48 protein-coding genes (1 of these 48 running past the window's edge) are annotated in these 57,671 nt (G+C 37.6%); 8 read left to right on the plus strand and 40 right to left on the minus strand.

Annotated elements, in window-relative coordinates:
• Positions 1–29: 29 nt before the first annotated feature.
• The 4 genes from Q3C15_RS00960 to Q3C15_RS00975 all read left to right on the plus strand — a co-directional run bounded on the left by Q3C15_RS00960 (position 30) and on the right by Q3C15_RS00975 (position 2,001).
• Positions 30–461 (plus strand): HTH domain-containing protein, encoded by a 432-nt coding sequence (locus Q3C15_RS00960; RefSeq protein WP_283580607.1) that lies wholly within the window; start codon positions 30–32, stop codon positions 459–461.
• A gap of 364 nt (positions 462–825) precedes the next feature.
• Complete coding sequence (locus tag Q3C15_RS00965; protein WP_302703509.1) at positions 826–1,251, plus strand: hypothetical protein; 426 nt, start codon at positions 826–828, stop codon at positions 1,249–1,251.
• Entirely contained in the window at positions 1,238–1,570 is a 333-nt protein-coding gene (locus Q3C15_RS00970) for an HTH domain-containing protein (RefSeq protein WP_302703510.1), read from the plus strand. The genes Q3C15_RS00965 and Q3C15_RS00970 overlap by 14 nt, the downstream gene beginning before the upstream one ends.
• A gap of 11 nt (positions 1,571–1,581) precedes the next feature.
• A complete protein-coding gene (locus Q3C15_RS00975) occupies positions 1,582–2,001 on the plus strand; it encodes a hypothetical protein (RefSeq protein ID WP_302703511.1) in 420 nt (139 codons plus the stop codon).
• Between the two features lie 900 nt (positions 2,002–2,901).
• Here Q3C15_RS00975 and Q3C15_RS00980 read toward each other — a convergent pair.
• The 9 genes from Q3C15_RS00980 to Q3C15_RS01020 all read right to left on the minus strand — a co-directional run bounded on the left by Q3C15_RS00980 (position 2,902) and on the right by Q3C15_RS01020 (position 17,952).
• Positions 2,902–4,338 (minus strand): C69 family dipeptidase, encoded by a 1,437-nt coding sequence (locus Q3C15_RS00980; RefSeq protein ID WP_283580613.1) that lies wholly within the window; start codon positions 4,336–4,338, stop codon positions 2,902–2,904.
• Positions 4,339–4,472: 134 nt separating this feature from the next.
• Entirely contained in the window at positions 4,473–4,916 is a 444-nt protein-coding gene (locus tag Q3C15_RS00985; RefSeq protein ID WP_057828047.1) for a GatB/YqeY domain-containing protein, read from the minus strand.
• 34 nt (positions 4,917–4,950) lie between these two features.
• Positions 4,951–5,136, minus strand: a complete 186-nt coding sequence (gene rpsU, locus Q3C15_RS00990; protein WP_003694124.1) for a 30S ribosomal protein S21 — start codon at positions 5,134–5,136, stop codon at positions 4,951–4,953.
• Positions 5,137–5,292: 156 nt separating this feature from the next.
• Positions 5,293–9,342, minus strand: coding sequence for a helicase-exonuclease AddAB subunit AddA (gene addA / locus Q3C15_RS00995; protein WP_302703517.1), 4,050 nt, complete (start codon positions 9,340–9,342; stop codon positions 5,293–5,295).
• A gap of 1 nt (position 9,343) precedes the next feature.
• Positions 9,344–13,255, minus strand: coding sequence for a PD-(D/E)XK nuclease family protein (locus tag Q3C15_RS01000; RefSeq protein ID WP_302703519.1), 3,912 nt, complete (start codon positions 13,253–13,255; stop codon positions 9,344–9,346).
• Positions 13,256–13,396: 141 nt separating this feature from the next.
• Positions 13,397–14,725, minus strand: coding sequence for an APC family permease (locus Q3C15_RS01005; RefSeq protein ID WP_302703521.1), 1,329 nt, complete (start codon positions 14,723–14,725; stop codon positions 13,397–13,399).
• Between the two features lie 15 nt (positions 14,726–14,740).
• On the minus strand, positions 14,741–15,853 hold the full coding sequence (locus Q3C15_RS01010) for an amidohydrolase family protein (protein WP_302703522.1): 1,113 nt from the start codon (positions 15,851–15,853) through the stop codon (positions 14,741–14,743).
• A 10-nt stretch (positions 15,854–15,863) separates the two neighbouring features.
• A complete protein-coding gene (locus Q3C15_RS01015; RefSeq protein ID WP_302703524.1) occupies positions 15,864–17,210 on the minus strand; it encodes a glutamine synthetase family protein in 1,347 nt (448 codons plus the stop codon).
• Complete coding sequence (locus Q3C15_RS01020; protein ID WP_302703526.1) at positions 17,203–17,952, minus strand: gamma-glutamyl-gamma-aminobutyrate hydrolase family protein; 750 nt, start codon at positions 17,950–17,952, stop codon at positions 17,203–17,205. Before Q3C15_RS01020 ends, Q3C15_RS01015 begins: the two co-directional genes overlap by 8 nt.
• Before the next feature lie 216 nt (positions 17,953–18,168).
• On the opposite strand from Q3C15_RS01020, the gene Q3C15_RS01025 reads away from it, so the two are divergent.
• Positions 18,169–18,978 carry a pyruvate, water dikinase regulatory protein gene (locus tag Q3C15_RS01025; protein ID WP_302703528.1) on the plus strand — a complete coding sequence of 270 codons (810 nt, stop codon included), beginning with the start codon at positions 18,169–18,171 and terminating at the stop codon, positions 18,976–18,978.
• A 42-nt stretch (positions 18,979–19,020) separates the two neighbouring features.
• Here the strand turns inward: Q3C15_RS01025 and Q3C15_RS01030 are convergent, their stop codons facing one another.
• The 7 genes from Q3C15_RS01030 to rbsK form a co-directional block, all read right to left on the minus strand.
• The gene (locus tag Q3C15_RS01030) at positions 19,021–19,278 is read right to left on the minus strand and encodes a hypothetical protein (protein WP_143453665.1); all 258 of its coding nucleotides are present in this window, start codon (positions 19,276–19,278) and stop codon (positions 19,021–19,023) included.
• Positions 19,268–21,103 carry a translation elongation factor 4 gene (gene lepA, locus Q3C15_RS01035; RefSeq protein WP_057828042.1) on the minus strand — a complete coding sequence of 612 codons (1,836 nt, stop codon included), beginning with the start codon at positions 21,101–21,103 and terminating at the stop codon, positions 19,268–19,270. The genes Q3C15_RS01030 and lepA overlap by 11 nt, the downstream gene beginning before the upstream one ends.
• Before the next feature lie 128 nt (positions 21,104–21,231).
• Positions 21,232–23,622 carry a phosphoketolase gene (locus tag Q3C15_RS01040; protein ID WP_302703538.1) on the minus strand — a complete coding sequence of 797 codons (2,391 nt, stop codon included), beginning with the start codon at positions 23,620–23,622 and terminating at the stop codon, positions 21,232–21,234.
• 27 nt (positions 23,623–23,649) lie between these two features.
• Positions 23,650–24,294, minus strand: a complete 645-nt coding sequence (rpe, locus tag Q3C15_RS01045; RefSeq protein ID WP_302703540.1) for a ribulose-phosphate 3-epimerase — start codon at positions 24,292–24,294, stop codon at positions 23,650–23,652.
• A gap of 24 nt (positions 24,295–24,318) precedes the next feature.
• Entirely contained in the window at positions 24,319–25,206 is an 888-nt protein-coding gene (locus tag Q3C15_RS01050) for a ribose/proton symporter RbsU (RefSeq protein WP_302703542.1), read from the minus strand.
• A gap of 18 nt (positions 25,207–25,224) precedes the next feature.
• Positions 25,225–25,626: a D-ribose pyranase gene (rbsD, locus tag Q3C15_RS01055; RefSeq protein WP_302703684.1), complete on the minus strand. Its 402-nt coding sequence runs from the start codon at positions 25,624–25,626 to the stop codon at positions 25,225–25,227.
• Between the two features lie 16 nt (positions 25,627–25,642).
• On the minus strand, positions 25,643–26,554 hold the full coding sequence (gene rbsK, locus Q3C15_RS01060) for a ribokinase (RefSeq protein ID WP_302703544.1): 912 nt from the start codon (positions 26,552–26,554) through the stop codon (positions 25,643–25,645).
• A gap of 266 nt (positions 26,555–26,820) precedes the next feature.
• Here rbsK and Q3C15_RS01065 point away from each other — a divergent pair, with 266 nt between their 5' ends.
• Entirely contained in the window at positions 26,821–27,048 is a 228-nt protein-coding gene (locus tag Q3C15_RS01065) for a hypothetical protein (RefSeq protein WP_057828035.1), read from the plus strand.
• A 171-nt stretch (positions 27,049–27,219) separates the two neighbouring features.
• Here Q3C15_RS01065 and Q3C15_RS01070 read toward each other — a convergent pair whose 3' ends face one another.
• Positions 27,220–27,642 (minus strand): OsmC family protein, encoded by a 423-nt coding sequence (locus Q3C15_RS01070; RefSeq protein WP_283599215.1) that lies wholly within the window; start codon positions 27,640–27,642, stop codon positions 27,220–27,222.
• A 105-nt stretch (positions 27,643–27,747) separates the two neighbouring features.
• On the opposite strand from Q3C15_RS01070, the gene Q3C15_RS01075 reads away from it, so the two are divergent.
• On the plus strand, positions 27,748–29,088 hold the full coding sequence (locus Q3C15_RS01075) for an MATE family efflux transporter (RefSeq protein ID WP_302703547.1): 1,341 nt from the start codon (positions 27,748–27,750) through the stop codon (positions 29,086–29,088).
• Positions 29,089–29,129: 41 nt separating this feature from the next.
• Here the strand turns inward: Q3C15_RS01075 and Q3C15_RS01080 are convergent, their stop codons facing one another.
• The 6 genes from Q3C15_RS01080 to Q3C15_RS01105 all read right to left on the minus strand — a co-directional run bounded on the left by Q3C15_RS01080 (position 29,130) and on the right by Q3C15_RS01105 (position 37,040).
• The gene (locus Q3C15_RS01080; protein WP_278850956.1) at positions 29,130–30,593 is read right to left on the minus strand and encodes an amino acid permease; all 1,464 of its coding nucleotides are present in this window, start codon (positions 30,591–30,593) and stop codon (positions 29,130–29,132) included.
• Between the two features lie 54 nt (positions 30,594–30,647).
• Complete coding sequence (locus tag Q3C15_RS01085) at positions 30,648–32,075, minus strand: basic amino acid/polyamine antiporter (protein ID WP_204779044.1); 1,428 nt, start codon at positions 32,073–32,075, stop codon at positions 30,648–30,650.
• Positions 32,076–32,131: 56 nt separating this feature from the next.
• Positions 32,132–33,073: a carbamate kinase gene (gene arcC / locus Q3C15_RS01090; RefSeq protein WP_204779045.1), complete on the minus strand. Its 942-nt coding sequence runs from the start codon at positions 33,071–33,073 to the stop codon at positions 32,132–32,134.
• A gap of 49 nt (positions 33,074–33,122) precedes the next feature.
• A complete protein-coding gene (gene argF, locus Q3C15_RS01095; RefSeq protein ID WP_064213296.1) occupies positions 33,123–34,160 on the minus strand; it encodes an ornithine carbamoyltransferase in 1,038 nt (345 codons plus the stop codon).
• Between the two features lie 28 nt (positions 34,161–34,188).
• Positions 34,189–35,430, minus strand: coding sequence for an arginine deiminase (arcA, locus tag Q3C15_RS01100; RefSeq protein WP_204779047.1), 1,242 nt, complete (start codon positions 35,428–35,430; stop codon positions 34,189–34,191).
• A 275-nt stretch (positions 35,431–35,705) separates the two neighbouring features.
• Positions 35,706–37,040 carry a D-serine ammonia-lyase gene (locus tag Q3C15_RS01105; protein ID WP_204779048.1) on the minus strand — a complete coding sequence of 445 codons (1,335 nt, stop codon included), beginning with the start codon at positions 37,038–37,040 and terminating at the stop codon, positions 35,706–35,708.
• Positions 37,041–37,200: 160 nt separating this feature from the next.
• Here Q3C15_RS01105 and Q3C15_RS01110 point away from each other — a divergent pair, with 160 nt between their 5' ends.
• Complete coding sequence (locus tag Q3C15_RS01110) at positions 37,201–37,404, plus strand: hypothetical protein (protein WP_057828031.1); 204 nt, start codon at positions 37,201–37,203, stop codon at positions 37,402–37,404.
• Between the two features lie 35 nt (positions 37,405–37,439).
• On the opposite strand, the gene Q3C15_RS01115 is transcribed toward Q3C15_RS01110, so the two are convergent.
• The 17 genes from Q3C15_RS01115 to Q3C15_RS01195 form a co-directional block, all read right to left on the minus strand.
• Entirely contained in the window at positions 37,440–38,348 is a 909-nt protein-coding gene (locus Q3C15_RS01115; RefSeq protein WP_204779049.1) for a deoxyribonuclease IV, read from the minus strand.
• A gap of 1 nt (position 38,349) precedes the next feature.
• Positions 38,350–38,754 carry a glycerol-3-phosphate cytidylyltransferase gene (tagD, locus tag Q3C15_RS01120; RefSeq protein WP_057828029.1) on the minus strand — a complete coding sequence of 135 codons (405 nt, stop codon included), beginning with the start codon at positions 38,752–38,754 and terminating at the stop codon, positions 38,350–38,352.
• A complete protein-coding gene (locus Q3C15_RS01125) occupies positions 38,751–39,785 on the minus strand; it encodes a glycosyltransferase (protein ID WP_057828028.1) in 1,035 nt (344 codons plus the stop codon). Before Q3C15_RS01125 ends, tagD begins: the two co-directional genes overlap by 4 nt.
• Positions 39,786–39,799: 14 nt before the next feature.
• Positions 39,800–41,008 carry a hypothetical protein gene (locus Q3C15_RS01130; protein WP_302703556.1) on the minus strand — a complete coding sequence of 403 codons (1,209 nt, stop codon included), beginning with the start codon at positions 41,006–41,008 and terminating at the stop codon, positions 39,800–39,802.
• A 2-nt stretch (positions 41,009–41,010) separates the two neighbouring features.
• Positions 41,011–42,174 carry a glycosyltransferase gene (locus Q3C15_RS01135; RefSeq protein WP_302703558.1) on the minus strand — a complete coding sequence of 388 codons (1,164 nt, stop codon included), beginning with the start codon at positions 42,172–42,174 and terminating at the stop codon, positions 41,011–41,013.
• 23 nt (positions 42,175–42,197) lie between these two features.
• Positions 42,198–43,376: a CDP-glycerol glycerophosphotransferase family protein gene (locus tag Q3C15_RS01140; RefSeq protein ID WP_302703560.1), complete on the minus strand. Its 1,179-nt coding sequence runs from the start codon at positions 43,374–43,376 to the stop codon at positions 42,198–42,200.
• An 18-nt stretch (positions 43,377–43,394) separates the two neighbouring features.
• On the minus strand, positions 43,395–44,267 hold the full coding sequence (locus Q3C15_RS01145; RefSeq protein ID WP_057828025.1) for a YitT family protein: 873 nt from the start codon (positions 44,265–44,267) through the stop codon (positions 43,395–43,397).
• A gap of 138 nt (positions 44,268–44,405) precedes the next feature.
• Positions 44,406–45,290: an alpha/beta hydrolase gene (locus tag Q3C15_RS01150; protein WP_204779051.1), complete on the minus strand. Its 885-nt coding sequence runs from the start codon at positions 45,288–45,290 to the stop codon at positions 44,406–44,408.
• Between the two features lie 239 nt (positions 45,291–45,529).
• A complete protein-coding gene (locus Q3C15_RS01155; RefSeq protein ID WP_283577386.1) occupies positions 45,530–45,817 on the minus strand; it encodes a HigA family addiction module antitoxin in 288 nt (95 codons plus the stop codon).
• Positions 45,818–45,848: 31 nt separating this feature from the next.
• Positions 45,849–46,757 carry a restriction endonuclease gene (locus Q3C15_RS01160; protein WP_283577385.1) on the minus strand — a complete coding sequence of 303 codons (909 nt, stop codon included), beginning with the start codon at positions 46,755–46,757 and terminating at the stop codon, positions 45,849–45,851.
• A 199-nt stretch (positions 46,758–46,956) separates the two neighbouring features.
• The gene (locus Q3C15_RS01165) at positions 46,957–47,232 is read right to left on the minus strand and encodes a hypothetical protein (RefSeq protein ID WP_283577384.1); all 276 of its coding nucleotides are present in this window, start codon (positions 47,230–47,232) and stop codon (positions 46,957–46,959) included.
• A 42-nt stretch (positions 47,233–47,274) separates the two neighbouring features.
• Positions 47,275–48,474: an acetate/propionate family kinase gene (locus Q3C15_RS01170; RefSeq protein WP_302703564.1), complete on the minus strand. Its 1,200-nt coding sequence runs from the start codon at positions 48,472–48,474 to the stop codon at positions 47,275–47,277.
• A gap of 225 nt (positions 48,475–48,699) precedes the next feature.
• The gene (locus Q3C15_RS01175) at positions 48,700–50,322 is read right to left on the minus strand and encodes an ATP-binding protein (protein ID WP_302703566.1); all 1,623 of its coding nucleotides are present in this window, start codon (positions 50,320–50,322) and stop codon (positions 48,700–48,702) included.
• 14 nt (positions 50,323–50,336) lie between these two features.
• On the minus strand, positions 50,337–51,527 hold the full coding sequence (locus Q3C15_RS01180) for an SIR2 family protein (protein ID WP_302703568.1): 1,191 nt from the start codon (positions 51,525–51,527) through the stop codon (positions 50,337–50,339).
• A gap of 193 nt (positions 51,528–51,720) precedes the next feature.
• Positions 51,721–56,433 carry a type ISP restriction/modification enzyme gene (locus tag Q3C15_RS01185; RefSeq protein WP_302703570.1) on the minus strand — a complete coding sequence of 1,571 codons (4,713 nt, stop codon included), beginning with the start codon at positions 56,431–56,433 and terminating at the stop codon, positions 51,721–51,723.
• Positions 56,434–56,455: 22 nt separating this feature from the next.
• Positions 56,456–57,244: an AbiH family protein gene (locus Q3C15_RS01190; RefSeq protein ID WP_368045391.1), complete on the minus strand. Its 789-nt coding sequence runs from the start codon at positions 57,242–57,244 to the stop codon at positions 56,456–56,458.
• On the minus strand, positions 57,214–57,671 hold the 3' portion of the coding sequence (locus tag Q3C15_RS01195) for an AbiH family protein (protein ID WP_302703571.1). It continues 130 nt past the right edge of the window; the window shows 458 of its 588 coding nt (coding positions 131–588); the start codon falls outside the window, past its right edge; its stop codon occupies positions 57,214–57,216. The genes Q3C15_RS01190 and Q3C15_RS01195 overlap by 31 nt, the downstream gene beginning before the upstream one ends.

Below are 57,671 nucleotides of genomic sequence, written 5' to 3' on the forward strand. Positions count from 1 at the left end.
TAAACCATTCAAATTAGCGAGGTTTTAGCATGGTTAAATACGTTGCAACACCTACCAGTATGTTAAGCGTTAAAGGGATAAAACCGCTTGACGGGCTTTTATATGGACGAATAATAACTCTATCCCGTGTAAGAGGCTACTGTTTTACCAAAGATGAATTACTAGCGGATGAATTAAACGTAAGTACTCGCTCAATTCAAAGGAGCTTAGTACGGTTAGAACAACTAAACTACATTATCCGCATAAACAAATATAAAGGTAATTCGGTATCAGAGCGCCATATTTACCCTGATGAAGTTTACAGAACCGTAGCATTAAAACATAGGAAAGATAAAAAGTTCCCTGATTTATTCAATCAAGTAAGTAATTTAGAAGCTCAAAAAAAGGATATTGCATCCGATAAAAAAGATTATTTCCAAAATATTATTGATGAATATTTCAAAATGGAAGAAAGCCCGTAATAAAGGCATTTTTACGGGCGTCAAATTGACGGCGGTAAATTATGAGTAAATTGTGAATTTACCTGTTTTAGGTATCATAATCGGTTTACCGTTGACAGATTTGTCATACCCACTATGACAGATTTGTCGTACCCCCTACGACAGAACTGGCGATATGGGTACGACAGAACTGGCGAATATAATAAAAGAATTAATAAAAGAATAGAGTAAAAGAGTTGAACAAAAGAGCGCGCCACTCTCTCTATCTAAGTAGATATTAAATAAAGAGTATGTAGAGATAAATAAAAAGAGATGCTTAGTAGCATCCCCGAACGTCAATCATTAACTTGTATCTAAATTATATCGTTCGAGGTGGAATGCATCAATGACGCTTACTAAGCACGAGAAACAAATTTACGATAATGTTAGATACTTTTTCAAACATGATTTTGAAAGATATTGCCAGTTAGCAGAATTGGCAGACTTGAAAAGCGTAAGCTATGACGGAATAGCAAACCGGAATAATACAAACCACCAAGAAAACAAAGCAATAACCGCTGTTTACTGTAAGAACATTGTTGAAACGGTAAAAAACATCGTGGAATGGATGCGAGATGACCGCTATAAAAAATTTATTCAGTATCGCTTTTTTGAGCATTTATCTATTTGGCAAATTAGTCAAAAACTACAATACAGTGAAACAACAATCAAGACTACCATAGCTAGAAACGCATGTTTATTATTTGCTGATATGTTAGCAATGGCTACGGATATTGATTTGAGAAAGGATGACTATATTGAAAAACATTAAATTAACCAATCGGGAAGCTAAAATTTTATCAATTATCAAATCTCACGGAACACCTATCACATCAACGGAATTACATCAAATAACCAAGATTGATAAGCGTACAATCATGGAAATAGTAGCAAGGCTTCGTTTTAAAGGTGTCCCTATTGTCTCTAAACGTTTCGGAACAAATAGCGGATATTCAATCGCTAAGGATGAAAATGAGCGAATGAAATGCGTGGCCATGTTATCAAATCAAGCCACTACGATGATGAAGAACATCAACGGGCTAGCAAACGCAGACTTAAAGAACTGGGATAAACACATTAAAGTAATGTAGAGGGTAGTAATATGATCGATTTATTAATATCTGACCTAACAGAACTTGTTGACGTTGGTAGAAAATTAACCAACTCAAATAAACGAGTATATAACCTTAAAAATAGCCTTGATAAACACTTGATTAAGTTAAAACATGAACGGACTTACAAGCCTAAGTTTCCGTTAAGTCTATTCATTCATGAAGACATCTTTGACGATGTAACCAATGATGAAGAACTAAAGAGCTACAACAAGGCAGTAAGCGAATATAACAAGGAATTAAACCAAGGTAAACGCCTAGCAATCAAGTATAGAACTTTAAAAAGTGAAATTGGGATGCTGATTAATGAACTGACGCTAAGCGATGTTAAAAAGCTCTGTTTAACTACTGATGTAACAACAGAGCAAGCCAAAAAGATTTATAAGTCATTAAAGGAATTACCAGTTTAATACGGTTTTCTTAAAAAGATTTTATTTCTATAACGTACTCTATAAAATACGCCCACCGGAGTGCGTTATTTTTTTACTCTAAATTAAACTCAGAGCGCCTAATTTACCACACTAAAACCAAGAATGAACCTGACAAAACCTGATTTTTTTACCGTCAAGGCGGTTTTCGGGTTGACGGTTAGAAATTGATGAAATGCACCTTTTGCAACGTCATAAAAAGAAACGTTACTTTTGATACATACTAAAGAAAAGTAGAACCTGATTAAACCTGACATAAAACGCAACCTATTGCTGATACAAAGCCCTAGCATCCATTTACACCATATTATAAGCGCACTACTTTTTACTACATGGATATAATGCTGAAAGTCCTAAAAGTCAGGTACATAAAAAGGACAAGTAAAATAATACAATTCTCAAAATCGGTTATTAAATTCGTTCGATTGAATAATTGATATATCATCAAATATATAGCCGATTATTTTAATCGTAAAAGAATTTTACCGCAGTTTAATACAAATACACTCAATCAATATAGAGCGCCTTAAAACGCAAAATAAGCCTGAATTTTACGAGTGTCATTTTGACGCCGGCAAACAAAAGCATCCGAACATAAATAAAACACGCCTAGAAATTCTAAGCGTGCTTTTTACTAAGATTGTTAAGTTGACTTTATTATATCATTTCTTGAAATTATAAAGACGGGCAAACATGCTTTATATTAGGGTCTCCCTTTTTGTTAAAAAGCCTCTGTAATCGCTGATATTATAGCAATTTACTTTTTATTTCAGGGTCTCCCTTAGGGTCTCTTTTTACTCATTTTGTATCTTTATTTACAGATACATTAAAACTAAAAAGCCTATTATATCGCATGTTTAAGCGCCTTTAGATAACTAGAAATTACAAATTCTTATCCATGTTAAAGGTCAATTTCGAAAGTTCAATTCCCTTCATGATCAACTTGTTCATGTGATTCTTGGTCATTGCCTTCATCTTTGCAACCATTTCGTAGTTCTTTTGGGTTAAGAATTCAGTCAATTCTTCACCATGCAACTTAGCTGCTTCTTGGTCAAATTGCCACAACATCCGCCGTTGAACCCGCCGGCATTCTTTCAAATAATCGCGGTTGTCTTGAACAAACTTGCTGTAGTGGCTTTCAACCAACATTGACATGTGACGGTACATCCAGTAAGCAGAATCTGAATCAACATCCATTTCCATTGGTGTTTCTGAGAAACTTGGATCCGTATCATTTGCATTTGTGTAGAATGGAATGTATGGTGCAAATTCTGGGAATCCAATACATAACCACATTACCGCTTGTTGTTCTTCGGGAACGTCATTCCGCAATTGAAGAACGTGTGAGTTTTGGGTCCGGTTCAAGCCGATTGGACGGTAACGGTACATATCGGCTTCCGTTGAATCCTTGCTGTATGGATCGTATGGAGTTTCATTGTAGTGTGAACCAAGGTATTGTTCAATGTCATCTGGCGTAAACTTGTGATTTGTCCGCATGATAAACGGTAATTCACCTGATTCAGGATCTTCTTCGATTTCAGGATTGAACAAGTGGTGACCGTACCATACACGTGGTGTATTGTAATGCCGATCTTTTTCGTCAAATGAACCAAAGATGTGACGGAAGTTCCAACCTTCCTTATCAGGATTCAAATGGTGTTCTTCAACGAATTCTTGAATTCCATCAGCCCATTGGAAGTTTTCAGTGTCATCAAAGTCAACTTGTTGAATTGCAACTTCGTTAGCAACAACGGCATAGGCATCGTCTGGGATCCGTTGAGCTAACCATAAGTGACCCGTAACGATTTCCATGTACCATGCTTCGTTCTTATCAGCAAATAAAACTGAGTTTCCAGCTGGTGAACCATACTTACTAATGATCTTTCCTAAGAATTGAACCGCTTGACGGGCTGATTCAATAAATGGAAGCGTAACGTTCACGATGCAGTCTTCATCCAATCCATCTTTAACGAGCGGGTCAAATGCAAGGGCGCGTTCATTACCATAAGTTGATTCAGTTGCTGACATGGCAACGTTCTTTTCGTTAATTCCGCTTTCTTCATAGTAACCATGATTTTTGTAATCTACGTTTGGAACGGCATTGTAGCGGTAACCATTTTCTGGCAATTCCATTTCAAAACCGTTTAACCATGATTTGATCTTCTTACCTTTTTCACCATGCCATGCTGGGTGCATGTAAAAACGTTGAGGTGTCAATGGCAAGAATGTATCGTCATTTCGAGCGATCATTACTGAACCATCAGCACTTGCATCTTTACCTACAAGCATTGATGTACAAGCACGTTCGATTTGTTCCATAATAATGCCTCATTTCTATCTAAACTACCGTTATTTTAGCATATTCATCAAATTGCATTCAATGTTTACTATCAAATTGCAAAGATCATCAGCCAAACAAAAAAACTGTGGCGTTAAACCACAGTTCTTCCCTCTTAACTGAGCAATGACTTTACTGTTTCGTTAACTAACTTGCCGTCAGCCTTGCCTTTTAATTTCGGCATTACAGCGCCCATTACCTTACCAAAATCAGCTTTGGATGTCGCGCCAACTTCATTGATTGTTTCTTGAACAATGTCCTTCACTTCATCTTCGCTTAATTGTTTTGGCAAGTAACTTTGAACAACTTCGATTTCCTTTTCAAGTTGCTTAACTGAGTCTTCCCGGCCAGCATTCTTGAATTCTTCAAGGGAATCTTTCCGTTGTTTCAATTCACGGGACAAAACAGCAATTTCTTCTTCTGGAGATAAGTCATGACCAGCATTGATTTTTTCGTTAGCTACCGCTGCCTTCAGCATCCGGACAGTACTTAACTTTTCCTTATCCTTTGCCTTCATTGCAGCAATCATGTCTTTTTGTAATGAATCAGCTAAACTCATCACAATTGCCTCCTTAAGCTAACCAAGCCTAAAATTAGAAACGACGCTTGTTTTTACGCTTGCGTGCAGCTTCTGACTTCTTTTTACGCTTTACACTTGGCTTTTCATAGAATTCACGTTTGCGATATTCTTGCAAAGTACCTGTTTTTGAAACGGAACGTTTGAAGCGACGAAGAGCGTCATCAAGAGATTCGTTTTTACGAACGACTGTTTTTGACATGGTGTTTCCCTCCCTCCGAGCTTTAAAGTAACCGTCTTAATCCGTACCTAAGTACTTCATCTTAACAGTTCGCGTTTATTATACAATATTTTATTAAAGACTATCAAGATGATAATGCAATTTTTTATTGAAATATATGATTGTTTTTTCATCAAATTACAGATCGATCTGTTTCCGTTTATTGACGGAATACAAAACGCAGTGATGAACCGCTTTGCCGGTGATTTGCTGCAGGGCGATCGCATACAAATTGATCTGGCCCCGGTATTCCTTTTCAATCTGTTTCAGCGACGCATGGTCGGTCTTATAATCAAATAGATAGACTTCGCCCGTTTCTTGATCTTCAAAATACCCATCAATGATTCCATGAATCAAAACTGGCTTATCCGTTTTTTCACTGATCGATGGCAGCATTTCCGCAGGTAAAAGCATTGCAAATGGAACTTCGCGTTTAACCTGCTGGGCATTGGTGCAAGCTTTCTTCCCTACTTCAGTTTGGTAAAACGCTAAGATTCCGGCAATATCAATTTTGGCAGCAACCTCTTTTGTAATCGACCCTTCAAGAATCAATTGATCAATCAGCTGTTGAACCGTTGCCGCCGAAATCGGCTGGGTTAAATCCAATTTTTGAAAAATCAAGTGGGTTGCCGTTCCGATTTTGGCCGGCGAAGCAATGACTTCCGTTGTCATAAAGTTCGGTTGCCGAAATGCATGGACCTTCGTGGTGACCATTGGTGTTTCATCAACAACGTTTAATTCAACTTGAGCTGAATTATCGGAGTTTTCCGCTTGTAATTGGTCCATCAAATTATTATCCGGATCATCGAAAAGGCGCTTAATATCCGTTACCGCTTGATATGCCGATTCACGGGTCAATTCAAGGTGCGGATATTGAAAATCTAAAATTGATTGAATCGTAGGATCCATTGGTTGACTGATCGCATCACGTAAAATTGATTGGTCATCCGTTGCTGCCCCGTTTTCAAAAGTTTGATTCCGTAAAGCGGCAACTGCCCCCTTACTCCACAGTTCAACTTCAAAGTTCAATGCATTTTCACGAACCGCTTGCGGTACCCGCTCCGCATTAAAGTATTTTTTCCAATCCGTAAATTGATCTGCTGCGCGTTGCTGCGTAACCTGCTGCTGATCATCAAGCGTGATCCAGGTTGTATGGTCCGCGAGGTTTGGCATCCGTCCAAGCGCCATTCCGATCCAATCCATAAAGTTGCCTTTACTAAACCGTTGATTTTCCGGAAAAAGAACGGCTTCACTTTCGGTTTGACTCCAAGCCGTTGCCCACTTTTCAATATCAACATACGTTCCGACCAGGTAAATTCGTTGTTCAGCCCGGGTCAAAGCAACGTAAAGTTTCCGCATTTCTTCAGCTAAAGCTTTGCGTTTGATCCGTTCCTTGATTGCAATGCTGATTGGGGTTGTTTCTTGAATTTCAATGGCGTCATCTTCGTTAAGATCAACATCATGATCCCGCTTTAAAGTCTGCTTTGAAGATTCAACGATATCTAACCCAATTCCAAATTGATCATCCAAAACATACTTATGATTCAAATCCTGCATGTTGAATCGTTTGCTTAGATTCGTCACAAAGACAACCGGGTATTCCAACCCTTTACTTTTATGGATCGTCATGAATTTAACGGTGTCTTCATTGACCTGCATTTTCATTTCTGGAAGATCACGTTGTTGCTGATCCATTCGTTCAACAAACCGAATAAATTGGAACAGACCCTTGAAACTTGTCTTTTCATATGCCGTTGCCCGTTGGTACAACGCATGCAAATTCGCTTGCCGTTGGGCTCCGCCAGGTAAGCCGCCAACATAGTCCAAAAAGCCGGTTGTTGTGTAAATGTTCCAGATCAACGCTGCAATTTCGCTTCGTTTGGCTTGCACCCGAAACGTTGACAAATCCTGGTTAAACTGCTGGACCTTCGCATTTAAAGTTTGCCGGCGCGTTTCATCCCATGGCTTTAATTTTTCCGGATGATTGATCATTTGAGTTGAATAATCAGTGATCGTGCTGTAAAAATCGCCATGCGGGTGATTGATCCGTAAATATGCCAATTCATCTTCATCAAACTGATACATTGGTGAACGCAAAACTGCAACCAATGGGATATCCTGATGCGGATTATCAATGGTTTTCAAGTACGAAATCATAATTTGAATTTCAGTCGTCTTAAAGTAATTATTAGTTTCATCAACATCCGTTGGAATCCCCAGCCGCTTAAATTCTTCATTGATCAATAAGCTATCCTGATGAGATGACGATAGAATTGCAATATCGGAATACTGCAACGGTCGCATTTGACCCTGATCACGGTCAAAAATTTGGGTCTGGTTATCCATTAATTTCTTGATCTCATTCGCAATCATCACGAATTGGGCTTGCGTTTGGCTATCCAATTCAAAAGCGGGCGCGTCTTCCGAATCATTTTCAGCCTTTGAATCTTGCAGATAAATCAATGCCTTTGCCGGAATATTGTTAACCAGTTGTTCCTTCTTGTATGCCAGATTTTCCGCTTTCAAAAATGCTTGTTGATCGTAGTCGATTTCGCCCAGATTTTGATCCATAATTTGCATAAAGATCAAGTTCGTCAGATCAGCGATGTTTTTGATCGACCGGAAATTTTCCTGTAAAACGATCAATTCACCGTTTGAAAAATCGTTCGACGTTTCCTCAGTTTTGAAAGTTTGATACTTATGCATAAATAAACTTGGATCAGCTTGCCGGAACCGGTAAATTGACTGCTTAACATCTCCTACCATAAACAAATTATGGTTGGCGATTGCTTGAACGATTGCTTCCTGAACACCATTTGTATCTTGGTATTCATCAAGCATGATTTCCGTATAATGCTGCTGCAATTCTTCGCGAATTTTTTGTTGAATATCATCATTACCATGCAAAATTTTAAGCGTTAAATACTCCAGATCACTGAATTCTAAGGCGTGCCGCTGCAACTTCACCTGCAAATACCGTTGCCGAAACTTTTGAACAAGATCAACCACAAGTTCAACGACTCCTTGGGCGCGTTTTAAAATTTCCTTTAACTGTGAATCTGAATAGAACAGCTCGGCGTTCAATAATCCTTTAACGCCTTGATTAGCAGCATCCTTGAATTGCTTAATTGCATCGATTTGATTCAATAAATCATCGTCATCTGCTGCAAAATCGCGGTTTTTGGCATACATTTTGGCCTTAAATTCCAATTGTTTAACTTGCTTGCGTAAATCATCCCATGAAAGTGCTTCATGTTCGATTTGCTCAAGCATGCTCTGAATCTGTCCCAAAATTTGATCGATCGAGGCCAAATCTTCATCCGTTTTAGCCGTCAACTTTTTCAACGGTTTTTCTTTCATGTTATAAAATTCTTGCATTGCCGGAACCTGGATCGTTTGAAAGGCTTTCCGGTAACGTTGTAGGTTATCCGCAATCGTTTGAAGCTTATTGACCACATCATCTTTCAAAATTTGCTTCCAAACCGGTGTCTGGGTAAACGTTTCTTCCGTAAATTCATAATTTTGTGGTGCGGCAGCCAGCCACTGATCTGGATTTTCATTTGCACTGGCAAAATCATTTAATCGGTACACGACATCTGTTAAATCGTCATCCCGGCGATCCTGAACAAAGACTTGTAAAAAGTCATTATACTTTTCAAGCAATTCTTGTTGGTCATCCATTAATGACGATTTCTGATTCAAATCCTCATATGCTTGATAAAAATTTTCGCGAACTTCTTGCCAAACATCTTCGCGTAATACATTCCGTTCTGATTCATCCGCCAGCACCCGGAAATTCGGATCAAGGTCAATTGCATAGTAATATTTTTTCAAAAACCGTAAACAAAATGAGTCAATTGTACTAATATCAGCAACGTTAACCGCTGTTAATTGCCTTTGCAAGTGACTAATTAATTGCGGCGTTCCATGATTTTGAATCTGTTTTTGCAATTCTGTATTTAAGATTTTCGTCAGCCGGTCCTTCATTTCCTTAGCTGCCGCATTCGTAAAGGTCATGATCAGCATCCGCGAAATATTTGCATTTTCGTTTAGGACCTCATCCTTGATCCGTTCGACCAAAACCTTTGTTTTCCCTGAACCAGCCGAGGCAGATACTAAAATGTCATGTCCACGGTGTTCAACTGCTTTAATTTGATTCGGGGTTGCGTAATCTTTAAATTCTGCCATTTTAATCCTCCTCAACCTGTTTCTTGATCGACTGCCACAATTCACTTTCCGCTTCAATCTGTTGCCATAATTCATCCGCAGAAATGTGGGTTAGATCATTAAGATCACGGTACTGGTTTCCAATCATCGGATCAAACGTCATAATTGGCAAGTAATCGGAGAAATCCAGTCCCGTTGAATTTGCAAGCTTATATGGCGCAAGATCAATAACTCCGCTGAAAATATCGTTGGTTGCCTGACTGATCTTATATAAATCCAAGTCAAGCAATGCGTTAAAGTGATCCAGGTCATACATTTTCTTTAAGCTTGCCTTACTTAACTTGCCACTCTTAAGAAGACTGAGTTTATAGTTATCAAGATTTAATTCAACGTCCTGATTTTCATAAATCGTTCCTAAAGCCTTCACGTAATCTTCCGGATCTTCCTTTCCGCTTCGAAAAATCCCATCATAAACAAACTTCGAATCGGCATGACTGATGGCTTGTTTCGCTGACATGACCTTTTGATAATTTGTTTGTTTTTCCTGCGGCGTTCCCAAATGGAAGTAAACTGCGCTTCCAAGTGAAATTTCATGCTGATCGGCATCTGCGATTTGGGATTGAATCGCTTCATTCTGGCGAAGCATCTGCAATAATTGCGGTTGATTATCCCGTAAAACTGCAAGGTATGTTAAGAGTTGCAATGAAATTCCACTGAAGGATTTAACAAGGAACTTATCCAACTTGGCATTAATACTGCCGGACTTATAGTCAGCGACATTATAGTAAAGATGGTGCTTTAAGTCTTCGATCACATCGATACGGTCAAGCCGCCCCTGCAGGTTCATTTGCGGAGTTGGGGTTCGTTGAACGTCAACCGCCTTAAACCGTTTGCCGGCCAAGACTGCGTCATTGCCAAACCCAAACGTTGCTTCCGTCTTCAGTGAAAAGACTTTCCGTTTCCGATGCTGCCGGTAAATTGCCTGCGAAACTTTCCGGGTCGATTGAACTAACCGCCGTTGTAAATAACGGTTCCGCGCAGTTTGCTTAAAGACATCGAATTCATCAAGCGCACTGATCTCACCCAATACTTGACCAAGCAATTGATCAAAATCATCAGACTTCAACGTTGATAAGGTTGCCCCATCCTGTTGCAAATGATCGATCAGAGCTGCCATGACATCATGGAAGAAATCGCCGACATTGGCACTCGTTGGTTCAAAAATCGTCCGCGGCTTCAACGCTAACCCGTACTTCAAGAAATATTCGTATGGATTCTTAAAGTAGGTTTCAAGCCGGGAAATCGAACCAAAGATCTCATTGCCGTAAAGTTCCTTAACCAAGGATTCATCAAGCTTTTTATGCCCGTTTTCATCAACTGGCGTTCCTGGTAAAACATCATTTGAATAATTCAAACTGTTAAAGATTCGCAATACACGTTGCGGATCCTGCTGCTTGACGTAATTATAAATTGTCGACCATTCCGGTGATAATTGTTCCTTTTGCCGTTGCAAATCCCGACTCAGTCGTAACAATTCATTAATCGTCGTCATCGGGGTCCCGATATACTGAATAATTTCCGGGCCGTAATTGGGCGCGATCAATCCCAACTTGTTAATCGGAATATTGAGATCGTCCTTAATCTTTTCAACGTAACCTGATAATTTCAGTTCTGCCCCGTCAGAATCGTTGATCGGATATGAAAAATGCAACTGCTCGCTAGGGCTCATGAATGCAATGTAATTCGTAAATGGTTCTTCTGCCATCCGCATTTCGCATGTTTCTGGCAAAAACTTGTCATCATCTGCCGGAGAGTCCCAAATGTCATTTAAAACATTCCGATCATCTTCTGAAAGCAATTTTTGATCTTCAACTTTCGCCGGCATTACATCATCAGTCGCTCCAATCATAAACGTGATTTTCCGATTTTGCATTTGAGCATTGCCGCTTTGCGAAAAAATCACCTGGTCAAGTGTTGATGGAACCCGTTTATATGATGCAGTTTCAAACCCGCTTTGGAAGACATTGATAAACAGTTCTCGATCAAATGGTTCATCTCCCAGAGCAAGAACATATTCATCCATCAACTGACAAAAGACATTCCAAACCTGTTCCGGTCGGGTAGGATCAACCGCATTTCCATGCAGTGTTGCATCCGTTGCTTGGTGCTTTTCGCTTAAGATCTGTTGAGCCCCTTGTTGCCATTGCCGCAACGTTTCGGCAACTTCCGCCTTTTCAAGGGTCTGGTACAACACAACTGCAAAATCGCGGCCAGTTTTAACGCTCTTTAATGCCTGCTGATAATTTTCAAATAACTCTAAAACCTGTTCCCGCAACAAATTAGCATTTCGATTGATCGTCAGTTGCCGTTCACGTTCAAGTAACTCTTCCGTCGTTTCCTTTTCATTCCGTGGCAATTCCTGCACGATCCATTCTTTTTGCCAGGCGGCCTTCGTTTGAATTCCATGCGCCAACAGATAGTTTTCAACCACATCAAGCGTATTCCGGTACGTTGCTGCTCTTCGAAGTTCAACCTCTTCGGTATCGGTTGGAATTGGAATCATCGGCTTACTATTCGGATTATCTTGCAGCCATTGTTGCTCGCGTTTCCGCATTAATTCTAAGGTCCGCCCCTTAATAATTTGCTTGGGAATAAACAGTTCCGTCTTCAAAAACCGCATGATCGATTGGTAATTAAATCCATGTTGTTGAACATCAAATAATGCCAGAATGAATTCAACCAATGGGTGCGATGCCATTGTTTGGGTCAGATCCGTAAATAGTGGAATTTGAAACTGTTCAAAGACCGGTTCAATCAGGTTCTGATATTTCGATGTATCGGGAGTCAAAACCAAAAAGTCACGATATTCATATGGGTGATCCGTTTGCTGGCTTTCAACAACCATTCGCCGAATTTTGCCAGCAACCCATTTGACTTCACTAATTCGGTCAACTGTCTGGGTAATTGAAATTTGCTGTTTTTCATCTTTTGAAAGTTCAACGTTTGGTTGGACACCAATTCGATGGTTGGCGATCCAATCGTCTTCAAGCTTTTGCAAACTTGAGTTTACCTTGGGTGTTAATGCCCACCGGATTTTGATATTTTGGGCTGGAACTAAGTGGCGTAATTGCTGGTAAAGCTTAGCCGGACGGTAAAAAAGTTCATTCGGTCGCGGTAATTTTTTAGATGCTAAATCGTCAAGCGGCAAGCTGATCATCACGTCATGGGCATTCTGCATTAAGTGCTTTAAAATTTTAATTTCACGGGCATTGAATTGGTCAAAACCACTGATCAAAAAATATTGATGACTTAAATCAAGGCGTTGTAATTCTTCAAATAGAAGATCCATCAACTTGGCTGGATCAAGGAATTGGTCAAGCAACAACTGACCATTGACCTTTGCGTTTAAAAATTCTTGATAGATGACCGCAAGATCACCTAACTTGTCCGCTAAATTTGATTGGTGCTGGTTAATAGCGGCCTTTTGCATTTCAAGTAAATCTTCCGGTTCAAACCCGCTTAATCGAAATTCAATCAGTTGGTCAGCTAATTTGGCAGCAAACCCAGCCTGACTTTGCTCACTGCTGAAAATCGTTAAATCTTGCTTTTGAATTTTATTCAGCAAGTGCGTAACCAGCATTGCCAGCCCCGTTTGACTCAAATTTTGCCGGTTTAACACCGATGAATTGCGCAAAAAAAACCATGCAAACCGGGTAAATGACAAAACCTGCACGTTTGCACTTGCGAAAAATTGCGTCTGCTTTTCCTTTCTCAAATAATCAAGAACGTTTACTTCTGATTCGAATTTAATATGTTCCGGAACTAAATAAAAGAACTGGGCATCTGGATCTTCCTGCATCCAAGTTGAAAGTTGATGGTGCATTACGGCTTCGTGATCCATTGATGCCTTACCCAAGACAAATTGAACTCCCATAAAATAAATCCTCTCTTAACCTAATTAAATTAGAGCTTTTCATAGTATACACTTTATATTATATTGTATCGCTTTTTCTACCATTATCTAAAAATAAAAAATACGACTTCGATGACAACGAAGTCGTAATAATAACTAGAATTAGGCTTTAGATTTTCTCTTCATGAAGAAACCTAAAATCAACCAAACCAGTACAATATATGGAAAAATATTCATTGGCCAGCTTGGAATCGGCCATAAGTTACTATAAATTGGGAAAATCATTACTAAAATTCCAATGATTGGTGCAATCAAATGTCTCATAATTTTTTTCTTGTTATCGCGTTTAAAGTAAAAAATAACCCCAACATTTACAAGAACATAAACTAACAATAAAGCAATCGTTCCGATTGTTCCTAAATAGTTATAATAATCACCTGCGTTCACTTTCATTCCAATTCCAATCACTGCCCAGAAAATTAACGCTAAAACCGTGATAGTATCAAGTGCATGGGTAGGTGTATTCTTTTTCCCTGATGTTTTAGCGATCCATGATCCTAGATATCCTCTATCAGCAATCGCTTTTAACATAAACGCTCCTGAATTAAGTGCACCAAAATAACATGCGAAATAACTAGTCACAGAAGCAAAATCAATGAAGATGGCCATCGCTTTTCCAACGTAATGAGTGGCAAGAAAATTAAGTGGTGCTGCCGAATTTTTCATCGCCGCAATATTATTCAAACCGTATCCCATAATTTCAGTGTAACTTACAATAAAATAAAAGAACATTCCAAATACAACTGATCCAATAATTGCAACTGTAATTGCCTTTTTGTAATTCTTTGCACGGTGAGTAATTGTTGCTGCACCTTCAAACCCAGCAAAAGACATCATTGCGAAGATCATTCCTGAACCTATACCTGATATACTTCCATTTTTAGGATTAAATGGCTTACCTGACAGGCCATGCATTCCGCCCTTAAGCAAAATAATAACTGTCAAAACCGAAAGTGCACCAACCGCAAACGCTTCAAGAATTAAGGCTAGTCTTGTTGAAAACTCAATTCCAAAATGGCTTAAAAAACCACCCACAAGCAAAACAGCAATAACATATAATGGAACAGGAAGCCTAATCCCAAAGTGCTCTAAAAAAACATTAAGGAAATTTCCTACAATTGCTGAACTACTAAAGGCAAAAGTTACATATGTTAAAATTAACAACCATCCTGAAATAAAACCCATTCTTTCGCCCAAAGCTTTTGAATTATAAGCATATGCTGAACCTTCACCTGGAATTACTCGTCCTAACTGTACAAATGAAAAGCCAACAAATAAAATTCCGATTCCAGCTAAAAGAAAGCTTAACGGCGCTGTCATCCCAGCATTCTGAACTGCTCCAGCAGTGTTAAATGCCATTGCCCCTGAAGGTGCTAACATTGCAACTGACAATCCTAAAATTTGAATCCCTGTTAAATCCTTATTCTCCATCTCTAAACTCCTATCCTATTTTTTTAAATTATATAAGTTCATACTATTTAAATAACAAACTTCGTTTATCCACTTTTCTTTCTGACTATATGGTACAAAGTCTAATCCTTTAAGATGGCTAGCCAGTGCAGACTCAAACGTTGCAGCGGCTACTCCATACATCTCAGGGTATGTACTTGCATCTGATGCAAATAAATATCTTGAATAAGGGGCTAAATGTAATGCCTCATTTAAAACTTCTTTTGTTGAAGTTGGAGCCAACGCATTTACCAATGACGTGTCAAAATAAACATTAGGATACACGCTTGCTAAATATCCGGCTTCTTTATGATATGGATAACAGTGCAACAACACTACACTTAATCCCTGATAACACCAGGCTCTCAAAAATTCACGCATTAGTAGAGGATTAGCTTTATATAAATCAGCATCTGCATCCCCATAACCTACATGAAACTGTAACGGCATATTTTGTTCGATAATCGTAGACGCAATGTTCCATAAAATAAAGTTTATTAACACAGCATCTGTCAGTCGTGAAACTCCTGATTTTTTCCAATCATAAAACGCACTTTCTGCTTCTGCTACCGAAGGATTTTTTATACATAGTCCTGTACGATATGCTGCGATCGACTTAAAGCCCACAAAACCATTTGCTTTTGCGTGTATTATGTCTTGTTTAAGGTTTTCCCACCAATCAAAAAAATTTTCGTTTTGTAACATACACTTTTCTGCACATGTTTCTATTCTAAAAATTTTTTTAACCTTTACGCCTGTTAACTCTTCTGTTTTTTCTTCACTTTCAATTGCATTATCCGGAACAAAACCCGTATCAATCATTAACAGTTTAAAATTATAATTTTTAAAAAGTGCATGATTGAATTTAACATATTGACTTGTTGACAAGCTCTCAATATTATCTGTTTTTAAAAATTTCTTGCTTTCGCTCTTAAAAGCCCACCATGCAGTTCGTTCCTTTGTGTCTGATAATGGATAGCTACTGTCCGCTTCAGTAGAGACATCAGCTAACCTCATTTCACGATTCTTAGATGCATCATTGATCAAAAAATGACAATGATGGTCAATTAAAGGCGTCTCGTGAATTAATTTGAAAATATCTTGATTCATCCTCATTCTCCTAATATTTCTTTAAAAAGTAATCTGAAATCTGTTTTGATGAAAAATCTCTTAACGCTAACAATTCTGACTCCTTAATTTGAGAATACAAATCAACGAACTCAGAAGAAAAACATTCTTTAAAATAATCATCTTGTTTCAAAGCGGCTACCGCTTCCCCTAAATTTCTAGGCAAACGAAAAATACCTCTTTCCTCTCTTTCAGACCTACTTAACTTTTGAGGGTCAAACATTATCTCTTCCGGGGGAACTATTTTTCTTTTAATCCCATCGATTCCTGCAGAAATTACGGCTGCAATAGCTAAATATGGATTAGCAGTTCCATCACTAGATTTCAGCTCCACGTTTAAAGTAGATTCTTCATCATTCCAAAACGTCGACGGAACTCTAACAGCTGCTTCGCGATTATCAATTCCCCAGATTGCATAGTCGCTACTCCAATTTGAAGGTTTCAGCCTTTGATACGAATTCTCACTTGGACATGTGAAAGCCAATATTGCATTTATATGTTTCAATACCCCGCCAATGAAGTATTTTGCTACTTGACTTAATCTGCCATTATTCTCATCAAGGAAAGCATTCCGTCCATCTTTCCATAATGATACATGAAGATGCGCGCCAGAACCGGCTTCAGATAGATTGGGCTTTGGTGCAAAAGTTGCATAATAACTATGACTCTTAAAAACTTTTTTTACTATTCTTTTTAACATAATTTCATTGTCTGCAGCTTTTACAGGGTCTGTCGGTTCAATAGGAAACTCTTGTTGTCCTACGCCTGCTTCGTGATAAAATTCTAACGGTTTAATGCCAACTGCTCTTAGCTGAGCCGTGATTTCTAAAATAATATCATAAATTTCTTCATTGCTTTCAGTTGAAAAGCAAATAAAGTCATCTAATTTTCGTAACTCTCCGTTTTCATCTTTTTTATAAATCGTAAATTCGTTTTCTAAACTCACTAATGCATCATAGCCCATATTTTTTAAACTAGATATTACTTTTTTTAATAAAAAACGACTATCCAAATCTAATGGGGAACGCGTATCATAGTCATAAAATTCACATGCAGCTGTTGCAACTTGTGGTTGATAAGGTAAACATTTTATGGTTTGGATATCAGGAATCAATCTGAACTCTCCAACAGCATTAAGTTCAGGATAGTCAACGATACTATCTTGAAGAGTTGATGCCATCATTGCTTTCGTAATTCCCATTCCGCTTGAAAGATGCGTTCCAATACTGTCAAGAAACATTGTTTTGGCTCTAGGAATCCCAGTATAATCCACATACATGAATTCTAATAGCTCGACTCCCTTAGCCTGTAATTCCTTGATGTAGTCTAAATCATTCATTTTTTCTCTCCTGTACTCGATCTACAAAATTACTAAAGATTTTCAATTGTGTCTGATCCTTTTGCCATAGATTCTCAGGATGCCACTGAACCAGAACAATCGAATCATCTTCTTTAGACTCAAGCCCTTCAACTATTCCATCAGGCGCAATAGCTGTAATTTTTAATCCATCGGCAACATCTTTTATTGCTTGGTGGTGTCGCGAATTTACAAGTAACTTTTCACCAACACACTCTCTCAAAACACTTCCTTCAGTTGTTCTTACATAATGCGTTCTGAAGTTTCCAACTGTGGCTTGACTATGTTGGATTTTTACATCTGGATCTTGTGTATAGACATCTTGATATAATGTCCCTCCCAGCACAACATTTACCATTTGAATTCCTCTACAAATCCCTAAAATTGGAATTCTTTTATTAATTGCTTTGTTAATTAAAGCTCTTTCAAAGAAATCTTTTTGCGGCAATGTTAATCCAATTTGAGGAATAGGATTTTCACCATAGTAGTAGGGACTCACATCCGGCCCACCAGGAATAAGTAGACCATCAATCATCTGAATATATTCGTCAACCAATTCTTCTGTCCGTTCACTCAATTCCGAGAATGGTAAACCAATTGGAATAGCACCCGTCTTAATTACCGCTTCTTTTACATCATGCGGAATATAAGTTGGATAATCCTCCGGCATTCTAGGATTAACTTCGATTAACTCATCACACGGTATACCGATAATTGGTTTCATAAAATCACTCTCTTTCTAAAAAATGGTTGTATAAATATATCTCAATTGCTTTAACTATACCACATATTATTCGCAAATACTTTTTTAATTAAACTTAAATCATGATTAACATAAAATTAAAATACTTCCATATTGATTACTTTAAATCTAGACAAATAATGCGAATAAACATTATAATATAAGTAAATAAAGCGCTTTTATGCAAGGAGGATTTTCATGGAATCAAATGTTAAAATTTACGTCGTATCAGATTCAATTGGGGCAACGGCGCTCAGCCTTGCGCAGGCGGTCACCGTTCAATTTCCCAAAACCAAGTTTGAAATCAAACGTTTCCCATTTATCACAACCGTCTCGATCTTACAAGGAATCTTAAATTCTGCTAAACGTGATCATGCATTCATTATTCATACGTTCATTACGAAAGACTTAACCGAGCATACAAACAAGTTTTGCACGGCAAATAACTTAAATCACTATGATGCGGTGGGTGATTTATTAACCGAACTTGAAAAGCAAACGAATGAAAAACCGCTTCGCAAGCCGGGAATCAACCACGAAACGGATAAAGATTACTTCAAGAGAATTGAAGCAATCGAATTTGCTGTAAATTACGATGACGGTAAAGATCCATCGGGCTTTACGAAAGCGGACATCGTGCTTCTAGGTGTTTCGCGAACTTCCAAGACACCGCTTTCGCTTTACCTTGCCAACTTAGGTTATAAGGTTGCCAACTTACCGTTAGTTCCGCACACTAAGATTCCAGATGAACTTTTCAAGGTCGATAAAAATAAGATCTTTGGGTTAACGAATGATCCTGAAATTTTAAATGATATTCGCAAACAACGGATGATTGCTTACGGGCTTGATCCGAATACCCAATACTCAGACCTTGGAAACATCGAAAGCGAACTGAGTGCTGCGAACGAACTTTATCGTAAGTTAGGATGCCTTGTAATCAACGTTGCTCATAAATCAATTGAAGAAACTGCAACGTTGATCATTGAAAGTTTGCCAGAACAAAAATAGGAAAAGAAAAACAGGTTGAAACGAACGTTTCAACCTGTTTTGTTAAATCACATTTTTAAATAAATATTCCACTGAAAATCCAAAAAGGAATTCAAGGATAATTACGACCGTTGTTACCCGTTGCAACTTGATCCAGTATTCCGGATTCGTTTTAATTTTAACTAACCCGTAAATTGCATAAATCACAAGCAGTGCTGTGACGATTCCAAATAATTTAACATTTAGAATGCATAAAATAATTTGGATTACAACCGCAACGATCATTCCCATTTGGGCATTTCGAATTTGATTATTTTGCATCGCTTTCATCATCCGTCTTTAAAACTGCCATAAAGGCTTGTTGCGGCACTTCAACCTTTCCTAAAGCCTTCATCCGCTTCTTCCCGCGTTTCTGCTTATCGAGCAATTTTGCCCGTCGGTCGGGATCCCCAGTATGGATCCGGGCAGTAACATCTTTCCGGTAAGCCTTAATATTGGTCCGCGCAATAATCTTGGCCCCAATTGCGGCTTGAATCGGAATTTCGAAGTTTTGCCGCGGAATAATCTTCTTCAGCTTTTCAACGATCGACCGGGCCCGTTTTTCAGCAAATTCCTTGTGAGAAATGAAACTCAAGGCATCAACCTTGTCCCCATTCAACAGGATATCGATTTTGGCCAATTCACTTGGTTGGGTTCCATCCAACTCATAATCAAGCGAAGCGTAGCCGCGGGTACTTGATTTCAGCTTGTCAAAGAAATCAAAGATGATTTCCGCAAGCGGCATTTGGTAAATGACATTTACCCGGTTGTCATCAAGATATTCCATGGTAACGAACTGCCCCCGTTTACGTTGGCAAAGTTCCATTACCGCCCCGACATAATCATTCGGAACCATGATCTCAGCCCGGACATACGGTTCATTGATTTGCTTAATCATTGTCGTTTCAGGCATTTCAGCCGGATTCGTAACGGCAACGTGACTGCCATCAGTCAATTCAACATCATACGTTACGGATGGCGCCGTTGTAATCAGTTCCAAATTAAATTCACGCTCAAGCCGCTCTTGAATGACATCCATGTGAAGCAATCCCAAGAAACCGCACCGGAAACCAAAGCCAAGGGCCTGCGATGTTTCGGGTTCAAATTCAAGGGCCGCATCGTTTAGTTTCAACTTTTCAAGTGCTTCGCGCAAATCATTGTACTTGGCATTGTCAGTTGGATAAAGCCCAGAATAAACCATTGGACTCATTTCACGATAACCAGCAAGCGGTTCGTCTGTCGGGTCATCTGCATTGGTGACTGTATCCCCGACCCGGGTATCTTGAATATCTTTGATTGAAGCAGTGATGTAGCCAACATCTCCCGCAATCAACATGTCACGCTTCAATGGTTTCGGGGAGTTTACCCCCACTTCAGTAACTTCATACTTCGCACCGCTGTTCATCAGTAAGATCTTATCTCCCGGCTTAACGGTTCCTTCTTTGACACGGACACTTAAAACAACGCCACGATAATCATCGTAAACCGAGTCAAAAATCAACGCCTTCAATGGCTTTTCAAGGTCGCCATCTGGTGCCGGGAACTTGTTGACGATGTCTTCAAGAACCTGATCAACACCAAGCCCTGTTTTGGCAGAAATCAAATCAGCGTCTGAAGCATCTAACCCAATGTCATTTTCAATTTCTTCTTTAACTTTATCAGGTTGAGCTGATGGCAAATCGATCTTATTAATGACCGGTAAAATTTCTAGGTCATCATCAAGTGCCAGGTAAACGTTTGCTAACGTTTGAGCTTCAACCCCTTGCGTCGCATCAACAACTAACACGGCTCCTTCACAAGCGGCAAGTGACCGTGAAACTTCATAAGAAAAGTCAACGTGCCCCGGGGTGTCGATCAGGTGAAAAATATACGTTTCCCCGTCTTTGGCCTTGTAATGCAATTCAACCGCATTTAATTTAATCGTAATTCCCCGTTCGCGTTCAAGATCCATTGTATCAAGCAACTGATCCTGCATTTCACGTTTTGAAACCGTATCGGTCATTTCAAGGATTCGATCGGCAAGCGTTGATTTTCCATGGTCAATATGCGCAACAATTGAAAAATTGCGAATATGCCGTTGACGCTCTTTCATTTCTTCCAAATCCATTCATGCGTCCCCACTTTCGTCCAATAATGTCTAACTTTTATTATATCAAGATATAGGACGATACAAAAGTGAATTTATGACAAAAAAAGGAGGTGCGACAAAACGTCACACCTTCTTTACTACCAAATTTATTTTTGATTAACATCTTCCCAACGCCATTCTGTAACTTCCGGCATATCTTTACCGTTATCCCGAATGTATTGGTTATGTTTGTTGATCATGTCATCCATCTTTTGAACGAATGATGCTGCCTTTTCCTTGTATCCTGGAATATGCATAATTGCGTCTTTTGCTAAATGGAACCGATCAAGATGGTTCAAGACCCGCATATCAAATGGTGTAGTGATGTCGCCTTCTTCACGGTAACCATGCGCGTGCAGATTATGATTATGCCGGTTGAAGAACATGCTTTGTAATAAATCTTCAAAGCCGTGGAATGCAAAGATTACAGGCTTGTCTTTTGTAAAGTAGCTATCAAATTCTTCATCCGATAATCCCCGCGGATCGATTTTCGGTGAACGTAGCCGCAAAATATCGACTACATTGATCGTCCGAATCTTTAATTCAGGAAACGCTTCATGCAAAATGCTTACAGCCGCCATGGCTTCCGTTGTCGGTTCGGTCCCTGCACTGGCAATTACCACATCCGGTTCGGCATCTTGATCAGTTGATGCCCAGTCAACGTACTTCAATCCGTTCGTGACTAATTCACGAGCTTCATCGGCCGTGAACCATTGGAACCGTGGATGCTTTGAAGTTACCATCAAATTGATGACATTCCGTTCCGTAAATGCTCTGTCGCCAACGGCAAGTAACGTGTTCGTATCACATGGGGTGTATTCACGAACGTACTTGCCTTTCTTTTCGGCCATATGCGTCAACATTCCGGGATCTTGGTGAGTATATCCATTATGATCTTGCTGGAATGAATTTGACGCATTCACGATGTTCAATGACGGATAATCATGGTGCCAATCAAGTTCATCAGCTTTCCGGATCCACTTGAAGTGTTGGGTCAACATCGAATCAATGACCCGGGTAAAAGCTTCGTACGATGCAAACATTCCGTGCCGACCAGTTAAAACATATCCTTCAAGCCAACCTTCGCATTGGTGTTCTGAAAGCTGCGAGTCAATATTGCGTCCTGCATGCGCCATATTTTCATCATTTGGTTCGTGAATTTCTTCCATCCACTGCCGTTTGCCATCATCAAGCATTTGGAACAATTTGTTTGATTTTGTTTCATCTGGTCCAAATGCCCGGAAGTTAGTTGGATTCAACTTTTCAACTTCGGCTAAATATTTACCCCAGGTAACCATGTCTTCAGCCTTAAATTGGCCGCGGCCTTGTTTTTCAACGTCTAGGGCAAAATCACGGTAATCTGGCAGATTCAAGGTCTTCTGGTGAATGCCACCATTTGTGATTGGGTTCGTTGACATCCGGTGTTGTTCGTCAGGGATATTTTGCCGCACGATTTCGGTTGGATAGCCATCTTCGTCAAACAATTCTTCCGGTTTGTATGATTCCATCCAGTTGATCAATAAATCTTTATGTTCCATTTGATCTTGACTGACTGGAATTGGAACTTGGTGAGCCCGGAATGAATTTTCAATCGGATTACCGTCAAGATCCTTCTTCGGACCTGTCCAACCCTTTGGTGCCCGCAAAATGATCATTGGCCAGATTGGCAATGAATCATCATCATTTTCACGCGCATTCTTTTGGATGGCTTTGATCTTTTCGATACAGTCATCCATCGCAGCGGCCATGATTTGGTGGGCTTCCATCGTTTTTTTGCCATGCACATTGACAATCTGCGGTTCCCAACCCATGCCTTCAAAGTATTTCGTCAAATCTTCATCGCTCATCCGCGATAAGACCGTTGGGTTTGAAATCTTGAACCCGTTGATTTGCAGGATCGGCAATACCGCACCATCATGGATTGGATTAATAAATTTATCTGAAAACCATGAAGCTGCCAACGGACCAGTTTCAGCTTCACCATCGCCAACTTCAACAGCCGCAATGACATCTGGATTATCCAAAATTGCCCCGGTTCCGTGCGAAATTGAATATCCTAATTCGCCACCTTCATGAATTGATCCGGGAGTTTCCGGAGCGGCATGCGAAGCTACTCCGCCTGGAAATGAAAATTGCTTGAACAGCCGCTGCATTCCTTGTTCATCCTGCGTGATCCGTGGATAAATTTCCGAATAGCTACCATCCAAATATGAATTTGAAACCATTACTTGACCACCATGACCGGAGCCTTCAATGTAGAACATATTTAAATCATACTTTTGAATTACCCGGTTCAAGTGCGCATAAATAAAGTTTTGTGGCGCAATCGTTCCCCAGTGGCCAATTGGTTTCGGTTTAACATCCGTTGCCTTTAATTCTCGGCGTAACAATGGATTATCCATTAAGAATAACTGGCCGACTGAAAGATAAGTAGCGGCTCTCCAATAAGCATCAACACTTTTTAAATATTCGGTTGTATCATATTTTGTATTTGTCATGTTGCTGTTCCCCTTCAATTAAGATTTCTAAACTGCTTTTAATTTTTGAATTTGAATTGCAGGTGTTTCATGATCATAAACAAACGATCCTGCAACGGCAATCGTCGCTCCTGCTTGTTTACATTGCGCGATTGTCTGATCATTGATTCCGCCATCGACTTCAATTTCAAAGGCGAATCCTCGTTGAGCTTTAATTTCTGCAAGCTGTTTGATTTTATGCGTCATTGACGGTAAAAAATGCTGACCGCCAAATCCTGGGTCAACGGTCATCACTAAAACCTGATCGACCTCTGAAAGCAGGTCAGTGATCATCGCAACTGATGTTCCCGGGCAAATCACCAATTCGGCCTTTTTCCCCGCTTCATGGATCATCCTTAATGCCCGATGGATGTGCAGCGTAGCTTCGTAGTGAACGCCGATAATATCCGCTCCGGCAGCGGCAAATTCACTGATCCATTTTTCAGGATGTTCAACCATTAAGTGAACATCAAACGTCAAATCTGACTGTCCGCGTAACCGCTGGACAACATTTGCTCCAAAGGAAAGATTCGGAACAAAATTGCCATCCATCACATCAATATGCAGGTAATCTGCGCCAGCTTGCTCAACGCGCTTCACATCTCTTCCTAAGTTGGAAATATCTGCACTTAAAATTGAAGGTGCAATTTTCATTTATTTCACCCCTGTCAAATCGTCTTAAACAATTACCGTAATTGCTGCGGCTCCGATAATAATTACCAAACCTAAGATCGTAACCAGCATTTCCTTATGCGTTTTCTTCTGATCTAAGAACCAGATTCCCGTTAACGTTGCTAGGACCACTGATGTTTGTGACAAGATAAATCCGGTTGCCAAGCCATTCATATTTGGTTGAGCGGAAATCAAGTAAGTCAAAGCCGCAAACGCAAAGAAGAAACCAGAAATGATTTGTTTGTAAGTTACCTTTTCTGTAAACGGTGATTGTTCTTTGTTTTTAATCGTTGCAATTACACCATAAACAATTCCAACAATTACCATTCCGATTGCTTGCGGCAAGAAGGCATGCATCCCGTTAATATGGGCTGCTTGTGGGGCTGCTGAATATGCCCAGTATCCAATTTCGCCAAAAAGCAAAACGATGACTGCTTTTTTCAATGCTCCTTGACCTTCTGTTGTTTTCTTTTCTGACCAAGCCGTCATCCACGCGCCGAGAATGATTAACGCTAAGGCAATAAACCCAACCAACTTATCCATTCCAGTCGGCCAATCACCCAGCGCAACGACGCCCCATAATGAGGCTCCTAACAATTGGAAAGCGGTTGTCACCGGCATTGCCCGTGACGATCCAATTAATGTAAATGAATAAAACGTCACAATCTGCGCACATGCCCAACCGACTCCTGAAAGAATTGCTAATAACAGGTCCATTCCATGCGGAAATCCTAAATGTTCGATCTGGTTGTAAACAATCGCAAAAATCAATGTCCCCAGAGTTGATCCTAAAATTTGGTTAACGGGTTTCCCGCCAAATTTCGATGCAATCGTTGGATAAATTCCCCAACCGATCAACGGTCCGAGTCCAATTAAAATCGCAACCATATTCATATAAACTACCCCTTCTTTTTAAAAGACAACGCCGCTTTCAAGCATAATATTTGAGTACGGTGTCATTTCACCGGTCCGAATAAACGCTTTACAATTACTTAAATCCTTCTTCATTTCATCGTGCGGAATGAAAACGATTGGTGTATCTGGCAGCCGTTTCTTAATGTTTTCCAGCATTGTCGGGTTTTGTGTCTTGATTTCTTCTGCAAGAAAGATCCGCTGAACTTCAAGTTCTTCTAAAACGTTATTTAAAACATCCATAAAACTTGGAATTCCTTTTGTAACTGCCAAATCGATTTTTTCAGTGCCCGCTGGAACCGGCATTCCTGCATCGCCGATTGCTAATTTATCAAAGTGTCCCATTTGGGCAATTACCCGTGACATATCTGAATTAATGACCTTTGTTTTTTCATGATTGATTCCTCCCCAAAATGATTTAGGCTTCCATTTCCTTCAAGTATGGAATTGAAGGTTGCGCACCAAAACGTTGAACCGTAATTGATGATGCTTTATTACTGAACTTGATCGCATCTTCTAAATTACTGAAATCTTTATTCAAAACACTGCTTAATGCTCCAATAAAGGTGTCACCAGCCGCCGTCGTGTCAACCGCATTGACTTTTAATGCTGGAATAATCGCTGTCTTTCCGGCATAACTATAAAAAGTTCCTTGACTTCCAAGCGTAATCAAAACGGCTTTAATCCCTAAAGCATGGAACTTTTCCGCTGCCTTGATCATTGAATCTTGATCCGTAATTTTAATTCCGGTAATCACTTTGGTTTCCGTTTCATTTGGAACGATCATATCGGTTACTTTAAGTAATTCTTCTGGAATTTGATCAATTGCCGGTGCGGGATTTAAAATCGTTACAACGCCGTTTTGACGCGCGATTTTAAATGCTTCCGTTGTACAATCGATTGGAGTTTCGAATTGAGCAACTACAAAGTCGCTTTGAGTGATCAAGCCGCGATTCTGATCAACGTGTTCCGGTTTAAATGCCATATTGGCGCCGCCATGAACATAGATTAAGTTTTCACTCTCATCGTCAACGATCACGAATGCTTGACCTGTTTTATGATTGGATAACGTTGCGATCCCCTGGCAGTTGATTCCATCTTCATGTAAAAGCTCCAGCATTGTTTGACTTACTTCCCGGCCTTCTCCCACAGCACCAATGAAGGAAGTGTCAGCCCCCAAGCGTTGCGCAGCAATCGCCTGGTTGGCACCTTTTCCGCCACCGGCTGTAAAAATTTCTTTCGTATGCAAGGTTTCCCCTGGCTTTGCCATCCTTGCAACCCGAATTGTCCGGTCAAGATTGATGCTTCCAATAACGGTTACTTTATTCATAAAATATCACTCCAATTTAATTGACTCAGAGTGCAGCGCTTTACCCTGTAGTTATAATATACCTGATTCTGTAACCGATTTCAATAACCAATTTAATTTTTGGTAGGTACCAATTAAAGTACAAATAAACATTGAGATTATCAGCTTTTTGGTAAAATTTTTTTGATTTAAATGGTTCCTAATTGGTAAACTAACTTGAAAATGCTATCATGAAAGTTGAGGAGAAATCCTTAAAAAAATTTGGTATATGGAGAGGAGTATTTGTTATGGAATTTGACGAACTCACACCCCAAGAACAAGAAATTTTTATGGAGGTTGCCAAAAGCAAAATTGAAGATGAAGTCTTCATGGCTGATGGAAAGAATTATTTCTCATTAGTAACGAAAGGATTAGTTAAAGAAATTCCGAATGCAAACTTTCTTGCTGCATCCGTTATTTTAACTAAGGAAGGCAAAAAACTCCGCGATAAAGTTTTAAAAAAGGAAAATAATTAGCCGTTAAAGGTATTTGAAAGCTGCGACTTTGATCGCAGCTTTTTCTTATTGAAAAAATCCTTATCCTCTTCACAAAACTTCACGTTTCTTGTTGCTTAAAGGATAAGGACCTTATTAATTAACCACTATCTGTATCATAGTAAGATTTTAAAAGTTATTCAAAAATTTTGCTTAGTAACTCCACGTAACCTTGGTTTGATCTTCAACCGTTGCGTGAACCGGGCATGCCGTTACACATTCTTGGAAAAACCGTTCTTCCTCTGTTCGCGGCAAATCAGATTCCATTTCAAACTTAATTTGAATGTCTGAAATTCGATCTTTGATTCGGGGGTCAACAATCCCATGGGTCTCAACATTTCCTGTAACCGTTACTACTAACTTATTAATCTTGATTCCTTTTCGTTTGGCCAATGAACGTGCTGTAATATTTAAGCATGAACCAAGAGCGCCAAAAAAGTAATCAGTTGGACGCGGATATTTACCACTTCCACCTACCCGTGCTGGCTCATCACACTTAAAGACCAGTTCGCCTGTATCATTAGTAACTTCATAACCATCATCGCTTTTCGTCGAAACAACTTTCATTGAACGCATCGCAATCCCTCCTTCATTTTTATTTTAGCGCTTTAGATATTAATTATCTTTCATTAAGCTCTATGATAAACTGAAACTAAGAATCATTTAGAAAGGATCAGTTCAATGTCAGAAAGTTCTAACACATCCCTTAACCATCAGTTATCGCAATATGTTTTTCGCAGCATTTTAAGTACCGTTGGCGCTTCCATTTATGTACTTGCTGATAGCTTTTTTGTTGCTCAAAAAATGGGCGTTTTAGGCGTTGCCGTAATGAATCTTTCAATGCCGCTGTTTAACGTAATGGATGGGCTTGGTTTTCTTCTCGGAATGGGCGGTGGAACATTGTTTACAATTTATCAAATTCAAGACCGCAAACGTTCAACGAAAACATACACGCAAACGGTGATCATGGGATTGATTATCGGACTTGTCTTTACTTTACTCGGAATTTTATGGGCCTTGCAAATTTCACATTTACTCGGAGCCAATCAAACCACTTTTAAAATGATCTTCCAGTACGTTCAAACCGTCCTCCTGTTTGGTCCTGGATTTATCTTTAATAATCTTTTACTCGGATTTATTCGCAATGATCATGGAACCAAAACCGCGATGTTTGCAATGACGATTTCAAGTCTTGCCAACATTTTCCTTGATTGGCTTTTCATTTTACGACTAGACATGGGAATGGTTGGTGCCGGATTAGCAACGAGTTTTTCTCCGATCATCAGTATTTTAATCATCCTGACCCATTTTAGAAAAAAGGAAAATCACTTGAAACTCGTAAGTCATCCCTTCATTTTAAGTGATCTTCGCCAAACCTTTTCAATTGGGTTGCCATCATTTTTAACAGAAATGAGTACTGGGTTTGGAATCTTTATTTATAACTGGGTATTTCTTAAAGTCAGTGGTAATAATGCCGTTGCCGCTTACGGCATCGCGGCCAATGTTCTCCTAGTTGCATTAGCTTTATTTACGGGAGTTGCTCAGGGAATCCAACCAATCGTCAGTCAAGAATATGCGCATCGGAATTTCAAAACGATTAAACACGGATTGCACTTTGGATTGATAATTGCTGAACTGCTTGGAATTGTCTGTTTGGCATTTGTATGTTTTAACAGTCACCTAATTATTGATTTCTTCAATGCCGCATCGAATCTCAAAGTCATCAACCTTGCAAATTCGGGAATGAAGTTGTTATTAATCAGTCTTTTGTTTTCAAGTTTAAACGTTGTCTTTAACATTTTCTTCTCAGCTATCAGCAATTCGTATATCTCGATTGCAATGGTTATTCTGCGAGGATATATTTTCCCATTAGTTATCGTTGCCTTGTCAGCAAAACTTGCTGGAATTCAAGGTGTATGGTTAAGCCTGACCGTTATTGAATTGGTTACATTTATTATTGAACTGATCGCATGGACAATCGTTAAAGGCAAAATGAAACATAATGACTTTTCAATTGGATAGACAAAAACAGGCCACAAAAATTTTGTGGTCTGTTTTTTACTCTAATCAAACGTTATTGTTCCTGTAATCAATGAATAAATTCCGACAATTGCCATTATCATAATAATAATCCAGGCAATTAATTCGACCTTCCCCCATTTTTCAGAACGTTCTTTCTTACCTTTATAGTAAAATGGAAATCCTGTTACCCACACAATTGCTGCTAACAAAAGATATTTCAATCCAGCCCCATATACCATAAAAGCAGTAAAACAAACTGCAATTCCAGCCCAAATTCCAGAAGTAAATCTTACCTTTTTAGGCTGGTTTTCAAATCCAATTCCAGTTACAACGCTCTTTAGTGCATAAAGTGAAACCATTAAGTACGGAACAATTGAAAGTGACGTTGAGAATTTCAATAATACTTCGTATCCCGCAGAATATGCTCCCGCTACAATCATCAAAACTTGAGTAATTCCAGCTGTTACAAACAGCGAATTAATTGGCGCTTCATTTTTGTTTAATCCATTTAACCATTTTGAACTTGAACCGCCACGTCCGGCTAAGCGAACCTCTTCTGCACTTAAATTTACCCATGCAATTAATGCACCAAGTACTGAAATAATTAAACAGATATTAATCAACCATGATCCCCATGGCCCAACCATATGCTCCATTAATCCAGCCATTGAAGGCGCATGCAATCCTGAAATTGTTTTTGGAGATAGTAAACCTAATGATAAAATACTGGTTCCAACTAACAATGTGATAACAATTAATGCTCCAATTGTTGTGGCCTTTGCAACATCTGATAACTTTTTTGCCCGCGTTGCAAAAATAGTTCCAGATTCAATCCCAATTAAAGTCCACATTGCAGCTAATAAAACATTTTTACTCTGGTCAAAAATAGATACATGACTCCAATGATGAGTTGTGATATTAAAAATATCTTGACTTGCAAAATGAGCCATAAAAATATGCGGATTGAAATTAAAAATTGCTAAAATCAAAAACGCTGTAATTGGAATAACCTTCGCAATTGTTGTTAGATTATTTAACCACGTTTCAGTATGGACACCTTTAAGTACTAAAAACACAATTACCCATAGTAGAATTGAAGCAATAATTACAGCAGGCCATGTAGTTCCGTTACCAAAATATTTGAAAATTGCAAAACTTCCAAATGCTGAAAATAAAACTGTCAAATAGCTTGCATTTCCAATTGCATCTCCAGCTCCATGGCCGTAAGCGGCAATAAATCCTCCTACATTGCCAAACATCTTTTTACTCCAACCATAAATTCCATCATCAATTTCAGGTTGTTGAAGAGTTAAGTTTCGATAAACCGAAGCAAGTGCAAGCATTCCCAAGGCTACAATTGCCCATCCTAAAAGAATCCCAGCTGGGTTAGCGCCCTCTGTCATTGTTGCCGGTAACGCGAAGATTCCTGATCCAATTGTTCCTCCAACAACGAGAGCCGTTAATCCGCCAAGTCCAACTTTATTTTTTATTTCTCCTTTTTTCATAAGATCATCTCCTAAAAAATTCAAGAAGTAATCCTACATATAAATCATTTCATATTATCCATTAATCGAAATCTTGCCTGTAAACAAGAAGATAATTGCAAGAATTGCTAAGGCACAAACAACCGCCATTACGACCTTTTCACGTGATGTAATTTGATGTTTGTCTTCCTTTGAGGCCACGTAATACAAAACAAATCCCGGTAAGAACGAAATTGTCAAGAGCAATAAGTCTTGCCATCCAGAGAGTACCGCCGCCATAATTTCGAATCCTGCGCAGATCAAACCAACAAAGAATTGCCACCATTCTTTGTGTTGGAATGAGTACTTAATTTGGTAAACACCAACCAACATGTATGAAACCAAGATTGCTGCTGCGGCAAGGGTTGAAGCAAAGTTATATGCTGATGTTGTAAATAACATTGAGAATAAGAACAATGTTTGTAAAACAGCCGTAATGATCAATGAGAATTGCGGTGCTTTCTTCTTATTCAATTTACCCCATGAAGCAGGTAATGTCTTATCCTTAGCCATTAACCGGGTTGTTTCTGCTGGAAGCATTGTCCATGATAACCATGAACCAATGGTTGAAATAATAACTCCCAAGTTAATAATAATTGCGGCCCATTTTCCAACAGCGACTTCCAAGATGCTTCCCATTGCAGGTTGAGCGGCTTTGGCAATTGCTGCCTGACTCATTACCCCGTATGGAAGAATTGTTGAGAAGACGTAAATTACAACTAATGAAATAAACCCAATGATTGTTGCTTGACTTGCAGCCTTTTGTGACTTTGCCCGGCTTGAAAGAACCGATGCGCCTTCAATTCCAATGAAGACCCACATGATCGACATCATACTGTTTTTAATTTGACCGTATACGGAACCATTTACGCCCGTTGCCTTCACATTTGAAGCGAAGTTAGTCCAAAAGTGAGCGGTAAAGACTCCAAGTTTAAAACTCATTGCAACTAATACGATAAATACAAACAATGGAATTACCTTGCAAATCGTTACAATCGTATTTACAAAGTTGGCACTTTCAACCCCATTATTAACAAAGAAGGTCAAAACCCATAAAAAGATGATTGCGGCAATAATGGAAGCAATATTTTGACCGCCTTTAAAAATTCCAATAAAGTTTCCGATGGCTGACATTAAGAAAGTTGCAAATGCCAAATTCCCAATCCAAGCGGAGATCCAGTATGTCCAGCCACTCATGAATTCTCCTAATGGACCACATGCTGCCTTTGCATATCCGAATAACCCTGAATCAATATCCGGGCGTTTTTTAGCAAGGTTATTTAGTGATAATACCAGTGCTAAAACACCAATTCCACAAACCAGCCAAGCTAGTAATGCTGGTCCAGGAGCTGCAACCTGTGCCAATTGAGATGGTAACCCGAAGATTCCTGTCCCAATTGCTGAACTAACGATCAAGGCTGCAAGTCCAAATGCATTAATCCCGTTCTTTTTTTCATTATCCATAATATCCTCATCTCCTAAAAATAAATCGCCAGCTGGTAAGCTGACGATTTTATTTATTATTTAGTAATAACTGTTCCTATTCCGCCAGCAATCAATTTATCTACATTTTTCAGCGAAGTAATTACTGCCTTTTTACCTGTATTTTCTACAAAATCAATCACTGCGCGAACTTTTGGAAGCATACTTCCTGCTGCGAATTGTCCTTCATCAATGTATTGCTTTAATTCGTCAACGGTAACATTGGTTAGTGCTTTTTGATCCGGTTGATTGTAATTTACAAATACATGATCAACGGCTGTCAAAATTATCAATTCATCTGCATTTACATTTTCGGCTAACTTAGCAGCACTGAAGTCTTTATCAATTACTGCTTCGACCCCATGAAGGTCACCATTTTCATTTCGGACAACCGGAACACCGCCGCCGCCAGCAGCAACTGGAACAATTCCATTTGCCAATAGTTTTTCAATTACTGGTGCTTCAACGATCTTTAACGGTTTCGGTGATGGAACAACCCGGCGGTATCCGCGTCCAGCGTCTTCTTTGAAAACATAGTCTGGATGGAGCGCCATTTGTTCAGCGGCCTCTTCTTTCGAATAAAATGGTCCAATTGGTTTACTTGGATTTTCAAAAGCTTGATCATCCCCATTGACTTCAACCTGTGTAACTATCGTTGCGATTGATTTGTTCAATTTTTGATCTTGAGCAACTTCGTCTAAACTTTTTTGCATCCAATAACCAATACTTCCCTGGGTCATTGCAACTAACGTATCAAGTGGCATTGCGGGATTCTTTTCCGTACTTCCATTGATCTCTTGCAGCAGCAAATTTCCAACTTGAGGACCGTTACCATGAGTAATTACCAATTCATCACCCGCCGCAATAAATTGAGCAAGTGTCTTCATCGTCCCTTTGATTGACTGAATTTGTGAATCGGCTGTTCCTGTCTTGGTAACGATGGCATTTCCCCCAAGAGCAACTACAATTCTTTTGCCCATTGTAATCGACCCCTTACTAAATAAAATATCCTCACATTAAATTTTTTGATTAGTCATCAATCTTAACTGATGGGATGTACAAGTTCCCCAATGTAGCAGCCATAATTGCTTTAATTGAGTGCATCCGGTTTTCAGCTTCAGTGAATTGCCATGCATACTTTGAACGGAAGACGTCGTCTGTAACTTCCATGCATGTCAAACCGTACTTTTCGTTGATTTCTTTACCATATTCTGTGTTTGTGTCGTGGAATGCTGGTAAGCAGTGCAAGAAAATGATTTGGTCATCTGGAGTGCCGCTCTTCTTAAACATTTCCATGTTAACTTGGTAAGGTTTTAAGAGTTTAACCCGTTCTTCCCAGTTGCTTTCACCCATTGATACCCAAACATCTGTGTAAATTACGTTTGTGTTCTTTACACCTTCATCGATGTCATCAGTAACAACTGGCTTTGCACCTGATTCCTTGGCAAATTTTTCAGCCATTTCAACAATTTCCTTTGCAGGATGTAATTCCTTTGGTGCTAAGATGCGCACATTGACGCCAAGCATTGAACCTGTAACCAATAAGCTGTTAGCCATGTTATTCCGGCCATCACCAACAAATGTTAATGTTAAACCTTTCAAATGACCGAATTTTTCCTTAATTGTCATGAAATCAGCGATCATTTGAGTTGGGTGCCATTCATCAGTTAACCCGTTCCATACAGGAACACCAGAATACTTAGCTAATTCTTCAACGTCCTTTTGAGCAAATCCACGGTATTCAATTCCGTCAAACATGCTTCCAAGAACTTTTCCTGTATCTTCGATTGATTCTTTCTTCCCGAGTTGTAAATCATCTTTACCCATGAATTCTGCATTTGCGCCTAAATCATGTGAAGCAACAACGAATGATGAACGTGTCCGGGTTGATGTCTTTTCAAACAATAATGCGATGTTTTTACCTTCAAGGTAACGGTGAGGAATATGATTCTTCTTTAATTCCTTCAAATGTAAAGCAAAATCAATTAAGTAATTGATTTGATCTGGTGTGAAATCTTTACATGCTAAGAAACTCCGACCTTGAAAAACGTTTTTAAAATTACTCATAATTCAAATTCCCCTTTATCTTATATTTTTATTTTTTTAAATCTTGACGAACAATTGGCATTGACATGCACCGTGGGCCGCCACGACCACGAGCTAATTCGCTTGAACGAACTTCGTGAACTAAAATACCGTGTTTCCGTAACAAGTCATTTGATACGTAGTTCCGGTCATAGGTAACAACTTCGCCAGGTGCAATTGCTAATGTGTTTGATCCGTCATTCCATTGTTCCCGTGCAGCAATGATTGGATCGCCGTTTCCAGTTGGAATTAAATCCAAGGCGTCTAATCCCAAGGCTTCCTTTAAGACTTCCTTCAAATCATCGTTGTACTTGATTTCAAGTTCGCCATCTTCCTTACCTGGGTGCAAAGTATAAGTATCAACTTTGCCACCTTTTGTAAGGATTGCTGGGTGAACCGTGAACTTGTCGTAGTCGATCATCGTTAATACTGTGTCTAAGTGCATCATTGCGTGGTTGTGTGGAATCTTAATGGCAATTACCGTATCGAAGTTTGATTTATGATCTTCAAATAAGTGCTTTGCAATATCTTCAATGGCATTTGCCGTTGTCCGTTGTGAAACTCCAATTGCAAATACGTGATCACTTAAGACCAGTTCATCGCCACCTTCAATATGGCTTGTGTGGTTTCTGCTCCGCCATACATGAAGGCCTTTATTAGCAAACCGTGGATGATACTTGATGATGTATTCCATAAACATTGATTCACGTTGACGTGCCTTAAATGTCATCCGGTTAATTGATAACCCGTCCCCAATTGATGCAGCAGGGTCACGCGTGAAGTACAAATTCGGCATTGGATCCATGTAGAATGGATAATCAGCATCTTCGGCTAATTCCTGAAGACTTTGATATGTTAAATCAACTTCATTCTTCCGAACCCCTGCCATGATCTTATTGATCATCTCTTGATTGCCAAATGACAATAAGTATTCCTTCAAAGCATCATGGATTGGACCACTGAGATATCCTGATTCACTGATCATCTGTTCAAGGAATTGATCTTTAACTTCAGGATCTGCAACTGCTTCGGCAGCCAATTTTTCAAGATACAAAACTTCAATGCCATTTTGACGTAAGGTATCAGCAAAGAAGTCATGTTCTTCTTGAGCAATTGGCAAGTATGGAATATCGTCAAAAAGCAATCTTTCCATTGTGTCAGGTGTAATGTTTTCCACTTCGTGTCCAGGCCGTTTTAAAATAACGGACTCAAGCTTCCCAATTTCCGAAGTGATATGAATTGGACTTCCCATAAAATCATCTCCATTTTTAAGTTATTTCCCTTACAGCTTTATTTATAACACCTTATGTAAGCGATTACAATATTTTATTCAATAAAATTTATGATTATGAGAAAATAATTTTTGCTTTTTTAAATAATTGATTACTAATCGTTGATATATCAATTAATTTTCTATTTAGTAATTAATTAACATAAAATTAGATTTCTTATAATCATTTCAATTAACCATAAAAAAATCGAAAGCTGTTTTAAAACCAGCTTTCGATTAACTTAAAGGTTTGATTTTTAGTCATCTAAATATGTTTTGAGGTTTTGTTGATTAATCTCATCTGGAACCATTGAACCGCCCGTTGCCCATGCCAGATGAATAATATTGTCTTGAATTTGATCCAATCCATTATCTTTCATAAATTGCTTGGCGTATTTGTTTTCAAATAATTTAACTGGGCCTTCAAACGTTGCGCATGATGATGGCTCGATCATCATATCTTCTGAAGAATGAAGTTCACGTAAATAATCAAACAATGCGCCATCGCGAACCGTAAATTCGCCATCAAGCATTGGTTTCATGTAATCGCCAGAGAACGTTGATGGACTTGGACATGCCAATCCATCAGCTTCCGTCTTGCCGTCAAGACCAATATCCATTACCGAAACATCATTATTCAAACCAGTTACCATTCCCAACGGAATACTTGGACAATGGGTTGGTTGAATAAGGAAGACCCGTGCAGCTTCACCAAAGACGGCCTTCATTCCAAATAACGTACCGCCTGATGAGCCACCCACACCAGCTGGACTGTATACAAAGACTGGATGATCCTTATCAACTTTGATTCCTTGCTTTTCAAATTGCTTCTTTACCCGTAAAGCAGATGTTGCATATCCTAAGAATAAAATGCGTGACTTCACATCATCAACGAAGTAACTCTTTGGATCAGCGTCGGATTCAGCCCGGCCTTTCTTCAAGGCGATGTTAAAGTCCGTATCATATTCAATGACCTTTGCACCTTTTTCACGCAACAAGTCTTTCTTCCATTGCTTAGCATCATAGCTCATGTGAACGATCGCATCGAATCCAAGTGCAGCAGCCGTTACCCCGATTGAAATTCCAAGGTTTCCGGTTGAACCAACTTGGACTTTATATTGGCTGAAAAGCTTCTTGGCTTCCGGAGTAACTAATTTGGTATAGTCGTCTTCCTTCGACTTCAATAAACCTTCTTGCAATGCAATGTCTTCGGCATGCTTCAGAACTTCATAAATGCCACCACGGGCTTTAATCGAACCAACAACCGGTAAATCAGAGTCCATTTTCATGTATAACTGGCCATGAAACTCATGATTTTTTTCAATTTCAGCTTGCATCTTATCCAACTTTTCAAGCTTAGATTCAATAATTCCATCGGTCGCTGCCGTTTCCGGAAAAAGTTTAGCAATCATTGGAGCATAACGTTCTAAATCGGCTTCAGCGGCTTCAATATCCGCTAAGCCAAGCTCTTCATGATTCCAAATCTCATCTTCCGCAACTTTGTATGGGTTTACCCAAAAAGTTGGTTTTTGATTTTTAATATCTTCCAATGCAGGTTGTTCAGCAATATACTTGTCAATATTGATCTTCATTTTTGGACCTCCAATTACCTGGTTTATGTTTGTATTCACACTACGGTTATCATACCATACTCTCACTGGCGAACCCAACGAATTTCAAGATTTTCACCCTCGATTTCAATTAAATATGATACGATAAAACTATGATTATTTAACGAGGAGTTTGAAAACGATGCATCACATTTTAGCGACCATTTTGGCATTTCTGATTTTAGTTGAAATTCTCTATTTTCTTTACTTCTGGATGGGAAAATTCTTCAACTTCGGAAAAACATACTTTTACATTACTTTTTACCGGAAATTTTATCCAAAGAAAATTCTGATTTGGTCTGTTATTCTTGACTTAATTCTTTTCTGCGGTGTTTTGTTCATCTAAAAAAATCGGCTCTCTTTCTGAGAAGCCGATTTTTCTTAATCTTCTAGTTTTCCTTTATTCTCCAAAACCTTATCTTGCATTTCAGGGTCAAACTGATTATCCTTAAGCATCCGAATTTCATATCCATACGGGGCATACTTGTGATTTTTATCTGGCCCGATAAATGGAGTTTCAAGAATCTTTGGAATTTCCTTTAAATCTTCAAAATGGGCGATTTTACTCAATGCATCAAATCCAATCTCGCCAAATCCAATGTTAGCGTGGCGATCTTTGTGACTACCCTGCGGATTCTTTGAATCATTTAAATGAATAACTTTCAACCGGTCAAGGCCGATCACATGGTCAAATTCATTTAAGACCCCTTCAAAATCGTCTTTGATTGCATAACCCGCATCACTTGCATGGCAGGTATCCAATGTAACTGACAACTTTTCATTCAGTTGAACCTGATCGATCATTGACGCGATTTCTTCAAATGACCGGCCAACTTCAGTTCCCTTACCGGCCATTGTTTCGATCGCAATTTGAACATGCTGGTCAGGAGTCAGCACTTCATTTAATCCTTTAGCAATATTCGCAATTGCAGCTTCCGCACCGGCGCCGACGTGAGCGCCAGGATGCAACGTCATTTGATCTGCTCCGAGAGCATCAGCCCGTTCAATTTCTTTCCGCAAAAAATCAACGGCAAATGCAAATTTGTCAGGTTTCTTAGTGTTTCCCAAATTAATGATGTATGGCGCATGTACGACGATGTGGGACATTCCATGGTCTTTGATATATGCTTGGCCTGCAGGAATATTCATTTCATCAATTGGTTTGCGGCGCGTATTTTGAGGCGCTCCCGTATAGATCATAAACGTGTTTTCGCCATAACCGAAAGCTTCCTCAGCTGATCCCAGCAACATCTTTTTTCCGCTCATACTTACATGTGATCCAATCAGCATTTTACTTTCCTCTTTTCTCGTTTAAATCCGTTTTAATTTGCGTGGTGCTAATTTCAGGAGTCCGTGGAAGGTAAACCACGTCAACTCCTTCATCTTTCAGATAATCAAACTTGCCTTTCCAATCATCACCCATCACGAAGGTGTCGATCTTATATTTCTTCATGTCGGTCTTCTTTTGTTCCCAGCTTTCTTCTGGAATTACCAAATCGACATAGCGAATCGCTTCGAGCAGCTGCTTACGTTTCGCATAATCAAAATATGCTTTTTTATGTTTTGATTTCCAATTAAATTCATCCGTTGAAAGGCCAACGATTAAATAATCACCATATTCTTTAGCCCGTCGCAGTAAATTAACATGACCATAGTGGAGCAAGTCAAATGTTCCGTATGTAATTACCCGTTTCATTTTGTCTTCACTCCATTCTGATCAATGATTTCTTCGGCTTGATGAATCGCATTCTTGATCATCATTCCATTTCGCAATTTTGCAGCTAGTTTTTGCGCATTGGCTTGCAATTCAAAATATTCATCTGCACTAATATTTTGCAGGGTTTCGTCAAGATTTTCAAGGCTTTCAACCGCAATTCCGACATGCTCATCGAGAACAAACTTACTGATTGCCGCCTGGCTCCAAACAATGACTGGCATTCCAGAGCTCAGGTACAAAGATGTCTTATGCGGCGCATTATAGTGCTGGTAATCCGCATAAATTCCGCCATTTCCGTCAAGCGATGTACCATCCCAAACCAATCCGAAATCACCCTTTAAGTATTTCGGCAATTCTTCCGCTTGGTAAAGGCCCTCATACGAGATATTTGACGGATATTGCGGGGCCGGATCCATTCCAAAAAGATATGCATGACTGTGTTGTAACTTTAACTTGGTAAGGAAAGAAGACTTTTCAAGGTTGCCGGCAAAACAAATCGACCGGTGATATTCATGATTTTCAACCAGTTTTTGCGGATTGTAATAGTCGAAAGCCCCGAGGATTACCATGGGCGTTGTCACTCCGTTTTGGCGCATCTTGTCCTTCATTGCCTGACTATGAACAATGAGGCAATCAGCTGCATTAAAAATTGCCACCTCATCCTTAAAGAATTTTTGGTCGCCCTTATATTTCCGAATGGCTTCGTAATCGTGAATTACAAAAATTAATTTAGCATTCGTTTGTCGCCGAACCTCTTTAATGATCGCTTTTGTCAGAAAAACCGTATACATCGGATACTGAAAAATAATCTTATCCGCATCCTTATTTTTAAATAAATGCGGCAGTTTAAAGATCCGATACCCCAATTTCTGAATTCGCTTGATCGGCAGATCCAAGTCTAAAATTTGATAACCAACTTCACCAAGAAACTGGTTAATATCCGCCTTGGCTTTTGGGCCGGCATGCTTATAGCCCTTATAAATATCAGAGGTCAACACATAGTTTGTCATAAAAATCTTCTTTCTTACTTAACTTTTTTCTTCACCCGTTGGAAAAAGCGCAATCCAAAAATTTTCTTAAAAATCGGCGCTTTGATCATCCGGTAATATATTCGCCGGGTCAATCCAGGGTTCAATGGTCCTAACTTATTTTCAATTGTTTGTTGAATTTGAAGTTTATCCTTATCCGTTAACGGTTGGAGATTAAATTCAAGGTCTTCAAACTGATGCGTTCGGTCAATAAACCTTGAATAGTAATCTGCGGCCATTGTTTTTAATGCTGCTTGGGACTGTTCAAACTCATCGGTCGTGACCGCATGCTGACTGATTGCGATCATTTTGTCAGCATCCTCAGCCAGACTATGCTTTTCGATCCAATGAACCATCGGCACATCCTTGAAGTTTTCATAAATTACATCATCATCACCCAAATAGGCCAACACTTGATGACCTTGCGCAACCGTTTCCGCAATTGAATATCCAAGGGTTTCAAACTTCGACGTTGAAAGGTATGTATAATGCCGTGGAAGCGGCCGATTGATTGAAACCATTGAACGTAAATGATTCCCGTCAATGTAGCTGCGATAATCAAATTCATCCGCGCCTGTCCCTTGAATGTACAGATGAAAATTCGTCTTTCCATGCTGTTTCAAATCGTTGATCAGCCGTAAACTGTACATAATGTCTTTTTGCTTCTCAAAGAACCGGCTTTGAACTACAAAGTTTGGACTTAATTGATCATCGATCTTACCCCATTTTAAGTGGTCAAGGCCGACCGTTTGCACATAAATGCGTTTAAAATTGTATCGCTCTTCAAACGCTTCCTTGATCGATGGCGTTGCAACCCGGACACATGATAAATCATTTAATCCTGGAAGATTGTCATCAAGAAGCGCTAACGGCGTGTGAACCTCGCCGACGATCAATGCTTGCGGATTGGCATTCCGAAAAATCGTACTTAACGGGAAAAGATCTTCCCGCGTGATCCAAATGACGTCGTATGGACCCACCGATTGGCTCTCCTGTTCAAACAGGTCTTTGATCAATGCAAACTGCGTCTTCGCTAGTCCGTGATGCCGTCTTTTTAATTGATGAGTATCCGTTGCATTAAACGGTAAATAATTAAAGTAAACTGTTGAAGTATAATGCTGGTTTAACGTTGTTAATAAATTCAAATTACTTTGCGTCGTGCCGCCGACCGCAAAAATATTATATCCAATAACTGCTGCCCGCATCTTTAATAATCATCCTCCAATTGAGGTTTGCCATAAAGTTTTCGAAGAGCCTTCGTCGAAGTTGAGATCGTATATCCCTTTTCGATCAATTCATTCATTGTGTTATAACTTTGTTCAAACCGGTTATTTGTTTCTAAGCTCAATGAGTGAAATTCATCCGCCCAACTTTGCGGATTATCAATTGAAAGTGCCGTTACTGCCCCCAACGTTTGCACTTCGGCCGGTTGCCGTTGCGAAACAACCGCTTTCGCTCCATTGGCAAGGCTGTGTAATAACGCTAATGATAATCCGCCCGATTCAGCCGGATAAGCAAAAACATCGAAAATATTTTGAACTTCTTCCGTATTTTCAAGGTAGCCGGTAAAGATCACGCGACCTTCTAAATGTAATTGGTAAACCTTTTGCCGTACTTCTTCAAGTTTTGGTCCATCGCCAATTAAAACTAACTTCGCATTCGGATTGATCTTTTGGAACAAATTGAAGCTGTCAATCAAAAATGATTGATTTTTAACGTCAATAAACCGCCCGATGTTTCCAATTACAAAATCATTTTCATTAATATCATACCGTTTGCGATAATAGATGTTCTGTTCCTCATGATACCGTTGTTTCCGCACCGCAATCCCATCAGAAAGCAACTTAAAGCGCGGACTACGTTGAATGCGTGACGAGAAGAAAAAGTCCGCTGCGCCTTGCGTAACTGCCAAAAAGTCCGTTCCGTAAACTTCCGCCATTCGCCTGCCAACCTTTTGCAACTGCCGACTGGTCAGGTTCATCGTTCCTTCAAGGTTCGAGTATGCGTGGACGATCACCCGGTCAAATCCCAACCGGCGCGCATAAACGATCGAAACCGGATCACATAGCATATTCAAATACAAGTGGATTACATCACTATTTAACAAGCATTCGCGGTAAACCTGATGAAGCTGGTGATTAAATGCCCGCCGTTTCCGTAAAAAGTGCTTATCCTTAATATCGGTAAAGTAAAATGGAACTTCGTAATAGTTTCCAAAATGTTTCAATTCCCGTGCTGGGCGATAGTTTGCGATATTAATAATATTAAATTCATACCCGTCAGCTAATAATGCCCGGTAATTCGTTTTGAAAAAACACGTTAATCCAATATCTTCACTAAAAAATCCCAGAACTGTAATTCGCTTCCGCATTTTGGAGATCTCCTTCTTTAAAATTATTTTTGAATGTATTTCAGTTCAGTCTGTAAAACCCGCTCAGTTGCATGGCCATCATTGGCCGTATTCCATAATTGGTTAAACTGCGTAAAATCAGTTGCTTCCAACGGTTGTTGCACTTTCTTAATCAAATCCGCCGTAGTCGTCACCATCTTGCCGGGAATCCAAGACTTAAAATCGGCTTGAATCCCGACCCGTTGAGCATATTGATCATAGTCATAGCAGTAAAACAGGATCTGCTTTGCGTTTGGTAACAAAGAATAATCAAAGATGACCGATGAATAATCCGTGATCAACCGGTCAGCGACCAGCAATAAGTCATTAGTACTAAAATCATCGACCCAAATGACCTTATCTGAATCCAACTGTTGTTTGAATTGCTTTTCAGCCGCTTTAACGTGCGGATGGAGTTTAATAATCAGTCGTTGATTCCCGGATAATCGATTGACAAATTGGCCAAAATCTTCAGGAAGGTTCATTACCGGTTTGCCAACTTCATTCTCCCTGTAAGTTGGTGTATACAAAATAATCTCTTTGCTTACGATATCAGGATGTTTTCGTTTAATATTTTTAGAAACTTGCATTTGCCAATTTTTATCAAACAGCTCATCTGTCCGAGGATAACCAATCACATTCATTCGGGTTTGCGGGACATGGTAACTTTGTGCAAATACCTGCGCCATCTTCTTTGATCCGACCAAATATTCATCAAACTGATCGTAAACTTTTTGGAAACGGCGCTTATCTGCTGTTGAACGTTGGGCCGTGGTTAATTCTTCCCACCCAAACGTCTTGATTGCTCCGTTTGCATGCCAAAGTTGAACGACATGGGTTTGTTGGTGATCAAAAGCACATCCGCTTAAAAAGGCATAGTAGTTATCGCACAACAGTAACCGTGCTTGCATCACCAGCTGCAGCTTATGAAAGACAAAGTCAAACCCGTCCGTAAACTCGATAGTTTGAATTCCTTCAGCCGCAAGTTTCGCTGCCGCTGCTTTGCATTGCGGCAAATATAAAACCGTAAAATTTCTTCCCAACTGCTTGGCTAAATCGGCAAATGCCTTGATCAAATGTTCATTTCCCGCAAAACTCATCAGGTATACAATGGCTTGCGGATCTTTCACCCGCTTCCATCGTGAAACCAGTTTAACGAGCCAAATGTAAATTACTTTTTTCAAACCAATCCCTCACCCAACTTACGGCTCCGGTTCATAGAAGTGACCAATCGTGTGAACATTTTCGGTAATACTTACAAACGCCTTCGGATCAGATTCCCTGAGGGCTTCATGCAAATCCGGAATTTCATACCGCGAAATAATCGTAAAGAGGATCGTCTTCGCATCATGCCGGTAAGCCCCTTCAGCTCCGTGTACAATGGTAATTCCACGCCGTAAGTGGCTTTGAATACAGTCAACAACGCTGTTCGGCTTGGTAGTTACGATCATGACCTGCATCTTTTGTTGCCGCGTATAAACGGCATCCATTACTTGGGCATTAATAAACAACCCGATTGCTGAGTAGAAGGCGTACGGCCAGCCATAAACTAATCCAGCGGCCAAAACAATAAACGTGTTGAAGATAATATTAACGGTTCCGACTGACTTCCCAGTTAACTTCCGAACCGTCAAGCTGATAATATCCAGCCCACCAGTTGAGATTCCGCTCTTCAATGCATACCCGGTTCCGTACCCATTAAGAATTGCCCCGAAGATCGCACAGATCAACGGATCTTTGGTTAATACGGTCGGATGAAGCAGCTTAATCATTACACTTGAGCACACAACCGCGATAACCGTGAAAACGGTAAAACGGTGGCCAATCTGTTTCCATGCCAACACAATTAACGGCAAGTTCAGCAAAAAAATCCACGTTCCGGTTGTAATCGGAACCGGCGTGTGCTTAAATAATGAATTCAGGAGCTGAGCTAGCCCAGTGATTCCCGATGAATAAATATGGCCGGGATCCCAGAAAAAGTTCATCGCAACTGACACCAACAACCCGTAAATCAACGCTGCTGACGCCCGTGATAAGTAAATGTGTTTCTTCCACATTTTCTGAAGTTCATTCATATTTTTCTTTACCCACTTTTCTCTTATCAATGATATTTCCTATCATTATATACATTCATTCCTAATTTTATCAATGTTTAAAAGCGCCTGTAAAGGAATAAAAAAGAATTGTGATAAAAGTCACAATTCCGTAATTTTTTATTTAAGATTCTTTTGAATAAACTGGATTTCATCATCGAGCACTTGCTCAGCAAGTTTATCTTTCTGACTGATCATGAAGTCATGCTGCCGCGGATGCTGATCATCACCATAGACCTTCGCAACATGCGGATGATGATGCGCCATCAAAAAGCCGGCAAATTTCATCGAATCATCCCGCAAAAAATCTTGATTTGCCGTCGCAATGTACAACGGCGGCAATGCATCCGTGAAACTTTCTTCGGTTGCCATCATCGTTTTCTTTTCGGTCAGCACTTTCTTTGGAAAGTAAGCTTGGGTTGCCGGCCATAACTTTTGAGTCAGCATAAAGTACGGCGCACAATTCAAAATACCTGCCCGAAAAGTAATTGCCGGCCGCGAATAACCAAATAACTTCCGGTACGTCGGATTTGCCCACGTTGTTAAATACTGTAAAGCCATTTGGCCGCCAGCGCTATCTCCTGATAAGACGGCATTTTCTAAATCAAAATCAAATTCATTTGCATGCGCAACCGTCCAATGAATAAACCGGTCAACATCATCTAATTCACCTGGAAAAACAACGTCGGGCGCAAGGCGATAACTTGCATTCACAACTGCAAAACCACGTTGAGCAAGCCGCATTCCGTAATATTGATACGTTTCCTTTGATCCATAACACCAATTACCTCCATGAATCAAAATAATGACCGGTAATTTTCCGTTTCGTTTTTGCGGACGGTAAACATCGAGTAGATTCCATTGCGGATCATCGCCATATTGAAGGTCATTGGTGCGTTCAACACCGTCAAAAACCCTTGGAAGATCATTATCCCTCTGATCATCTTCCGCTTGCCATTTTCTTCTGATTTTCATAATTGCTTGAATTTGTTCTTGGGTTGCCATAATATTCCTCCGAAAAGTTTGTGATTTCCTTTTGCGGATATTATAGCATGGATATCAAAAAAAGATTGCGACTTATGTCACAATCTTTTTGCTATATCCGCATAGTCGGGTTCCAAAACAAACGAGCTGCGACGCGAAGCTAGGGAAGTTCGAAAATCTCCGAATCTTTACTGCGCGATTCGTTCGTTTTTCTGCTTCCACCACGCTCGTTTTTAACGTTTTGTCACACCTTCCAATTTTTATTGAATCAATTCAATCTCTTCATAATCTTGCGAATTCTCAGTTTCTGCATTCCAAATATCAATATCATTTTGCAAATTCAAAAAATATTTGTCTGATACACCGAAAAACTTTGCTAATCGAATTGACGTATCGACAGTTATCTTTCGATGATCGTTAAGAATATCTTGAATTCGTGATACCGGAACATGGATTGCCTTTGCAAGCGCATAAGCTGACAAATTAAATGGAATCATAAACTCTTCTCTCAAGATTTCACTGATTTTAGGTGTTGGGATTTGATTCATTTGGTTACTCCTTATAAGCAATTCAATAAAATTAATCCCTTTCATTAAAAAAATCACTTAATTGATAAACTGTTACCGGTTCTACAAATAACTTATACTTTGCAATCAAGTCAATTAAATGATCACTATCAATTAACGTAATTACAGATGTTCCTGTTCTTGATGCTTTCTTCGCTTCTCTTGTAAATGATGAGGTTGTAATAAAAATTCCGTAATCTGCTCGAAACTTGTCCATTGCACCCCTGAATTTATCAATTTCAGGAGAAGAAACTAGATTAAATGGATTCCATTTCTTAGCTTGAATTGCAACACGGGCAGTACGAAAATCATCCGTCGTTAAATAGCCATATCCATCAATTCCACCATCACCAACAGAAACAACACCAACCTCTTCATCGACTTCGATATTCATCTTGCGCATTAATGCTCTACAGAAAAATTCAAACTTTGTAGGTGAAAGATTTGTTAAAGCATTCAGTAATTCTGAACGCCAACTATCTTCTAAAGTTTCCTCCGCTTGATTTTCATTTGCATCTTCTAATTGGCGATTCTTTCTTTTATTCCGTTCACTACGTTTTTTCCATTCAGGCAATGAAATTTTATAAACCTCACTTGCTAAAATTTGTGAATTTTGCTCGAAATTTCTGCCTTTTTCAGTCAATTCAATTACTCCTCGATTAGGCCGTTTTACGAAATCCGCCATTTCTAAATTTGCTAAAGAAAAATTAAATGAATAATTAAACGGGTTGTATGAATTCCCTTTACTAGACATTTTAGTTTCAGATAAAATGTTTTCAGGAATTTCTTCGGTATTCATTACAACTGCTTTGCGAAGCTCTTTGGTCGTAGCTTGACCACCTAATTTTTTTAATTCATTTAAAATTGGAGACATCAAAAAAGCTTCTTGTTCTTTACGTTTCATTTCAGCAAAATCTTTCATCTTTTTTCTTCTTTCTGATGTATAAATCTTTATTCTGGTTTTTACGCTTTAATTCTCTAACAGTTTATCACACTAAAACATCCAAAAATACTCTTTCCAGTTACTTTCTTTATCATCACATATGATAAAACCATATATTAAATTAATATCGTTAATTAAAAAAGCATCAACCGCATAATGCAGTTAATGCTTTTCACACTCAACGCCGAAATGCTGCCCGATAACCTTCAACATAATCAATTATTTCATGTAACTTTCCATGAAATAATTGATTGAGTTTTTTAAACAATTTTAACGGAAAGAAGTGAAAATGATTAAATCGGTCTGCTTTTCCTTTTTGAAATCCTAGTTCATAATCATCCCGCACATCGCGAGTGGAATTCTCGTAATGATATTCATATTCGCCATCATAGTAATTCCCATAATCACCATTTTCGTAATGCTTTTTAACGTAGTCATGTAACCGTGAATTCATCTTTTTCTCTCCCATCTCTAAATTATTTTAAATAATAATTCATTACTGAATCTTTTGCAATAGCCGGCGAACATCCATCGCAATCATCCGCTCTTCGTCAGTTGGAATTACAAACACCTGAATACTTGAATTATCACCGGAAATTAACCGTTTTTCGCCCCGAACATCATTCCGTTCATGATCAACCGTTAATCCTAGATAGTTGAAATGCTCCAAAATCCGTTCGCGAATTTCAATCGCATTTTCACCAATTCCAGCAGTAAAAGTAATGGCATCAACGCCTTGCAATTCGGCAATATATTGTCCAATATATCGAATCACACTGTTGACATACAGTTCAATTGCCAACCGCGCCCGTTGATTGCCATCTGCTGCGGCCTGTTCAACATCGCGCATGTCAGCCGAAATACCTGAAACGCCCTTGAATCCAGATTTTTTATTCAAGATGTAGATCATTTCATCAATATTATTAATATGTAACTTCTTCATGATGTATGAAACAAGTGAAACATCAACATCGCCCGACCGGGTTGCCATCTGCACTCCTGAAAGCGGTGTGAAGCCCATTGAAATATCATATGATTTTCCATTTTTGATTGCGCAAATTGACGAACCAGCTCCTAAATGACATGAAATCATCGTTAATTCATCAAGCGGCTTATTCATCATCGCTGCGGTCTGCATTGCAATGTATTGGTGACTGATTCCGTGCGCTCCATATCGGCGAACATGATATTTCGAATACCATTCGTACGGAACACTATACATAAAATTCTTTTCCGGCACGGTATGATGAAATGACGTATCAAACGCTGCCACGCCCATTGCATGCGGCAACAGCTTTTTGCAAATTTTAATTCCAGTTAAATTTGCTGGATTGTGCAACGGTGCTAGTTCGGATAACTCATCGATCTTATTCATCACATCTTCAGTGATTACAACCGACCGATCAAAGTATTCGCCCCCTGCAACCACGCGATGTCCGACAGCCTGAATCTCATCTAAATTTGAAATAATTCCTAGCTTAATTAGTTGATTGAAAATAAATTGCAACGCAGTCGTATGATTAGGAATAGCAACGATAAACTTCGCAACCTGCTCCCCATACTTGATCTTAATTGGTGATTCTTGCTGGCTAATCCGTTCAACTAACCCTTGCACAATAACCGCTTCCCCTCGGTCATCAAAAAGTTTGAACTTTAAACTCGAACTCCCACAGTTGATTACTAAAATTTTATTCATAAAAAATGCCTCCTTTGCAATTTAATTTTATGATGTAATGGAGGCGGTTTCAATATGAAGTTAAAACAAAAAAATTATAATTACGTTTATAAAAAATTGAAAAATCCGTTTAATTATAATTATGTTTATAGAAATTGAAAATTTTAGGTTAATTATAACTGTATTTATAGAAATTAAAAAGAAGCCAACAATTACTTTGTTTGACTCCTCTTCCTAATTTCAATATTACTTATTTAATAGACTCGGTGTACTATTTTTATGCGTAAGTTTACTTTTATTTACATCAATCTTAACATCCTGAGTTAAATGAACACTTGTTAAAATTGCTTCTCCTTGTTTTAGATATTGTAATCCTACATTTTCTTTAGTAAACCCTAACATTGTTTGAATGTCTGAATTATGAGATAGTCGGTGAATAATAAATGTCCCAATTTGACTTAATAAAATATCTGGAACATCATTAGGACTTTGCGTTGTCAAATTCATAAATATCCCATATTTACGCCCTTCACGTGCGATTCTTATTAAAGCTTCTTTTGAAACCTCATTTCTCATATACCGATGAGCTTCATCAAGGTAAAACACAAATGGTTTCCTTTCTTCAAATTCTAAGCTATTTGAAAATACTATATCAATTAAAATTGAAATGAATACTGACATTACGCTAATATTATTGATTTTTGAACAATTAATATATAGAGAATTTTCATTAAAATAAAACTCTTTCAATACAGATTGTAAAGACTTACTTTCAATTTCATTACCAGTAAAATTAAAAATTTTCATAAATTCATTATCACTAATTAGCAAGTTTATTTTATCTATTAAATATTCATTAGGCCCTTGTTTGAATGAGTTATATTCATAAACTTTACTATACCTACCAATACTTACTGATTGTTCAAATATTTGACTACTCAATAGAGAAATATCAAAATTTTCACTCTTATTTTTAAGATTTCTCTTTTTTATGTCTGAAATTCCTTTATTAATGTACTTATATGCCTCGTTTTTTCCCTCTTGATGCTGTAACTTTAACCATTCTATAGCCTTATTTAATTCCGCTGGTTGTGCTTCTTTATTTGTTCCTATCATATCGCACCATTGTGTTATTCGAATATAACCATTTTCCACATGCAAATCTTCCCCTAATGTATATTTATCAATATTTTCACAGAGATTAAAGCTTTCTGAATATTCTCCAGTTGGATCTAAAATAAGATACTTAACACCTCTTTTTAATGATTTATCTATAATTGATAATGCTGACGTTGATTTACCACTATTGGTACTCCCAACAATCATTAAGTGTTGTTGATATAAATCATCAACAGCAATTTGAAATTTATCACCATCATGAAAATTACAAAATGAAATACTATCATTTTCTTTTGGTTTTTTTCTGTAAAGTGTAGCATCAATTGCTTTAACAATCTTATTTGAACAAACATAAACCTTTTGCGCTAATTCTGGGACTTTGAAACCATCAAATTCTACTTTAACTTCATCATCAATAATGTTAACTGTGCCAATAATTTGAATTTTACCTGTTGGATAAATAGTCTCATCATCTGCATTTTTTAACGATTGATGCACATTATCACTATCTTTTAGTTTAATTTGTTCTATTTTTCCAATCAATGGGCATGGAAAATCATCAATAACAACGTATTCTCCAACTTTCCCTGGACGTAAATAATCTCCTAAAAAAATTCTTGACGAAGATGTATTTAAATTCTCAAACTGGATATAAATACTATCAGAAAAAATTTGAGTAACTCTCCCTATATAGTAATTCTCTTTAACATTGCTATCTTCTGAATCTTTAAAAAGCTCATCAATTTTCATAATTAATTACCTACCTATAAATAATCTAATAAGTCGTTATTTAATGCACCTTTTAAAAAGTGAATATCATACACCTCTGATTTTTCTGATAATTTTTCCCAATTAGGATTTTTATCATCATCCAAAGTATAATCAGTAATTAACGTTGATAAACTATTATTATGTTTGATGCTTTGTAAAATCATCTCAAAAATATGATTATCTGCAAAGCTAAAACCGATTGTCATAAAAAGGGTATTTGGCTTTCTCAATAACTCTTGAAACTTTGTCATCAACGAAAAATATGGTTCTTGATAACTTTGCATATATTTTTCTGAACTTGGAAAAATCATTACTGGACTTATAACATCTTTTTGTTTATAAGTTAAAATTTTGATTAGTTGTCCTTTTTCGTCCCTTTCCCAGTCTACAGAACCGTGTATTTTTAACAAATTAATCATGTTTGATCGATATTTCAATTCTTGAGTCTTACTATTTGGAATTTCTTTCACTAATTTCCAATCAAAAATGTCTGCATCAAAAATTGGAGGATTTGAAAAAGAAAAACCATCAAAAACCCAAAATCCAAGGCTGGAAGCCGCTTCTTCAAATAATCGATCATAATTTGTCGTTACAATATTCAAACGTGAATTACTAGGGAGAAGCCTTGATAATTTCTTTATCAAGAGATCATGATTACAATTGCTATCAAACCCGTATTCACTGGTTGCTTGATAAATGCGTTGTTTTATTTTTTCTACTGTTTGATCCAATTTATTCACATCAATAAACTTTGAAAATTCATTACTTTTTATCCTTTTAAAAAGACTAATAGCTTTAATTAGCACAGATAAAATATTTTCTAAATTTTCATCATCTTTATCAATTATTGTTCTATTTTTTAAATCATCAAAAGTATATAGGTCTTTATCATTCTCTAACAGTTCTTTAATATCGTCATATAACTGTGAAACTGTTTTACCTTTGTTTCCATTTTCACAAATTGACGCTCCAGCTCCTGCTAAAACTACTATGTTTTCATATGGTTTATTAAGTAAATTTTGAATCTCAACTTTTACTGTATCCTTAAACATTTGAGAAGTGAACTCTTGACCTGAATCTTGAACTAGTTCCGTGTCATCTTTATAATATTTTTCGTTTTCTTGTTTATATTTAGGCGTATTAAAGCCATAAAAATAAGTACCTTTTACATTTTTATTTGACATTACAATTCTCCTCTCAAAAAAGGTTTTGATTTTTGTTATTTAATAATCCAAAACTAAGTAAATAAATTACAACACTGACAAAACAAATACTAAATTTTACCTTAATTATGATTGTATTATAAACAAAAAGAAACACTAACTGTACAAAATAATTAGTGCTTCTTTTCAATAAAAAATTAAAAATTAGTACTCTTTAGTCAATTATTTCTAATTTTGGTAGGCTATTGATTAAGTCAACAGTCTGGACTGAAACATTAATAATTCTCAATAAAAGGTTAAAAATATATTTTGAATCATCACTAAAATTATTTGGATCATCAATTATTCCAGACTTGCTATCTTTCTTAATTTGGTACTGATCCATAATCCATTCAATAGCCGAACGCCCATTAACTACATATTCATAAGCCTTTTCAGGAATATTTTTGATTGTTATATCGGTATTAAAAATTATCGTAGAGTGATCATTTTCAAGTTTACCGGTTTTAGTGTTCCTAATTTTAGCAAACTTCATCTTTTTTACCTTATAACTTGGATTATCTTTAACTTCAATAAAAACATTCTTAAATACTGGGACTTCTTCGTAATTAAGATGTAAGTCTATTAGTTTTTTACCTACATCAATAAAATATTTCTTATTTTTTACGTTCGGAATACGTGGAAAATCTTTTGCTAAATCTAACGCGTACAAATCTCTATATTCTTTAGAATTTAATACACCATAAATATATGGAAACAACTCCTTTTCGTTTAAATCATTTAATTTTTTTAATTTGGTCTTATTAATTGATGAATATCTTCCAAAATTATCATATAAGTATTTAGGTAAATTTTGGGATCCTCCTACAAACATATTAACGTCAGGTAATACATTTGTTACCATCAAAGAAAAATCTCTTCCACCTGTCTTATTAGACATCGAAATCATCAAATTATTACTATCAGGAAATGGTAATACTTTAGGAAGCTGGTATTGTCTATCTACTAGTTCTTTTGAATAGTATACATACTTTTTTACAAAAGGACGATACATTCCTACATAAATTCTGTCATTTTTAAAGATTAATTTTTCCTTTTTTTCAAATTTTTTCTTCAAAGATGATGTCCAAGAAATATCTTCAACATTTTCATCATAAACTCTAACATCTCCTAAATTGTCATTATAATAATTTATAAGATTATTTATACTTGACTCAATTGTTTTTTTTGAAAAATTCCAAGACCAAGCATCTCTTCCCGTTTTTACTCCCCCAGTGTAATCAATAAATAAAGCATCTCCACTTCTTTTATTGCCTAATTCTAAAAGAGTTTCAAAATCTGAATTTCTTTGATTTATCCAGTCACCTTTCTTATTAGGAACAATATTTTCTGCAATATCTTCAACATTTTTAATACTTTCCAATTCTACTAATTTGTCGAGTTTTTCTTTTTTCGTCAACCCATTACCAATGTCAAAATAATGTAATTTTCCTCTACCAGACTTATTACTATTTTTAACTAGTAAAATTATTGCCACACCTGTCATGATGTCAAAAATATTTTCCCCTTCTTTTAAAATCTGTTTTTTTGATTGTCCTCTAATTTTTCCTTTCAAATTGACAACATAAATATCAGAAAATTCATTTAATAGACTCTTCCTCATTCCATCCATTGCTGCACCATCAATATATGAATTATTCGTAATAAAACTTATAACTCCATTATTTGATATTCTATTTGCAGCCCATCTCATTGCTCTAATATACGAATCCAGTAAGTTATTCTTATTGATTGCTGATGACGTATCAATCCACTCTTTTTTTAAAGATTTATCCAAATTTGGGTATTTAGATCTCTTTATATTCTTATCCTCATTGTCTTGTTTTGCAGAATAAGGAGGATTTCCAATAATTACTGTAATAGGGTCCTCTTGCTGTTTCTTCAAACGTTCATTATTTTTCTCCAATAATTCATCCTCAAAGGAATTACTTCGCTCGTTGCTTTCAAAAGTGTCAGTTAAAACAATTCCTTCAAATGGTTGATAGCCCTCATTTGGCCCATTTATTTCATCAAAAACTGTTTCAATATTTATTGAAGCAATGTAATAACTAAGTAAAATAATTTCATTAGCATGTAATTCATTATTATATTTACGCTGAATATCTTCAAAAGTAATTTCTCCTCTATCCATTTGTTCTTTCAAATATTGAAGCGTTCTCGTTATAAAGGTACCTGTTCCAGTAAACGGATCTAAAATGTGTACATTTTTACTTGATAAGCGTTTACCAAAGTTTTTATTTAAAATATAGTCAACTGATTTAATAATGAAATCAACGACTTCAACTGGGGTAAATACAATTCCTAACTGTTCCGTTGTCTTTTTAAATCCTGTTCTAAAGAATTTATCATAAAGGGTAACAATGATTCTCTGTTTAGCTTCTGCATTATCAATTCCTGAAGCTCTTGATTTTATAGATTCATAGAACGGCATCAATTCTTTTTGTTCTTTATCAAAACCATATTTTGAAAATTTTTCAATAACACCATTCAATGCGCTAGATACTGGATTATCTTTCACAAAACTATAACCTTCAAATAATGCTTCAAAAATTGGCTGAGTAATAAGATGCTGAGCTACCATTTCAATAGCCTGATCTTTGTTAACTGATGAATTAATATTATGTTGCAAACTTGCCAAAAATACATCAAATGCTTGTTTGGCTCCCGCTTGACTGTCAATTAAATCATTTATTTTAGTAATATGTCGCTTAGCAATTTCAGCAACATCTTTGGACCAATCCTCCAAATAGCGACGATCCCCAACCTTCTTCACAATTCGTCCGTAGAAAGCCTGTTCCAAGCCAGACATTTCTTCTAAATTCATTTCAAGTTGAACTGGTTGCTTTCCTTCTCCATTTTCAATATCTTTACCCTTTTGTTCAGTAATGGCTTCATTTGGAGATGAATTAGTTCCAATAATACTAATTCGACCACTCTTTTTCTTATTAAGCTCAAGTTTGTTAATTTCAGCCTCAAAGCGCTCATCTGTTGATCTTAAGGCATTTAAGACTTGCCAAACCTCTTTATACTTTTCGTTGTTATCAAGTACATCTGCTGGATCCGAATTAGTATCAATAACAACAGGAAGGATAATATATCCATATTCTTTTCCTTCAAACCTACGCATAATCCGTCCAACAGCCTGAACAATGTCTACTTGTGATTTCTTAGGTGATAAGAAAATAACAGCATCTAAATTAGGAACATCAATACCTTCCGTTAAAAATCTAACATTTGATAACACTCGTGCCTCATTATCTGCAATATCACTAGCTAGCCAATCAAGTTGAGCTTTCTTTTGAAGTGCATTCAAACCACCATCAACGTGATGAACATCAACTGAAAAACTATCTTCTGCCTGTGCCCCAAGATAATCATTGATTACATAATTAAATTCATCAGCAATTTGTTTTGAATGATTAATAGTGTCAGTGAAGGCAATTGCTCGTTTCATAGGAGCACCCGTTATTTCTCCACTAATTCCATTTCGTTTTACCATTGCATTCCAGACACCAATGATTTTTCCAATATCACTTGTATTTAATTCATTAGTATCTGAAGACATTACTTTTTGCATATTCTTATTAACATAGCTTTCACTAACCGCAAGGACTGATACTTTATAGTCTGTTAAATATCCCCGTGAAACCGCATCACCAAAACCTAATCTAAAAATTTCACTACCGTATTTAGATTCATCATCCATCGATGAGATAACCATACTGTTATCATCAGCTTTTTTCTTAGCCTCAGGTCCATAAACTTTTGGCGTAGCTGTTTGATAAAGCCGTAATTTTCCCTTTACAAAGTTATTGTCATGAACTTTAGTAAATACGCTAGCATCTCCCATTTGGCTTGCCCCAGTTGTTCGATGAGCTTCATCAGAAATAATTAAATCAAATTCTGGATAACCTTGTTTTTGTGCTTTCGAAATAACATCAATTGATTGGTAAGTTGAAAAAACAACTATCATTGTCTTTTTAGAATTTGACTGAATACTTTCATAATTGGCCATAAGTTTATCAACATTAGTAGTTGCAGGGAAACCAACATCTTTAGCACTTAAATCGTCCTTACCATTTTTCTTTTTTGTTGCTTTTTTATCAGAAACAACTGAAAACGAAACCATAGAAATGTCATTTGACTTATCAGAATTCCAATTAAATAAGGTTTGAGACAGTAATTGGATACTTGGAACAAGATATAATACATTAAAAACATTTTTATCCGACTTCGCCATTAAAGCTTCAGCAATTTTTAGACTTGTAAAAGTTTTACCTGTTCCTGGAGCCATAATAAGTTTCCCACGTGAATTCTTACTGAAGTACTCCAATGAATTTTTAACGGCTTCTTTTTGATAGTCTCTTAATTTTTTTGGTTTTCGATTTAAATTATTATCATAAGAATTAAAATCAAAAAGTTGCCAATCAAAGTTGGCATTCTGTAATTGTGATAGTCCAATAATAGAAATTTCTTTAGATAGTTCTTCTGTTGCCTTTTTAGCATTTTTATTCCAATCATCAGTTGATGAGATAATTATTCCATCAGTGTAATAGTCTTTCCCACTTTCAGCGATAAAAGAATTTATCCTATCTTTCCCAACTTTTCCCTTATAATACTTAGCTTGAACAGCGGTTAGGTTCCCTGTAACACGATCTTTTGCAACAATATCAACACCATTATCTTGTTTAGAAATTCCATATTTCTCCGGTACTTCATTTAACATCCAGACATCACTATATTTGTTTTTATATGCTGGTTCATTTTTTAAATAAGCAACTGCTAACTTTTCAAACGCAGTTCCTCGATCTCTTTGATTGGTTATATTTTTATCAATTTGATTAACTAACTCATTAAATGTACTCATTGAAACTCCTCCTAAATTATTTTTAATCATCCAAATTCTTCAAAATTATTCTATTTTCTAATTTCAACTTATGCAAAAGATTTTTACCATGGTCTTTATTATCCAAAGTTTCACCATATTCTTTCATTAGATTTATTACTCGAAGAAAAAGCTCATTTTTCCCGTCAACTTCTTCTCCATCACTATTTTTATAATTTACATAATAGAAAACTAACTGCACATTAGTATTGTAAATATCATAAAAATCAAATATTGATTGGAAATATGAATAATCTGCTTCGGCTAAAGAATGGCCAAAAAACTTTATCTTCTTTACACCAATTGGTAATTCTAAATTTTTTTCATTTCCACTATTGTCAAATTCGAATAGTTGATAAGTCTTAGCAAATCTATATAACTCATCTTGTGGTTCAATGTCTTTCTCATCAATTCCGATAATTACATTAGAATTTTGTTTACCTAATTTTCCGTGAATGTTCCTATAAAAAGTACAATTGGGTAAATCTTCAATATACCTTACTAAATACATTTCCTTAAGATCGTCTTTCTGCTCTAATCTTTCACTGGGGAAAAATGTATAATTGAACGACAAAATGCAATATCTCTCATCTGATGAGTTATCTTTAATCATTCTGTTTATCGTTTCTTTAAAATTATCTATAAAACTTAATTGTTCAATAAATGGTCCATCATAGGAATAAGTACTATTCGGATTGTCATCTATAAATAAAGAAAGAATATAGTCATTAATATTTTTTTCAAAATCAATTAGCTGATCTTTTAAATAACATAGAAATTTTTTAAATTCAATCCTCTAATTTTTTCCATGTCATTTGTTAACAACATAAAATATACCAGAATATCATTTATTTCAGCCTTATCACTAATATTGTAAACTTCACTCAAAGGAGTATTCCCATCTAATTCTTCAATATATGAGAAACTTTTATTTACATCATTTTTCAAATACTCTGCTATATTAAGTTCAACATCTGCCCAATTTTCTTTTTTATCTCTTAAATTGATAAAATATACATCCCAAAATGATAAAAAAGAGAAATCCAATTTTTTTAATTCTTCAAATTTTTCTTTTATTCCAAAATCACTACTAATGAAGTCACTATTAATAATCTCATCATTTGCATAATGTAAATTATAATTTAATTTATTTAAAGTACTTTTATCATATAAATTATCTAACTCTTCACTATCTAAATCTTCTAACTGTTTCTTTCCTA

Source organism: Ligilactobacillus sp. 110_WCHN (assembly GCF_030518115.1).
In the GTDB taxonomy this organism is placed as follows: Bacteria; Bacillota; Bacilli; order Lactobacillales; family Lactobacillaceae; genus Ligilactobacillus; species Ligilactobacillus aviarius_C.

Excerpts from the sequence above, each read along its gene's own strand:
- Q3C15_RS00960 (WP_283580607.1), top strand. The coding sequence starts at position 30 with ATGGTTAAATACGTTGCAACACCTACCAGTATGTTAAGCGTTAAAGGG.
- Q3C15_RS00965 (WP_302703509.1), top strand. The coding sequence starts at position 826 with ATGACGCTTACTAAGCACGAGAAACAAATTTACGATAATGTTAGATAC.
- Q3C15_RS00975 (WP_302703511.1), top strand. The coding sequence starts at position 1,582 with ATGATCGATTTATTAATATCTGACCTAACAGAACTTGTTGACGTTGGT.
- Q3C15_RS00980 (WP_283580613.1), bottom strand. The coding sequence starts at position 4,338 with ATGGAACAAATCGAACGTGCTTGTACATCAATGCTTGTAGGTAAAGAT.
- Q3C15_RS00985 (WP_057828047.1), bottom strand. The coding sequence starts at position 4,916 with ATGAGTTTAGCTGATTCATTACAAAAAGACATGATTGCTGCAATGAAG.
- rpsU (WP_003694124.1), bottom strand. The coding sequence starts at position 5,136 with ATGTCAAAAACAGTCGTTCGTAAAAACGAATCTCTTGATGACGCTCTT.
- addA (WP_302703517.1), bottom strand. The coding sequence starts at position 9,342 with ATGGCAGAATTTAAAGATTACGCAACCCCGAATCAAATTAAAGCAGTT.
- Q3C15_RS01000 (WP_302703519.1), bottom strand. The coding sequence starts at position 13,255 with ATGGGAGTTCAATTTGTCTTGGGTAAGGCATCAATGGATCACGAAGCC.
- Q3C15_RS01005 (WP_302703521.1), bottom strand. The coding sequence starts at position 14,725 with ATGGAGAATAAGGATTTAACAGGGATTCAAATTTTAGGATTGTCAGTT.
- Q3C15_RS01010 (WP_302703522.1), bottom strand. The coding sequence starts at position 15,853 with ATGAATCAAGATATTTTCAAATTAATTCACGAGACGCCTTTAATTGAC.
- Q3C15_RS01015 (WP_302703524.1), bottom strand. The coding sequence starts at position 17,210 with ATGAATGATTTAGACTACATCAAGGAATTACAGGCTAAGGGAGTCGAG.
- Q3C15_RS01020 (WP_302703526.1), bottom strand. The coding sequence starts at position 17,952 with ATGAAACCAATTATCGGTATACCGTGTGATGAGTTAATCGAAGTTAAT.
- Q3C15_RS01025 (WP_302703528.1), top strand. The coding sequence starts at position 18,169 with ATGGAATCAAATGTTAAAATTTACGTCGTATCAGATTCAATTGGGGCA.
- Q3C15_RS01030 (WP_143453665.1), bottom strand. The coding sequence starts at position 19,278 with ATGCAAAATAATCAAATTCGAAATGCCCAAATGGGAATGATCGTTGCG.
- lepA (WP_057828042.1), bottom strand. The coding sequence starts at position 21,103 with ATGGATTTGGAAGAAATGAAAGAGCGTCAACGGCATATTCGCAATTTT.
- Q3C15_RS01040 (WP_302703538.1), bottom strand. The coding sequence starts at position 23,622 with ATGACAAATACAAAATATGATACAACCGAATATTTAAAAAGTGTTGAT.
- rpe (WP_302703540.1), bottom strand. The coding sequence starts at position 24,294 with ATGAAAATTGCACCTTCAATTTTAAGTGCAGATATTTCCAACTTAGGA.
- Q3C15_RS01050 (WP_302703542.1), bottom strand. The coding sequence starts at position 25,206 with ATGAATATGGTTGCGATTTTAATTGGACTCGGACCGTTGATCGGTTGG.
- rbsK (WP_302703544.1), bottom strand. The coding sequence starts at position 26,554 with ATGAATAAAGTAACCGTTATTGGAAGCATCAATCTTGACCGGACAATT.
- Q3C15_RS01065 (WP_057828035.1), top strand. The coding sequence starts at position 26,821 with ATGGAATTTGACGAACTCACACCCCAAGAACAAGAAATTTTTATGGAG.
- Q3C15_RS01070 (WP_283599215.1), bottom strand. The coding sequence starts at position 27,642 with ATGCGTTCAATGAAAGTTGTTTCGACGAAAAGCGATGATGGTTATGAA.
- Q3C15_RS01075 (WP_302703547.1), top strand. The coding sequence starts at position 27,748 with ATGTCAGAAAGTTCTAACACATCCCTTAACCATCAGTTATCGCAATAT.
- Q3C15_RS01080 (WP_278850956.1), bottom strand. The coding sequence starts at position 30,593 with ATGAAAAAAGGAGAAATAAAAAATAAAGTTGGACTTGGCGGATTAACG.
- Q3C15_RS01085 (WP_204779044.1), bottom strand. The coding sequence starts at position 32,075 with ATGGATAATGAAAAAAAGAACGGGATTAATGCATTTGGACTTGCAGCC.
- arcC (WP_204779045.1), bottom strand. The coding sequence starts at position 33,073 with ATGGGCAAAAGAATTGTAGTTGCTCTTGGGGGAAATGCCATCGTTACC.
- argF (WP_064213296.1), bottom strand. The coding sequence starts at position 34,160 with ATGAGTAATTTTAAAAACGTTTTTCAAGGTCGGAGTTTCTTAGCATGT.
- arcA (WP_204779047.1), bottom strand. The coding sequence starts at position 35,430 with ATGGGAAGTCCAATTCATATCACTTCGGAAATTGGGAAGCTTGAGTCC.
- Q3C15_RS01105 (WP_204779048.1), bottom strand. The coding sequence starts at position 37,040 with ATGAAGATCAATATTGACAAGTATATTGCTGAACAACCTGCATTGGAA.
- Q3C15_RS01110 (WP_057828031.1), top strand. The coding sequence starts at position 37,201 with ATGCATCACATTTTAGCGACCATTTTGGCATTTCTGATTTTAGTTGAA.
- Q3C15_RS01115 (WP_204779049.1), bottom strand. The coding sequence starts at position 38,348 with ATGCTGATTGGATCACATGTAAGTATGAGCGGAAAAAAGATGTTGCTG.
- tagD (WP_057828029.1), bottom strand. The coding sequence starts at position 38,754 with ATGAAACGGGTAATTACATACGGAACATTTGACTTGCTCCACTATGGT.
- Q3C15_RS01125 (WP_057828028.1), bottom strand. The coding sequence starts at position 39,785 with ATGACAAACTATGTGTTGACCTCTGATATTTATAAGGGCTATAAGCAT.
- Q3C15_RS01130 (WP_302703556.1), bottom strand. The coding sequence starts at position 41,008 with ATGCGGGCAGCAGTTATTGGATATAATATTTTTGCGGTCGGCGGCACG.
- Q3C15_RS01135 (WP_302703558.1), bottom strand. The coding sequence starts at position 42,174 with ATGCGGAAGCGAATTACAGTTCTGGGATTTTTTAGTGAAGATATTGGA.
- Q3C15_RS01145 (WP_057828025.1), bottom strand. The coding sequence starts at position 44,267 with ATGAATGAACTTCAGAAAATGTGGAAGAAACACATTTACTTATCACGG.
- Q3C15_RS01150 (WP_204779051.1), bottom strand. The coding sequence starts at position 45,290 with ATGGCAACCCAAGAACAAATTCAAGCAATTATGAAAATCAGAAGAAAA.
- Q3C15_RS01155 (WP_283577386.1), bottom strand. The coding sequence starts at position 45,817 with ATGAATCAAATCCCAACACCTAAAATCAGTGAAATCTTGAGAGAAGAG.
- Q3C15_RS01160 (WP_283577385.1), bottom strand. The coding sequence starts at position 46,757 with ATGAAAGATTTTGCTGAAATGAAACGTAAAGAACAAGAAGCTTTTTTG.
- Q3C15_RS01165 (WP_283577384.1), bottom strand. The coding sequence starts at position 47,232 with ATGAATTCACGGTTACATGACTACGTTAAAAAGCATTACGAAAATGGT.
- Q3C15_RS01170 (WP_302703564.1), bottom strand. The coding sequence starts at position 48,474 with ATGAATAAAATTTTAGTAATCAACTGTGGGAGTTCGAGTTTAAAGTTC.
- Q3C15_RS01175 (WP_302703566.1), bottom strand. The coding sequence starts at position 50,322 with ATGAAAATTGATGAGCTTTTTAAAGATTCAGAAGATAGCAATGTTAAA.
- Q3C15_RS01180 (WP_302703568.1), bottom strand. The coding sequence starts at position 51,527 with ATGTCAAATAAAAATGTAAAAGGTACTTATTTTTATGGCTTTAATACG.
- Q3C15_RS01185 (WP_302703570.1), bottom strand. The coding sequence starts at position 56,433 with ATGAGTACATTTAATGAGTTAGTTAATCAAATTGATAAAAATATAACC.